Annotated in this window: 50 protein-coding genes and 2 tRNA genes (1 of these 52 only partly in view); 29 read left to right on the forward strand and 23 right to left on the reverse strand. The window is 68.0% G+C overall.

Translation table 11 applies throughout. The features are described from left to right. Positions 1-396: 396 nt before the first annotated feature. The 4 genes from IU459_RS02480 to IU459_RS02495 form a co-directional block, all read right to left on the reverse strand. A complete protein-coding gene (locus IU459_RS02480; protein WP_195127814.1) occupies positions 397-900 on the reverse strand; it encodes a hypothetical protein in 504 nt (167 codons plus the stop codon). Next, entirely contained in the window at positions 897-2,747 is a 1,851-nt protein-coding gene (locus IU459_RS02485; protein WP_195127815.1) for an alpha/beta hydrolase, read from the reverse strand. Before IU459_RS02485 ends, IU459_RS02480 begins: the two co-directional genes overlap by 4 nt. Further along, positions 2,747-3,124: a hypothetical protein gene (locus tag IU459_RS02490; protein ID WP_228837276.1), complete on the reverse strand. Its 378-nt coding sequence runs from the start codon at positions 3,122-3,124 to the stop codon at positions 2,747-2,749. Before IU459_RS02490 ends, IU459_RS02485 begins: the two co-directional genes overlap by 1 nt. A 223-nt stretch (positions 3,125-3,347) precedes the next feature. Next, entirely contained in the window at positions 3,348-3,860 is a 513-nt protein-coding gene (locus tag IU459_RS02495; protein ID WP_324198711.1) for a GNAT family N-acetyltransferase, read from the reverse strand. 69 nt (positions 3,861-3,929) lie between these two features. Between IU459_RS02495 and IU459_RS02500 the strand changes: the two genes are divergently transcribed. After that, the gene (locus IU459_RS02500) at positions 3,930-4,886 is read left to right on the forward strand and encodes a LysR family transcriptional regulator (RefSeq protein WP_195127816.1); all 957 of its coding nucleotides are present in this window, start codon (positions 3,930-3,932) and stop codon (positions 4,884-4,886) included. Positions 4,887-5,294: 408 nt separating this feature from the next. Here IU459_RS02500 and IU459_RS02505 read toward each other — a convergent pair whose 3' ends face one another. Genes IU459_RS02505 through IU459_RS02515 form a run of 3 tightly spaced genes read right to left on the reverse strand, consistent with a single transcriptional unit; the run spans position 5,295 to position 8,592 of the window. Next, entirely contained in the window at positions 5,295-6,473 is a 1,179-nt protein-coding gene (locus tag IU459_RS02505) for a hypothetical protein (protein ID WP_195127817.1), read from the reverse strand. Between the two features lie 45 nt (positions 6,474-6,518). Beyond that, entirely contained in the window at positions 6,519-7,538 is a 1,020-nt protein-coding gene (locus tag IU459_RS02510) for a Gfo/Idh/MocA family protein (protein WP_195127818.1), read from the reverse strand. 49 nt (positions 7,539-7,587) lie between these two features. Then, positions 7,588-8,592: a LacI family DNA-binding transcriptional regulator gene (locus IU459_RS02515; RefSeq protein WP_195127819.1), complete on the reverse strand. Its 1,005-nt coding sequence runs from the start codon at positions 8,590-8,592 to the stop codon at positions 7,588-7,590. 426 nt (positions 8,593-9,018) lie between these two features. On the opposite strand from IU459_RS02515, the gene IU459_RS02520 reads away from it, so the two are divergent. The 7 genes from IU459_RS02520 (at position 9,019) to IU459_RS02550 (ending at position 16,654) form a co-directional block, all read left to right on the forward strand. Further along, a complete protein-coding gene (locus IU459_RS02520) occupies positions 9,019-9,915 on the forward strand; it encodes a TIM barrel protein (protein WP_195127820.1) in 897 nt (298 codons plus the stop codon). A 9-nt stretch (positions 9,916-9,924) separates the two neighbouring features. Beyond that, positions 9,925-10,935 carry a sugar ABC transporter substrate-binding protein gene (locus IU459_RS02525; protein ID WP_228837277.1) on the forward strand — a complete coding sequence of 337 codons (1,011 nt, stop codon included), beginning with the start codon at positions 9,925-9,927 and terminating at the stop codon, positions 10,933-10,935. Positions 10,936-10,952: 17 nt separating this feature from the next. Beyond that, the gene (locus IU459_RS02530; RefSeq protein ID WP_228837278.1) at positions 10,953-12,002 is read left to right on the forward strand and encodes an ABC transporter permease; all 1,050 of its coding nucleotides are present in this window, start codon (positions 10,953-10,955) and stop codon (positions 12,000-12,002) included. Continuing rightward, positions 11,999-12,781 carry an ATP-binding cassette domain-containing protein gene (locus IU459_RS02535; protein ID WP_195127821.1) on the forward strand — a complete coding sequence of 261 codons (783 nt, stop codon included), beginning with the start codon at positions 11,999-12,001 and terminating at the stop codon, positions 12,779-12,781. Before IU459_RS02530 ends, IU459_RS02535 begins: the two co-directional genes overlap by 4 nt. After that, positions 12,778-13,716, forward strand: a complete 939-nt coding sequence (gene iolC, locus IU459_RS02540; protein ID WP_195127822.1) for a 5-dehydro-2-deoxygluconokinase — start codon at positions 12,778-12,780, stop codon at positions 13,714-13,716. The genes IU459_RS02535 and iolC overlap by 4 nt, the downstream gene beginning before the upstream one ends. A gap of 390 nt (positions 13,717-14,106) precedes the next feature. Continuing rightward, positions 14,107-15,948, forward strand: a complete 1,842-nt coding sequence (gene iolD / locus IU459_RS02545) for a 3D-(3,5/4)-trihydroxycyclohexane-1,2-dione acylhydrolase (decyclizing) (RefSeq protein WP_195127823.1) — start codon at positions 14,107-14,109, stop codon at positions 15,946-15,948. Between the two features lie 502 nt (positions 15,949-16,450). Continuing rightward, on the forward strand, positions 16,451-16,654 hold the full coding sequence (locus tag IU459_RS02550; RefSeq protein ID WP_014987157.1) for a cold-shock protein: 204 nt from the start codon (positions 16,451-16,453) through the stop codon (positions 16,652-16,654). A gap of 77 nt (positions 16,655-16,731) precedes the next feature. Here IU459_RS02550 and IU459_RS02555 read toward each other — a convergent pair whose 3' ends face one another. Beyond that, positions 16,732-17,328: a TetR/AcrR family transcriptional regulator gene (locus IU459_RS02555; RefSeq protein WP_195127824.1), complete on the reverse strand. Its 597-nt coding sequence runs from the start codon at positions 17,326-17,328 to the stop codon at positions 16,732-16,734. A gap of 79 nt (positions 17,329-17,407) precedes the next feature. Between IU459_RS02555 and IU459_RS02560 the strand changes: the two genes are divergently transcribed. Then, positions 17,408-17,860, forward strand: coding sequence for a VOC family protein (locus tag IU459_RS02560; protein WP_195127825.1), 453 nt, complete (start codon positions 17,408-17,410; stop codon positions 17,858-17,860). 940 nt (positions 17,861-18,800) lie between these two features. Here the strand turns inward: IU459_RS02560 and IU459_RS02565 are convergent. Together IU459_RS02565 and IU459_RS02570 are read right to left on the reverse strand one after the other, a co-directional pair. Then, positions 18,801-20,510, reverse strand: coding sequence for an alpha/beta fold hydrolase (locus IU459_RS02565; protein WP_195127826.1), 1,710 nt, complete (start codon positions 20,508-20,510; stop codon positions 18,801-18,803). A 72-nt stretch (positions 20,511-20,582) separates the two neighbouring features. Then, on the reverse strand, positions 20,583-21,137 hold the full coding sequence (locus IU459_RS02570) for a TetR/AcrR family transcriptional regulator (RefSeq protein ID WP_195127827.1): 555 nt from the start codon (positions 21,135-21,137) through the stop codon (positions 20,583-20,585). A 145-nt stretch (positions 21,138-21,282) separates the two neighbouring features. On the opposite strand from IU459_RS02570, the gene serA reads away from it, so the two are divergent. Together serA and IU459_RS02580 are read left to right on the forward strand one after the other, a co-directional pair. Continuing rightward, entirely contained in the window at positions 21,283-22,881 is a 1,599-nt protein-coding gene (gene serA / locus IU459_RS02575) for a phosphoglycerate dehydrogenase (RefSeq protein ID WP_195127828.1), read from the forward strand. Positions 22,882-23,338: 457 nt separating this feature from the next. After that, a complete protein-coding gene (locus IU459_RS02580; protein ID WP_195127829.1) occupies positions 23,339-24,346 on the forward strand; it encodes a 3-isopropylmalate dehydrogenase in 1,008 nt (335 codons plus the stop codon). A gap of 150 nt (positions 24,347-24,496) precedes the next feature. Here IU459_RS02580 and IU459_RS02585 read toward each other — a convergent pair whose 3' ends face one another. Beyond that, positions 24,497-25,678, reverse strand: coding sequence for an MFS transporter (locus IU459_RS02585; RefSeq protein WP_195127830.1), 1,182 nt, complete (start codon positions 25,676-25,678; stop codon positions 24,497-24,499). A gap of 194 nt (positions 25,679-25,872) precedes the next feature. Between IU459_RS02585 and IU459_RS02590 the strand changes: the two genes are divergently transcribed. The 4 genes from IU459_RS02590 to IU459_RS02605 all read left to right on the forward strand — a co-directional run bounded on the left by IU459_RS02590 (position 25,873) and on the right by IU459_RS02605 (position 28,584). Then, positions 25,873-26,673, forward strand: a complete 801-nt coding sequence (locus IU459_RS02590; RefSeq protein ID WP_195127831.1) for a fumarylacetoacetate hydrolase family protein — start codon at positions 25,873-25,875, stop codon at positions 26,671-26,673. A gap of 13 nt (positions 26,674-26,686) precedes the next feature. Beyond that, positions 26,687-28,171 carry a glutamate--tRNA ligase gene (gene gltX / locus IU459_RS02595; protein ID WP_195127832.1) on the forward strand — a complete coding sequence of 495 codons (1,485 nt, stop codon included), beginning with the start codon at positions 26,687-26,689 and terminating at the stop codon, positions 28,169-28,171. A 121-nt stretch (positions 28,172-28,292) separates the two neighbouring features. Next, a tRNA-Gln gene (locus IU459_RS02600) sits at positions 28,293-28,364 on the forward strand. A gap of 147 nt (positions 28,365-28,511) precedes the next feature. Continuing rightward, positions 28,512-28,584: transfer RNA gene (locus IU459_RS02605), tRNA-Glu, on the forward strand. A 1,773-nt stretch (positions 28,585-30,357) separates the two neighbouring features. On the opposite strand, the gene IU459_RS02610 is transcribed toward IU459_RS02605, so the two are convergent. From IU459_RS02610 to IU459_RS02620, 3 genes are all read right to left on the reverse strand, one after another. Then, complete coding sequence (locus tag IU459_RS02610; protein WP_195128152.1) at positions 30,358-30,537, reverse strand: DUF5302 domain-containing protein; 180 nt, start codon at positions 30,535-30,537, stop codon at positions 30,358-30,360. Between the two features lie 330 nt (positions 30,538-30,867). Further along, on the reverse strand, positions 30,868-31,368 hold the full coding sequence (locus IU459_RS02615; protein WP_195127833.1) for a PPOX class F420-dependent oxidoreductase: 501 nt from the start codon (positions 31,366-31,368) through the stop codon (positions 30,868-30,870). A 33-nt stretch (positions 31,369-31,401) separates the two neighbouring features. After that, positions 31,402-32,103 (reverse strand): IclR family transcriptional regulator, encoded by a 702-nt coding sequence (locus IU459_RS02620; RefSeq protein WP_195127834.1) that lies wholly within the window; start codon positions 32,101-32,103, stop codon positions 31,402-31,404. 155 nt (positions 32,104-32,258) lie between these two features. On the opposite strand from IU459_RS02620, the gene leuC reads away from it, so the two are divergent. The 3 genes from leuC (at position 32,259) to IU459_RS02635 (ending at position 35,123) form a co-directional block, all read left to right on the forward strand. After that, a complete protein-coding gene (gene leuC, locus IU459_RS02625; RefSeq protein WP_195127835.1) occupies positions 32,259-33,680 on the forward strand; it encodes a 3-isopropylmalate dehydratase large subunit in 1,422 nt (473 codons plus the stop codon). Between the two features lie 39 nt (positions 33,681-33,719). Continuing rightward, positions 33,720-34,328 (forward strand): 3-isopropylmalate dehydratase small subunit, encoded by a 609-nt coding sequence (gene leuD / locus IU459_RS02630; RefSeq protein ID WP_195127836.1) that lies wholly within the window; start codon positions 33,720-33,722, stop codon positions 34,326-34,328. 156 nt (positions 34,329-34,484) lie between these two features. Then, entirely contained in the window at positions 34,485-35,123 is a 639-nt protein-coding gene (locus IU459_RS02635; protein WP_195127837.1) for an HU family DNA-binding protein, read from the forward strand. Between the two features lie 168 nt (positions 35,124-35,291). Here the strand turns inward: IU459_RS02635 and IU459_RS02640 are convergent, their stop codons facing one another. The 3 genes from IU459_RS02640 to cofC all read right to left on the reverse strand — a co-directional run bounded on the left by IU459_RS02640 (position 35,292) and on the right by cofC (position 39,177). Next, a complete protein-coding gene (locus tag IU459_RS02640; protein WP_195127838.1) occupies positions 35,292-36,254 on the reverse strand; it encodes an NUDIX hydrolase in 963 nt (320 codons plus the stop codon). Next, complete coding sequence (locus IU459_RS02645; RefSeq protein WP_195127839.1) at positions 36,251-38,422, reverse strand: RNA degradosome polyphosphate kinase; 2,172 nt, start codon at positions 38,420-38,422, stop codon at positions 36,251-36,253. The genes IU459_RS02640 and IU459_RS02645 overlap by 4 nt, the downstream gene beginning before the upstream one ends. Before the next feature lie 71 nt (positions 38,423-38,493). Then, positions 38,494-39,177: a 2-phospho-L-lactate guanylyltransferase gene (gene cofC / locus IU459_RS02650; RefSeq protein WP_195127840.1), complete on the reverse strand. Its 684-nt coding sequence runs from the start codon at positions 39,175-39,177 to the stop codon at positions 38,494-38,496. 31 nt (positions 39,178-39,208) lie between these two features. On the opposite strand from cofC, the gene IU459_RS02655 reads away from it, so the two are divergent. Both IU459_RS02655 and IU459_RS02660 read left to right on the forward strand, forming a co-directional pair. After that, on the forward strand, positions 39,209-40,204 hold the full coding sequence (locus IU459_RS02655; protein ID WP_195127841.1) for an NAD(P)H-dependent glycerol-3-phosphate dehydrogenase: 996 nt from the start codon (positions 39,209-39,211) through the stop codon (positions 40,202-40,204). An 87-nt stretch (positions 40,205-40,291) separates the two neighbouring features. After that, positions 40,292-41,395: a D-alanine--D-alanine ligase family protein gene (locus IU459_RS02660; protein WP_195127842.1), complete on the forward strand. Its 1,104-nt coding sequence runs from the start codon at positions 40,292-40,294 to the stop codon at positions 41,393-41,395. Between the two features lie 345 nt (positions 41,396-41,740). Here IU459_RS02660 and IU459_RS02665 read toward each other — a convergent pair whose 3' ends face one another. Then, the gene (locus IU459_RS02665) at positions 41,741-42,586 is read right to left on the reverse strand and encodes a DUF3515 domain-containing protein (protein ID WP_195127843.1); all 846 of its coding nucleotides are present in this window, start codon (positions 42,584-42,586) and stop codon (positions 41,741-41,743) included. A 153-nt stretch (positions 42,587-42,739) separates the two neighbouring features. On the opposite strand from IU459_RS02665, the gene IU459_RS02670 reads away from it, so the two are divergent. From IU459_RS02670 to IU459_RS02685, 4 genes are read left to right on the forward strand one after another with little or no spacing between them, the layout of a single operon-like run. Further along, positions 42,740-43,768, forward strand: a complete 1,029-nt coding sequence (locus tag IU459_RS02670; RefSeq protein ID WP_324198736.1) for a thiamine-phosphate kinase — start codon at positions 42,740-42,742, stop codon at positions 43,766-43,768. 11 nt (positions 43,769-43,779) lie between these two features. Continuing rightward, positions 43,780-44,463, forward strand: coding sequence for a uracil-DNA glycosylase (locus tag IU459_RS02675; protein WP_195127845.1), 684 nt, complete (start codon positions 43,780-43,782; stop codon positions 44,461-44,463). 52 nt (positions 44,464-44,515) lie between these two features. Next, positions 44,516-44,755, forward strand: coding sequence for a hypothetical protein (locus IU459_RS02680; protein WP_195127846.1), 240 nt, complete (start codon positions 44,516-44,518; stop codon positions 44,753-44,755). Between the two features lie 57 nt (positions 44,756-44,812). Next, positions 44,813-45,676, forward strand: coding sequence for an alpha/beta fold hydrolase (locus IU459_RS02685; RefSeq protein ID WP_195127847.1), 864 nt, complete (start codon positions 44,813-44,815; stop codon positions 45,674-45,676). Positions 45,677-45,683: 7 nt separating this feature from the next. On the opposite strand, the gene IU459_RS02690 is transcribed toward IU459_RS02685, so the two are convergent. From IU459_RS02690 to rpmB, 3 genes are all read right to left on the reverse strand, one after another. Next, on the reverse strand, positions 45,684-46,472 hold the full coding sequence (locus IU459_RS02690) for an enoyl-CoA hydratase/isomerase family protein (RefSeq protein WP_195127848.1): 789 nt from the start codon (positions 46,470-46,472) through the stop codon (positions 45,684-45,686). Between the two features lie 31 nt (positions 46,473-46,503). Then, positions 46,504-47,049: a GNAT family N-acetyltransferase gene (locus IU459_RS02695; protein ID WP_195127849.1), complete on the reverse strand. Its 546-nt coding sequence runs from the start codon at positions 47,047-47,049 to the stop codon at positions 46,504-46,506. Between the two features lie 102 nt (positions 47,050-47,151). Then, positions 47,152-47,343: a 50S ribosomal protein L28 gene (rpmB, locus tag IU459_RS02700; protein WP_011210730.1), complete on the reverse strand. Its 192-nt coding sequence runs from the start codon at positions 47,341-47,343 to the stop codon at positions 47,152-47,154. Between the two features lie 327 nt (positions 47,344-47,670). Between rpmB and IU459_RS02705 the strand changes: the two genes are divergently transcribed. Further along, positions 47,671-49,449: a DAK2 domain-containing protein gene (locus IU459_RS02705; RefSeq protein ID WP_195128153.1), complete on the forward strand. Its 1,779-nt coding sequence runs from the start codon at positions 47,671-47,673 to the stop codon at positions 49,447-49,449. 4 nt (positions 49,450-49,453) lie between these two features. Then, a complete protein-coding gene (recG, locus tag IU459_RS02710) occupies positions 49,454-51,733 on the forward strand; it encodes an ATP-dependent DNA helicase RecG (RefSeq protein ID WP_195127850.1) in 2,280 nt (759 codons plus the stop codon). Positions 51,734-51,798: 65 nt separating this feature from the next. Here recG and IU459_RS02715 read toward each other — a convergent pair whose 3' ends face one another. Next, complete coding sequence (locus IU459_RS02715) at positions 51,799-52,956, reverse strand: helix-turn-helix domain-containing protein (RefSeq protein ID WP_195127851.1); 1,158 nt, start codon at positions 52,954-52,956, stop codon at positions 51,799-51,801. A 211-nt stretch (positions 52,957-53,167) separates the two neighbouring features. Here IU459_RS02715 and IU459_RS02720 point away from each other — a divergent pair, with 211 nt between their 5' ends. Beyond that, entirely contained in the window at positions 53,168-53,482 is a 315-nt protein-coding gene (locus tag IU459_RS02720; protein WP_195127852.1) for a hypothetical protein, read from the forward strand. Positions 53,483-53,520: 38 nt separating this feature from the next. Then, complete coding sequence (locus IU459_RS02725; protein WP_195127853.1) at positions 53,521-53,967, forward strand: hypothetical protein; 447 nt, start codon at positions 53,521-53,523, stop codon at positions 53,965-53,967. A gap of 459 nt (positions 53,968-54,426) precedes the next feature. Here IU459_RS02725 and IU459_RS02730 read toward each other — a convergent pair whose 3' ends face one another. Continuing rightward, positions 54,427-55,890 (reverse strand): DHA2 family efflux MFS transporter permease subunit, encoded by a 1,464-nt coding sequence (locus IU459_RS02730; RefSeq protein WP_195127854.1) that lies wholly within the window; start codon positions 55,888-55,890, stop codon positions 54,427-54,429. 195 nt (positions 55,891-56,085) lie between these two features. Here IU459_RS02730 and sigJ point away from each other — a divergent pair, with 195 nt between their 5' ends. Next, positions 56,086-56,625 carry the 5' portion of an RNA polymerase sigma factor SigJ gene (sigJ, locus tag IU459_RS02735; protein WP_195127855.1) on the forward strand. Its footprint extends 390 nt past the window's final position, so only the first 540 of its 930 coding nucleotides appear in the window; the start codon lies at positions 56,086-56,088; its stop codon lies off the right edge, out of view.

The raw sequence follows: 56,625 nt of genomic DNA on the forward strand, positions 1-56,625 counted from the left end.
CTTCCGCACGATCTCCTCCGCGGAATGCCGCTTGCGTCCTGCCATATCCCTCAGTGTCCCTTCCGACCCTCATCAGGGCCATCAGGACTCTAAAACCGAGCGGTCTCATTCAGTGGGGACGGGCCACTCTGAGCCTATTGCCGGACTGGCTCGACGCGAACCGGATTTCGAAACTGACTGGGCTCCGTCATCCTGCGCAGAACTCGCCAAATGAACGCCTCGGTGTATCGCCCGCCGGCCCGGTCAGGTTATTCAACTGCCCGACGAGGCACGTGCCGGTTCACTTATTCACTGGAGACATGCCATCCGGTGATGGATGAAATGGCCCGGTCGTTGGGCACGCGCGAGACCTTGAGACCGTGATGCAGGCTCGATGCAATGTCGAATTGCACACGCTCACTCTGCGGCGCACGGCGAGCTGGATCTCACGGAGAATCTCGGGGGACCGGGAACCCGTGAGTCGATGTCCATCTCGGACTGGACGACGTATCCTCGGTCGTCGCGGTAGACGCGGTCAGCTGGGTGGTCGTTCGTGACATGGCGAGGGGCGAGTGTGAACCCGCGGCTGGTCAACGTATCCAGTTTCGCCAAGACCTGATCGATCAGCTCCGGTGCGGGATCTGGCTTGACCACTTTCCTTGCCACCCGCCACGGTGGTCCTTCACTTCTGAGCGAGTTCGGATTCGTGCGGCAGCCCGATTTCTCGATGTCGTGCGGGTCGGGATTTGTCTGGTTCGGCCAGACCGTGTTGAGGTTCTCGTACACGATCCGTGCCGCTTCATCCACGGTGAGTCCCGTGGAGTTCTTGATTTCGTCGTTGGTCGGGCCCTCGTCGATTACGCTGCTGCATCCGGTGATGAGTAGCGTCGCCAGGATGACGATGGCGAACGGGGCTTTCATTTGACGTCGATCCGCGGGCCGGGCTGTGGGTTATCGGTCACACGCGGGTTGGCGTACGGATCGTCGGCACCGAACATCTGGCCCATGGTCGCGGCCTTGCCTGCGTCGAAGCTTTCCTTGCCGCCGTTGCCGTCGTCACCGAGCCCCACATCGACGAATGGTGTTTCGATGCCGCGTTCGACGTAGCCGGTGACGTCTGTGCCCGCGATGACGCCGACGATGTTCTTGAACGCATCCGACGTAGGGTCGTCCCAATACTTTCCGTGCCCATCCGGGCCGAAAACGACCTCTTCTGGTTTGTGTCCTGCCTTATCCGCATCCGAGTGGTAGTAGCCGGTGTCGAGGCGGGTGACACCGGGGACCTCGTCGGGATCACCGCCGAGTGGGTGGCCGGCGTGGGGGTTTCCGGGGATCGGGATGCCGCCGGGGAGGGTGAGGCCAGCTTGCGGATAGGACTGGACAATGCCGATCATGTCGCCGGGAGCGGTCATGGAGTACCGCTGGACGTTTGGGTTCGGATTGTTCCAGCTGCCTTCGAACACGCCGGTTCCGGCTGAGGAGGCATGCAGGATCCGGTCGGCACGCAAACCCAACTGTTCGGCGGAAGCGACGATGGATCCACCGTAGGAGTGGCCGACGTAGGAGACCGGTTTGCCCGGCGCGTGCTGCGCCACTTCGCGGTCGATCTCGCGGCCGAACTCGACCAGCTTCGGGGCCATGTCCTGGGCGAACTTCGGGCTCGGCGCGCCGTCGCTCGGACTGGTCAGGCTCTGCGGGAAGTCGCCCTCCATATAGAGGAAGATCGGGCCACCAGTCTGATCGGCCAGATTCCACGCCGCCATATGGTTCGATCCGGACCCGTTCAGGTTCGTGCTCGTGCCGGGTACATACACGCCGACTCCGGGTGCTTCGGGTTTCATCTCGCCGATCATCTCGATCATGTGGCCGTTGCCGCCGGTGTCGAACATGACGAACTTGCGGTCGATCAAGTCGTTACCCGGTGTGGCATTCGGCCCGTACGACTCGATCTTCTGGCCGGGCTGTGTGGTGTCCGGGCTGGGGATCGGGGCGAGCATCGCCTGCAACTGCCTGACGCGGGCCTCGTCCGGATCGGGTTTCTGCTTTTCGACGGTGAGGGCGTTGCGGATGTTGATCTCGTTGGCCTCGATCCGCATCGCGAACGGCACACCGTTCATGTTCCCCAGTTTTTCCGGTGCCGCGATCACCAATTGCCGCTGTGCCTCCGGGCTCATTCCGGCCAGGAACGTGGCCCGCTGATCCGGTGACATCGACGCAAGCTGTGTGGCCACAGCATCCGGGTCGTGGCGCGAACCATCCGGCACCGTGATGTCCTGCTGCTCGTCGCGGATCGCGGCGAGGTCGGCCTGGATGTCCCGCAGGCTCGCGCCGAAAGTGTTGTCGAGACGTTCGAGCTCATCCAATCCACTGGAGATGTTGAGCTGGAAAACCCCGGCGTCACCGGCCTTTTCGGGATCTGGATGCGTCACCTGACCGTCGTCGGTAACAACGAATCCCTGCCCGACAGCCGCATCGCGCTGACCGAGAACGTAGTCCCTGGAATGCCGCATGCCCTTGCACGCGTCGTCGGCGTCATCGGCGAGCCGCAGCAGCAGGGCGCGGACCTCGTAGCCGTGATCGACCTCCTCATCGATGCGTCGCATCGCCGCGTCGCGGGTCTGCCCCTTCCAGTCGCCGGCGGCCGATGCCGCTCGAGAGCTGTCGTTGACCGAGCTATAGAGAGTTTCGGCGTTGTTCCGGGCCGCTTCGGCGGCGCGGTTGAGTCCGTCGATGTTCCAGCCTTCGAGCTGGCTGATCAGCGGGCGCATCAGCGGGGACTCAGCTTTCCGATCTCGGTGGCGATCTCGGCGTCCTTGTCCTGAATGTTCGCGGAGTACTTGTCCAGCAGATCCGCCAATGTGGTGAACCGGGTCGCGATCGAGGTCATGGCCTGCTGCGCCGGGTCCGCCATTCCGCGGACAACAGCGAGGATGTCGCTGCCTTCACCGGTCGCTTCCGTCATGGCCGACCAGGGCAACTTGCCGATCTCGTCGCCCTCCCGCCGCCAAGTCGCCGAAATGTTCGTCACCTGATCCGGCGTGACGCCCAACGCCGCGCTTCCGGCCGACGGAGCTGGCGGGGTGGTGGTCGGTGTGGTCGTGGCTGGTGCAGGCGGCATCGGCTGCTGTGTTGGATCGGGACTCATGTTCCCCCCATCGGCCCTGGACACCAGGGAGATCTGGACATGCGATCCGTCTACCGTAACGGGAACTCGCCCCTGCACGCCACCAGCGCTGTGACCGGCAATGCGTTGTCGGCTCTCCAACCTCGTCCGCAGCGCGATGGCCGCGAATACCGTTGCCATGGTCAGCCATCCTCGCGTTCATACCGACACGATTACCGATCACAGTGGCAGAAACGCTGCTTCCTCAGCGCAGCTCATACCGCATGAACACATCCGCGCGCTCGTACGGCATCGGCCCGATTTGATCGCTCGGGACGTGCACGAATCCGACCGATTCGTACAGATGCACAGCGTCGGCCAGTTTGGTGCTGCTACCGAGGAACAACGCCGTGGCGCCCTGCCGTCGGGCGTAGTCGATGGCCTCCTGCAGGATGATGCGACCGAGACCGCGGCCGCGGCGGTCCCGCGCCACGGCCATCTTCGACAGCTCGAACACACCGTCGCCCTCCGATACCAGCGCCACACATCCGACGATGTCCGCACCGTCGCGGGCGATGAGTACCTGTCCGCCCTCGGCGACGATCTCGCGCTCCGGGTTGTCCAGTTTGACGGAGTCGGCGGGCTCGAGGGAGAACAGCTCGACGATCCATTCCTCGTTGAGTTCCTTGAACGCCCGTGCGTCGGCGGAGCTCGACATCGGCTCGACGACGATGGTGTCGATCTGTCCGGTGGCAACGGATTCGGTCTGCGGTGTCACGTCCTCAGCATGCCGGGCCGGGAATCATCATGTCCAATACTTGATAGGTCCGATTGATACGTTGAACTTATGATTGATGGGGTCGAACTACGGCATCTGCGCTACTTCCTCGCGGTCGCCGAGGAACTGCATTTCGGCCGGGCTGCCGCGCGCCTGCACATCGCTCAACCCGCGCTGACCCAGCAAATCCAGAGGCTGGAGACGCTGCTGGGGACCCGTGTATTCGACCGCACCTCGCGCAGTGTCGCCCTGACTCCGGCGGGAGAGGTACTGCGTGAGCGGGCCGCGGCGATTCTCGGTCATGCGACCCGCGACCTGGACGAGGTCGCGCGCATCGGCCAGGGCAGCCAGGGGCGGCTTTACCTGGGCTTCGTCCCGTCGGTGCTGCCGCTGAAACCGCTGCGGAGTGTCCGGCAGTTCCGAGACCGCTACCCGCTGGTCCAGATCGACCTCATCGAGGGCTACACCACCCACATGATGGCCCAGCTCGGCCACGGCGCGCTCGACATGGCGATCGTGCGGGACCCCGACGAGCAGCCCGACACCGTCGTATTCCCGCTGGTCACCGAGCCGTTCATGGCGGTGCTTCCGGTCGATCACCCGCTGGCGGACCATGCCGCGATCACCGGCTCCGACCTCGCCGACGACCCGCTGGTGTTCTTCCCCCGGGCCGCGGGCTCCCATGCCCACGACAAGAACCTGCGGCCCTTGGTAGAAGCTGGTCACCGGCCCCGCATCGTGCAGGAGGGCAACAACTGGACCACCATCCTCTACCTGGTGGGTGAGGGGCTCGGCGTCACCATCGCACCGCGCAGCGCGACGTTCACCGCGCCGCAGACCGTGCGCATCGTGGCACTCACCGAAACCGCCGCCACTACAACGGTTTACGTGGCTCACCGGGTCGATGACGATCGGGCTCTGGTCCGCAACTTCCTGGCGCTGCTGCCGAACGATGACGCTGGGCCGAGCAGCCGGGACGCTCGAAAAGGGTGTGCGGCAGCAGATCTGGCTGCGGTGGTCGAGTAATCGGCGAAGTCACCTGCGGCTCGCGTGTTTGCAGCCGTTCCGTCCACTGGTCGATGGATCGCGGCCGGAAAGCAGGCACCGTATCCGCAACAAGCGGGCGGGGTCACACCCCGTCCCCGTATCACTGATTCACGATAGGGCGCGAGGAAGGCCGACGCGGCCGATGTCGCTCCGGAGACGATGACTCGTTCAGGATTCCGGTGGGAGTATCGGCGACGTGAACACTTCTTCCAGCGGAGTCGGGCCGGTGTAGCGGTGGCAGTCGCAGCCGACCCACTCCCGCAGGCCGTGAGTGCCCACTCGCCGCCGATGCCCGAACCGGCCACATAGCCAGCCGACCCCGATCAGGCCGGCGCCGACTGCAAGGCTGAGTCGATCCAACACACACGGCCTCGAGGCGCCACCTGATCATCGAGGTGGGAGCCCGAATTCCGTTCGGACGGCGGCGAGGAGAGCATCGACATCCGGCCCGAAGACGAGGGCTGTCACGTGCAGGGTAGTGATCGCCGCGTCCCTGGCATCGGGTTTGGTCGCGTCGACGATCGTCGGCAGGGCGAAGGACGGCCGGTGGATCGGGCCGAGGTCGAAGGGGTTCGGCGTCGACTCGCGCGAATAGGCGACGAGGGATCCGACGACCTCGTTCCCGTTCTCGTCCACCGGACCGAAGTCCTCCTCGTGCAAACGGGTAATCGCAGCCTCCATGTCGTCGAACGGCGGCGGCAGCGGCTCGCCCTCGCGCAGGGCGCTCAAAGCCCTTTGTATCCACGCTCTTTCGGCAATTTCCGCCTTTTCGCAGGCCTGGACGGCAGACCAGCACGCCAAGCGCCGCAGATCCTGCTCGTTCATGGTGGCGATCGCCTCGGCGAGCGGGCGGTCGTAGCGGGACAGCTCCTCGGCACCGGCGAGATCCCGCAACTCTTCGATCGGCTCTCCGCCCCACTGCTTTCGCTCGAACGCAGCGGCTCGCTCAGGCAATTCGGAAACGTGCAGGTGATGGACACCGTCTTCATCGAAAACCGTGACCCACTCGGGCTCTTCGGATTCTGCCGAGGCAGGGCGGTCCGGGATCGGAACGTTCTCCGGCACACCGTATCCGGGCATATCCCACTGCACGGCGGGCAGGGGTTCACTGCCGTCATCCGGCCAGAGCCGGATCCGCCACACGTCGCCGGGCTCGGTGGACCCGGGCCAGCCGTAGTTGACGAATCCGCGGCCGCTGACCTCGATCAGGTAGTTACCCTCCGGAACCTCACAGTCCACCGCACCGTCTGTCGGTGACGACAGAGACAGGAATCCCTCTGGGCCGACGCGCAGCCGCGCCTCGCATACCTGCTGCCACCGGTCCCGATCGCTGGGCGGCCGAGCTCCCCACACTTGCACCGTCACCGGCATCCGGAAGTTGTTCTGGTGCGGGCTGAGCACCACCATGGCATAGCCATCCGATGCGTAGGGATGTGCCGCCATCGCGTGGTCGAGGAGATCGAGTTCTCTGTCCGGATCTCCGAGACCTCCATCGATACAGAACTGTCCATAATCCATGAACAGCTCCACCGTTTCTTCGCTGACCTGACGTGCCGCGGTGCTCATCGCGCCATCCTGGCACGCTCTATGGCGAGGGCCTCATCGTGCAGATCAGCGCCGTACCTCGGCTATCTCGACGGCGCGGCTTTCCCGCCGGGACAGTTCGCAGGCCTCGGCGACGTAGAACGCCTCGAGAGCATCCAGCGGACTGCAGGGATTGTCGAGTTCGCCGTTGACGACCGCGACGAAGGCGGACAGCTCCTCGGTGTACGCGGGACGAAACCGCTCCATGAAGCCCGCGTAGGCGGGGTAGGAAGGGGGAGCGTAATCGGGTTCGACCGATGTGAGCGGCGCCCGGTCGTCCAATCCGACGATGGCGTTTCCCTTGGAGCCCAGTGCTTCCAGGCGGACGTCGTACCCGGCTCCGTTGTAGCGGGTCAGCGACACGGTCGCCAGCGCTTCGTCGTCCATGCGTAACAGCACGGCGGCGGTGTCCACGTCGTCGGCTTCGGCGAAGAACGCCGCGCCCCGGTTGGCCCCGAGGGCATGGACCTCGACGATCTCGCGTCCGGTCACCCAGCGGATGATGTCGAAATCGTGCACGCCGCAGTCGCGGAATATGCCGCCCGATCGCGGAATGTATTCGGCAGGAGGGGGAGCCGGGTCGAGGGTGGTTGCGCGCAATGTGTGCAGCCAGCCGAGTTTGCCGGAGCTGATGGCTTCGCGTGCCGCGCGGTAGCCGGCGTCGAAGCGGCGTTGGAAACCGATTTGGACCGGGACAGGGGAGTTCTGGATGTGGTCGATGACGGCGAGGGTGCCTTCGATGTTCGCGGCCACCGGTTTTTCGCAGAAGACGGGGATGCCCGCGTCGACGGCTCGGGTGATGAGGGCGGGGTGGGAGTCGGTGGCGGTGGCGATCACCAGGCCGTCGAGGTCGGCGGCGAAGAGGGTGTCGAGGTCGGGGGCGAATTCGACGCGGAGGTGGGTGGCGGTCGCGCGGGCGCGGGCGGCGTCGGCATCGGCGACGAGAACGGTGGCGACGTTCGGGAGCTTGGTCAATGTCTCGGCGTGTGCGGTCCCGATGCGGCCGGTTCCGGCCAGGCCCAAGGTGACGGCTCGGTGGGATGACATCGGCTCTCCTTCGAGGTGGAATCGCGGCCTGTGTCGGCGGACGCGGGGTTCAGCGACCGGGCGCGGCGGTGGTGGAGCGGACGACGAGAGATGGCTGGAGGCGGCGGCGGACCGGGGCGGTGCGGCCGTCGCGGAGCCGTTCGGCGAGCGCCTCGATCGCGAGGCGGCCCATCTCGGTGCGGGGCTGGTCGATGGTGGTCAGCGCGACGTGACGCAGCGCGGCCAGCGAGGTGTTGTCGTAGCCGACGATCGAAACATCTTCCGGGACATGTAATCCCGCTTCCTCCAGCGCCGACATCGCGCCAACGGCGTTGAAGTCGTTGCCGCAGACCAGCGCGGTGGGAAAGTTGTCGCGGGCGAACAGGTTCAGCAGTTTGCGCACCGCGGCCATGCCCGCGGAGTCGGTGTGCTCGCTCGGCACGATCATCGGTTCCAAGCCGTGGCGCTGCATGGCCGCCCGGTAACCCTTGCGGCGTGGCGCCGAGGTGAAAGCGCCGCCGCCGTCGAGATGCACGATGCGCCGATGGCCGAGGGAGACCAAGTGATCGACGGCGAGACCGGCGCCGATCTCGCCGTCGTCGTTGACCGTGTCGATGTCGGCGACGGTGGAGGTGCGGGAGACCAGCACCAGCGGAGCCTGCCGCGCCGCTTCGCGGATAGCGGCGGCGGGCAGGATGGGCGACAGCAGGATGACGCCCCCGGGCCGGAAGGACAGCAGGCTTTCCAATGCCGTCCGCTCGCGTGTGGCGCTGCGGAGGCCGGTATTGAGGATCAGTTCGAGGCCGGATTCCTGGGCGGCGGCGTCCATGCCTTCGACCACGTCGGCGAAGAAGGCGTTGCGCAGGTCGGAGACCATCACGCCGACGATGTTGGAAGTCCGGCTGGCCAGCGAGCGCGCCATGATGTGCGGTTGGTAGCCGAGGTCTTTCGCCGCGTCCAGGACGGCACGACGGCGGTGCTCGCTGACCTTGGGCGAGTTGCGCATGACGAGCGAGACGAGGGCGCGGGACACGCCTGCGCGCGCGGCGACGTCCTCCATGGTGGGTCGCGCCATATCGCCTCCGTTCCGAGTTCGTCTGGTCTATCGGGGTACATCTGGTCTATCGGGCCGATCCGGCCTGCCGGTCCTGTCTCGGCTTGCCGGCGCTGCCGGCCCTCCTGTCCGGCGTGCCCGGGTCGCCGACTTGTCAGTCTTCCCATGCCCGCCGGACCTTCCAGCTCGGCCGGGCCCATCTGGCCTGCCGGACCCCGCCGGGTCGGACGATACAAGGTCCCCGCTCCCGATTCAATAGAGCGCTCTAACTGGACTTTCCGGACGCTCGATGACATCTGTTTTCGGGTGAAACTCGGGGATATCAGCTGGTAGCAGCGCACTTAACGGGCGAAGCGAAAGCCCTTGACACACTATGACCTACGTTACATAGTTGGAGCGCTCCAATTGAGCGGAGTCAACTCGACATCGAAGGTCGGAGAAGTGCCGATGACCGAATCCCGCTATCCGCTGCGCATCGCGGCCGCGCCGATCTCCTGGGGTGTCTGCGAGGTCCCAGGCTGGGGCAATGTGCTCGACGCGCGCACCGTTCTGTCGGAAATGGCCGCGCTCGGCCTCTCCGCCACCGAACTCGGCCCACCCGGCTATCTGCCGCGCGACCCGGATCACCTGCGACGGTTGCTCGAGACGTTCGGCCTGACAGCGGTCGGCGGATTCCTCGCGGACGTGCTGCACCGCGATCCGCAGGACGCGATCGCGCGGGCCGAGGACACCGCATCGCTGCTGGCCGCCACCGGAGCGGACGTCCTCGTGCTCGCCGCCGCGACCGGACTCGGGGGATACGACGCCCGCCCGCAACTGGACGACACAGAATGGCGGACCCTGGTCGACACGGCCGCCGCGATCCGCGATATCGCCTCCGCGCATGGCCTGCGCGCTGTCCTGCACCCGCACGTGGGGACCCATGTGGAGCGTGAACCGGAGGTCGAACGGTTCCTCGCCGACTCCGATCTCGACATTTGCCTGGACACCGGGCACCTGCTCATCGGCGGCACCGACCCGGTGCGCCTGGCGCGACGGCATCCCGAGCGAGTCGGGCACATTCACCTCAAGGACGTCCGCGGCGCACTGGCCGACCAGGTACGCGCCGGGAACCTGGAATACAGCGAGGCGGTGCGCCGGGGGCTGTACGTCCCGCTGGGCGCGGGCGATGTCGACATCGCAGCGCTCGTGCGATGCATGCAGGCCGCGGGTTATCGGGGTTGGTACGTGCTGGAGCAGGACGCGGCACTGCGTCCGACCGACTCGGCGCGGCAGCCGAGCCGCGACACCGAACGCAGCTTGCGCCACCTAGCGGATATCGCGCTCGCCGCGGCAGGAATCTAGTGGGAAGCGATGACAACGATGTCTCTGAGACCACAACGCGGCGCGAGGACGTGGCGCTTCAGTCGCATGCTGCCGTGGGTCGCCGTGGCCGCCCTCTTGGCCGCGTGCACCGGCCCTGGCGCCGACGCGCCCGCCCCCTCGCAAACCCCGATTCCCGCCGGGACGCTGAATTCGGTCGCGGTCGTCACTCACGGCAGCCCAGGCGACGCGTTCTGGAACGTCGTCAAGAACGGGGCGGAGGCCGCGGGCAAGGATCTCGGCATCCGCGTGGAGTACAACGCCTCGGGCGATCCCGGTCAGCAGGCGAAGCTGATCGACAACGCGGTGGCGCAGGGTGTCGACGGCTTGGTCGTCTCGCTGGCCAATCCCGAGGCGTTGCGGCCATCGGTGGAAAAGGCTGTGGCCGCTGGCATTCCGGTGGTGACGATCAATTCCGGTGAGGCCGAGAGCGCGAAGTTCGGCGCGTTCGTCCATGTGGGCCAGAGCGAATCGCTGGCCGGTCAGGCAGCGGGCCGACGACTCGCCGACGCCAAACGGACCAAGATGCTGTGCGTCATCCACGAGGCGGGGAACATCGGCGCGAACCAGCGTTGCGAAGGTGCGACGAAGGCGTTCGGCAACGCGACGACGCTGCAAGTCGACATCAACAACCCGACCGACGCGCAGTCGAGGATCAAAGGCGCGCTGGAGGCCGACCGGTCCATCGACGCGGTCCTGACGCTGAACTCCCAGGTCGCCGCGCGAGCCGTCGACGCGGTGCGGGAAGCGGGATCGGCCGCCACCGTCGCCACCTTCGATCTGAATTCCGATGTGGTGGAGGCGCTTCGGGCAGGCAGGCTGCTGTTCGCCGTCGATCAGCAGCAGTACGAGCAGGGCTACCTGCCGATCGTGCTGCTGCGGATGTACCGCACGAATCTGAACACCGTGGGAGGCGGCGCGCCGGTGCAGACCGGTCCCGGCTTCGTCGACAAGAACAATGTGGAAGCCGTCGCCGCGCTCGTCGCGCAGGGCACGCGGTGAGGTCGGGAGTGGATGAAATGACCGTTGCGACAAAGACCTCCGACACCACCCAGGAGCGATCGGCAGGCCTCTCGCCACTCCAGCGCCTGGCCGTGCGGCCGGAGATCGGCGCGGCGCTGGGCGCGCTGCTGGTGTTCGTGTTCTTCTCGATCATCACCGACCGGTTCCTGAGCCCGCTCGGCGTGGCGACCTGGCTGGACGACGCCTCCACACTCGGCATCATGGCGGTGGCCGTGGCCATGCTGATGATCGGCGGCGAGTTCGACCTGTCGGCGGGCGTGATGACCGCCTCCACCGCGCTGGTCACCGCGTTGCTGGCGGTGCACGCCGGGTGGAACGTGTGGTTCGCGCTGCTGGCATCGCTGGTGCTGGCGCTGGCGGTCGGGGCGTTCAACGGCTGGGTGGTGATGCGCACCGGCCTGCCCAGCTTCATCGTCACGCTGGGCACGTTCCTGGCATTGCAGGGCCTGAATCTCGGCGTGACGCGGCTGGTCACCGGCACGGTCCAGGTGTCGGGCGTGCGGAGTGCGGACGGGTACCAGTCGGCGGGCTGGGTGTTCGCCTCGACGCTCGACATCGGCGATGCGCACATCCAGGCGTCGGTGGTGTGGTGGGTCGTGCTGACCGCCCTCGCCGCGATCATCCTGGTGCGCACCAGGTTCGGCAACTGGATCTTCGCGGTGGGCGGCGCGTTGCCGAGTGCCCGCGCGGTCGGCGTCCCCGCGGACCGCACCAAGATCCTGCTGTTCATGGGCACCGCGTTCGCGGCCTGGGTGGTCGGTTCCTGCAATATCCTCCGGTTCGCGAGCGTGCAGGCCAACCAGGGCGTCGGGCTCGAACTGCACTACATCATCGCCGCCGTGGTGGGCGGGTGCCTGCTCACCGGCGGCTTCGGCTCCGCGGTCGGCGCCGCCATCGGCGCGCTGATCTTCGGCATGGCGCGCCAAGGCATCGTGTTCGCCCGCTGGGACAGCGACTGGTTCATGCTGTTCCTCGGCGTGCTGCTGCTGGCGGCGGTGCTGGTCAACAACAGATTCCAGAAACGAGCCGAAAGGGTGCGCCGATGACTTCCCTCATCGAGGCCGTCGATCTCGGCAAGAGCTACGGCGGCGTGGTCGCGCTGCGCGAGGTGTCCACCGTGGTGAACGCGGGCGAGGTGACCTGCGTGCTCGGCGACAACGGCGCCGGCAAGTCGACGCTGATCAAGATCCTGGCCGGGGTGCACCAGCACGACCGCGGCGAGCTGCGCGTCGAGGGTGGAACGGTCCGGTTCTCCTCGCCTCGGGAGGCATTGGATCGCGGCATCGCCACGGTGTATCAGGATCTCGCGGTGGTGCCGCTGATGAGCGTGTGGCGCAACTTCGTGCTCGGTTCCGAACCCACTGCCGGATACGGACCCTTCCGGCTGCTGGATCGCAAGAAGGGCCAGGAGATCGCGCGAACTGCTCTGGCGGACATGGGAATCGACATTCGCGACCTGGAGCAGCCGGTGGGCACGCTGTCCGGCGGCCAGCGGCAATGCATCGCCATCGCGCGCGCCGTGCACTACGGGGCGAAGGTGCTGATCCTCGACGAGCCGACCGCGGCGCTGGGTGTGAAACAGGCGGGTGTGGTGCTGAAGTACGTCGTGCAGGCGCGCGAACGCGGGCTCGGCGTCGTGCTCATCACGCACAACCCGCACCACGCCTATCCGGTCGGCGACCGGTTCCTGTTGCTCAAGCGGGGCGCGATGCTCGGTTCATACGAGAAATCGGAGATCGACCTGCCGGAATTGACCCGCCAGATGGCGGGTGGGGCGGAGCTGGACGCCTTGCAGCATGAACTGCAGCGGGTGGTGGACTCGTGACCGAGCTGGAGGCGCTGACCATCGGCCGGGTCGGGGTGGACCTCTATCCGGAACAGAGCGGCGTCGCCTTGGCACAGGTGCGCAGCTTCGCGAAGTTCCTGGGCGGCACCGCGACGAACGTGGCGGTGGCCGCCGCCCGGCTGGGCAGACGCTCGGCGGTGCTCACCAAAGTGGGCCCCGACGGCTTCGGCGATTTCGTGCGGAGCGCGCTGGAGGGTTTCGGCGTCTCATCCCGTTACGTGACGACCGCGCCGGACCTGCAGACCCCCGTGGTGTTCTGCGAGCTGACCCCGCCCGCCGATCCACCGCTGTTGTTCTACCGAGCGCCGATCGCGCCGGATCTCACCATCACCACGGAGGAAGTGCCGTGGGACGTAGTGGATTCCGTGCCGCTGTTATGGGTGACGGGCACCGGTGTGAGCGCCGAGCCGGGCCGCGGCACGCAGCGCGAGATTCTGCTGCGGCGCGCGCGACGTGGGCACACCGTGCTCGACCTGGACTACCGGCCGATGTTCTGGCCCGACTCCGACACCGCGCGGGCCGAGATCGGCTGGATGCTCGACCACGTGAACGTCGTGGTCGGCAACCGCGCCGAGGTCCACGTGGCGGTGGGCACCGCGGATCCGGACGCGGCGGCCGACCGGCTGCTCGCACGTGGTGTGCGCCTCGCGCTGATCAAACAGGGCGCCGAGGGGGTGCTGGTCGCCACCGACGCCGAGCGCTGGACCGTGCCACCCTGCCGAGTGGAGGTGGTGTGCGGACTCGGGGCGGGCGACGGATTCGGTGGCGCGTTGATCCACGGTCTGCTCTCGGACTGGGACCCGCGCCGCATTGCCACCTACGCCAACGCGGCGGGCGCACTGGTGGCCGCACGTCTCGCCTGCGCCGACGCCATGCCGACCGCCGCGGAAATCGAGGAATTGCTGTGTGGTTGAACCCGCCCGGACACGGAATGGAGGAACCGCTGTGGACGTGACCGACGAACGCAGGCGCGAGCTGCCGCGCGTCCGGTCAACGGATCCCGCGGCGATCCGGCGGGCCCATGTGCAGCGGGTCCGCCATCCGTCCCTGACGGCAGGCGAGCCGACTTCTTCCCGGACGCAGCGACAAAACCTGGCCTGTGGCATGCCATGGTGCCGTTCTTCCCCAGCAACGGCGACCGCGCCGGGTTCGCCCCGTCCTGCGCGTGGCGGCGGCGCGAACCTGCCGGCCGGTCCGGCGCCCGCGCGATCGATGGCGTTTTGCGACGAACCGATGCACGCGGGATGGGCGGCCCAACCGATCGACCCCTACTGCCCGGTCACCACTGACGAAGGAAGGATCGGATGAGACTGACGGCGGCGCAAGCGCTGGTGACCTGGTTGGTCGCCCAGCGCTCCGAAACACTCGACGGCCGCGAGGTGCCGCTCTTCCCCGCCGTTTTCGGGATCTTCGGGCACGGCAACGTGCTCGGCCTCGGTACCGCGCTGCACGAACGGCGCGACGAGCTTCCGGTCTGGCGCGGCCACACCGAAGAGGGGATGGCGCTCGCGGCGGTCGGCTATGCCAAGGCCACGCACCGGCGTCAGGTCGGCGTCGCGACCTCCTCGATCGGTCCAGGCGCGCTGAACATGGTGACCGCGGCAGGCGTCGCGCACGCGAATCGCCTTCCGCTGCTGCTGCTTCCGGGCGACACCTTCACCGGCCGCGCCCCCGACCCGGTCCTGCAGCAGGTCGAGCACTTCGGCGACGCCACCGTCACGGTGAACGACGCGTTCCGCGCGGTGAGCCGGTATTTCGACCGCGTCACCCGCCCGGAACAGCTGATGTCCACCCTGCCCCAAGCGGTTCGGGTGCTCACCGACCCGGCCGACGCCGGTCCGGTCGTCCTCGCGCTGCCGCAGGACGTCCAAGCCGAAAGCTACGACTTCCCCGACGCGCTCTTCACCCCGGTGGTGCACCGCTTCGCGCGGCCGCGCCCCGATCAGCGAGCCCTCGCCGACGCCGCCGCCGCGCTGCGCGCCGCGCGACGCCCGCTGCTGGTGCTCGGCGGCGGTGTCCGCTATTCGGGTGCCGGACGCGCCGTGCTCGATTTCGCCGAGCGCTATGGCATTCCGATCGTGGAGACCACCGCGGGCCGCACGTTGGTGGAGCACGACCATCCGCTGTACGCGGGACCGCTGGGTATCACCGGTTCGGCGTCGGCGAACGCGATGGCGGCCGAAGCGGAGCTGGTTCTCGCGGTCGGGACCCGATTGCAGGACTTCACCACGGCGTCCTGGACCGTCTTCGCGCCGGACGTCCGCCTCGTGACGATCAACGTGGCGCGGTTCGACGCCGTCAAGCACGGCGCCCTCGCTGTGGTCGGCGATGCCGACGCCACCGTGCGCGAGCTGGCCGACCAGCCGGGGGAGTGGCGTATCGATCCGGAGTGGACGGCCCGAGCCGCGGCGCTACGCAGCACCTGGGACGCGCACATCGACAAACTCCGCGCGCCGACTCCGGGCATGCCGAGCTACGCCCAGGTCGTCGGCGCGGTGAACGATTTGAGCGGGCCGGGCGACTACGTGATGACGGCCTCCGGTGGCCTGCCCGGCGAACTGGTGGGCGGCTGGCGCGCGACGGGCGGGGCGCCCACCATGGACGTGGAGTACGGCTTCTCCTGCATGGGCTACGAACTAGCGGGCGCGTGGGGTGCGGCCATGGCGCATACCGACGGCGTGGTCACGACGATGCTCGGGGACGGCTCCTATCTGATGCTGAACTCGGAATTGTTCTCGGCCGCCTTCGCCGGGCACCCGTTCGTCGCGGTGGTCTGCGACAACGACGGCTACGCCGTGATCGCCCGCCTGCAAGAAGGTCAAGGCGGCGCCCCGTTCAACAACTTCTACGCGAATTGCCGCACCACCCGAGACCATCCGCCCCGCGTCGACTTCGCCGGCCATGCCGCGGCACTGGGCTGTTGCGTCTTCACCGCCGCCGATTTGGACGAGTTCCGCGACGCCTACGCGCGGGCGCGCGCCGCTGCCGCTTCGGAATCCCGTCCGGCCGTGGTCGTGGTGCGGACACAGCCGTCGGCGTGGACCGAGGCGGGCGCTTGGTGGGAAGTCGGCGTGCCGGAGCACCTGCCCGGCCGTGGCGAGTACGACGAGACCAAACCGCGCCAGCTGCGCTATCTGCGTCCGTGAACAGAACTTAACGAACAGTGCGCCCAGCGGTCGGACGACGTACGCTGAGGTGACGGAGTCTGCCGTGCTGTAGGCTGTAAAGCATTGGGGCACAACGGAACTGGTAACAGCGGTCCCGTGCCGAGCCGCGTGGACAAAGGAAACGTTCATGGTGCCGGGTGGGGCGGCCTCATGCGATCGGGGTGTGTTCGTCGAAGGCGACGGCGGGCCCATCCGACTGGAAGTGCGGGTACCCGAATGGCTGGTGCGGCGAGGCCGTCCGCATCGGGGCCCAACGAGCGTGGGAGGTGAAGACGCGGTCCGCCGTGAGCGTCAGCGAGCGAATCGACAACACGGCGCGTCTCGCGCACGATGGAGTCGAGCGCCGGCACGGCGCGGTCGTGAGCGTTAGCTCACAGTTGGTGGGATCGAACGTGAGTAATTCGTCCGATCATGGCATCGTTGATCTACGAGACCGGGGCATATCTGAACACACACCTGGCTCGTCTACAGAAAGTATGAAATGGCTCAAGGCATTGTGAAGTGGTTCAACAGCGAGAAGGGCTTCGGCTTCATCGCGCAAGACGGCGGAGGACCCGACGTCTTCGTGCATTACTCGGCTGTGAGCGGCTCGGGTTTCCGGTCCCTCGATGAGGGGCAGCGCGTGGAGTTCGAGATCGGCCAGGGACAGAAGGGTCCCCAGGCCCAGGACGTCCGCGTTCTCTGATCGCGACAAAGCTTCCGAAAGGCTCCGCACCCGCTGGGTGCGGAGCCTTTCCCCTGTTCAGGGGGTATTACGCGAGCTCAGGCGGCCTTGGCGCGCAGCGCGTCGAGCAGGCGGTGCAGTGCGGCGGTGGTTTCGGCGAGCGCTGCCGGATCCTCGGTCGAGGCGAGCCAGAGCGCGGCCTCGTTCATCGCGCCGGACAGCAGGTGGGTCAGCGGCTCGATCGGCTGCGGCGCCAGCACGCCTTCCTCGATCAGCAGGTGTAGCGCCTCGCCGAGATGGCGGGCGGAATTCGCCTCGTCCATGGCTCGCCATTCGTGCCAGCCGAGCACCGCGGGGCCATCCACGAGCATGATTCGCTGAATCTCCGGAGCGGTGCAGGTGGTCAGGAAGGCTTCGCAGCCCGCCACCAACTGGGACCAGGCGTCGGACTCGGCCTCCGCCGCCGCGGCGACTCGCTCGCCGACTTCCTGCTGCACCTGGTCGAGCACCGCTCGGAACAGCGCGGCCTTGCTGTCGAAGTTGTGATAGAGCGCGCCTTTGGTCACCCCCGTGGCCGCGACGATCTCCGAGAGGCCAACGGCGCCATATCCTTTCGCCGCGAAAAGGCGTCGGCTGGTGCGCAGCAGGGCGCGGCGCGTCTCTTCGCGCTGCTTGGTGCGCATGGTGCTCGGCATCGATGGTTCTCCTGTTGACGTACCGAAAGTATGTGAACTAGCGTACTCGACATTCCATCGGTATGTGAAGGGCCAGGCTATGAAACTCACCAGCTTCTACCCCGTCGTCTGCACCACCCGCCTCGCGGAGTCGCGGGACTTCTACACCACGTTGTTCGGCTTCGAGATCACCTTCGAGGCCGACTGGTACGTCAGCCTGCGCAGGCCCGGCGGCGCCGGCGAGCCCGTGTACGAGCTGGCTCTGCTGGACTACACGCACCCGACGGTGCCCGCCGCCTTCCGTAAGCCGGTGCAGGGGCTGCTGCTGAACTTCGAGGTCGAGGACGTCGACGCGGAATGGGACCGCTTGGTGGTGCAGGGTGGCCTGCGCGCCGAAATGGACATCCGCACCGAGGAATTCGGTCAGCGGCACTTCATCGTGGCTGACCCTGGTGGCGTCCTGATCGACCTGATCACCGAGGTCCCGCCGAGCCAGGAGTACGCCGAGCAGTTCAGTGCCGACTACATGGCCGAGAAGTTCGGGGCGAGCTGACGGGGTGTGACGGGTGGATGGGCAAGGCCCGCTGCTCGACGCCGGGTCGATGGCTTTTCGTCGATCCGCTGAGGGAGTCGTGCCGCACTCGGCGCGCGTGGGCGTGGCCGTGCGCGCCACCGGCGGTGCGGAATGGCCGTGTCGGCGTCGCCACGCGGGCGTCCCGGCGATGTGGCCGGGGTCACCGTCTGCTTGTCTCGACACGCGTGGGCGGAAATCCCGCTCCGGCCTCGGATATCGGCGCCGATATGGCTCCGTTATTTGCGAGTCCGGGGCAAAGATGCGGAATCGGCAGTTATTCGGAAGCTCTATCGTCGAGCGTCCGTATCGGATGCGTGACTGTCCTGAATTTTCTCGATGTATCAGCCGAGTTCAATTTCCTCAGAATTTTCTTATGGACTCCTTAGTTTAGAAAATTAGACGCTTCAAAGGTGGCTACGACCTGGTCAAACGACTAAAAGTGCACGTCGGCGCCCTGCTGAAGAGTGGCATGCGTCACGATCAGACCGTAGCGTGCCCTGCATCACTAATTATTCGAATTCCGTAACCATCGCCGTCCAGCCCTCGATGTGCTCAATGTCAGCCAGTTCGACTGGATAATGTTTCGAGGAAGAGGTATTTCCATGATCCCCGTTATCATCGACACCGGTAGCGCTGCCGTGAACGGTCTTTTCAACACCCTCGGCGCCGCGTTGCACGGTCTTGTCGACACTCTGTGGACGGGCTCCTTCGGCGGCCGCTGACCGACGTGACGGTCGAGGAGATCGACCGGTTCTCGCGCCGACCGACGGCGTGATCGAGCGGGCCCCCGCACCCAGGCTGGTGCGGGGGCCCGCCGCTGTCCGAGAACACCCTGCGACGGCGCAGTGCTCAGGAGAAGGCGCGTGCTGAGGACGTTCGCGTAACTCGGCTCGTATGACGACAGACGCCCGGAGCGAGGTCAGTTGCGAGCGCCGACGGTGGACATCTGGATGAGTTCGGCCGCAAGCCGCTGCGGATGGGTCAGCTGCGGGTAGTGCCCAGTGTCCTCGATCGAAATCGACTCACTCGACGTCGGGATGGTGATCGGATCCGCGGCACCGGTGACGATCCGCACCGGCACCTCGACCCGATCCAGCAATGCGCGCAACTCCTCGCGCCGCGTGGAGGCGCTCGCGCGGCGCAGCGCGCCGAGAGTTCGTGCCGCGACACCAGGCCTGCGTAGATTCGCAGCGGCGCTCGCGATCGCCGCGCTTTCGGGCACTCCGAGCCGTTTCGCCAAGGCGGCGGCGGAGATTCGTCGCAAGGCCGGCGTCATCAGCGGCGAGCGCAGCAGCATCCCAGCCCGTGGTTGCAAGAACGCGGGGGCCACCAGAATCACACCGGAGATCCGCTCCGGATGCTCGGCCGCGTATCGCAGCACCGGTCCGCAGCCGAGCGAATGTCCGACCAGCACCGGCCGGGTGTGAACCGAGGCGAGCAGTCGCGGCAGTGCCGCATCGATGTCGCCGGGCGCCGAACGTCCGAGTCCGGGAAGGTCGATGGCGAGGCTCGGCGCGTCCAGTTCGGCGCGCACCGTGTTCCAGGATTCGCCGTCCAGCGGAAGACCGTGCACCAAGACATAGGCCGGACGTTCGCGGTCCCCGCTCACCCAGACGCCGTGGTCGAATCCCGCGGTCGGATCGTCCGCCACCGCGCCGAACCGGCTGGCGACGAGGTGATCTGCCCACGCCAGAATGGTCGCCTCGGTGGACGGAATGGTGAGCCCGGCGCGTCGCGCTACCTCCGCCGCCGCGGAGGTGTCGTAGCGGTCGTCGGCGATGAAGGTCATCGTCTCCGGATCGGCGCCGGTCAACGCGCGGGGAAGTTTGGCGATCACACCGGCCGGAATCGAGAACCGCGGTGCACGGACCCCCAGGTGCCCTGCCAGCAGCCGAATCAGTTTCGGCAGCACCGGAGTTCGATCGTCGAGGACGGTGTAGGACCGGCCCACGGTATCGGGGAGAGCGGGCAGACTGATCAGGAAATCGGTGAAGTAGTCCAGATCGACGATGGGCACGAAGGTCTCCGCGCCACCGGGAATCGCCGCGAGCTTTCCATTCCACAGATCCTCGACCACGCTCGACAATCCGATGTATTGGCCGGGGCCGATCACGCTGCTCGGATTCGCGATGGTGAGCCCGACGCCGAGTTCGGCCGCGCGCCGACGCAGCAGCGGATCCGACTCGAACTTGGAGGCGCCGTACGCGCCCCGCTCGTAATACTGTTCCTGGGACTCCTCGACGGTGATCCGGTATCCCGTGATGTGCACGACGCGCCGGAGTTCCGGCAGGGCTGCCGCCCAGTCGAGCACGCGCATGGCCCCGGTGACGTTGACCGCGTACGCGTCCTCGGGCGCGAGTCCGAACGCGAAGCGGGCCGCGCAGTTGTACACGTCGCGAATGCCGGACGAGTCGAAGCCGGCGGGCAGGCCGAGATCCGGCGCGGTGACGTCGCACGCGATGATCTCCAGCCTGCTCGCCTCCACTCCGCGCCGGCGCAACCAGCCGGTGAGCCGCTCCTCGCTACCGGGCCGCAAGGCGGCGGCGACGGAATGTCCTTGGGCGAGCAAGCGGGCGACCGCGTTGCGGCCGAGGAACCCCGCGGCGCCGAAGACGATGCTGTCGGACATGAGATGCTCCTTACTAGACCGGTCTACATATTTTGTGGACCTGCGGAAACGTACGGTGGGGTGACAGTGGATTCAGATCAGGTTGTGCAGGGTGCGCTCGACCCGTTCCAGCGGTTCACGACTGCGTTGCGCGCGAGCCAGCAGCAGTGCGCCCTCGACCATCGCGAGCACCGCGGCGGCCAGGTCGTCGGCGTCGTCGCGGCCGTCGGCCCGCAGGCGGATGCGCAGCGCCTCCTGCCAAGCCGTGTAGGCGGCGGCGCACTCGGCCTGGATCGGGTCGTTCGCCGCCGCCACGTCCAAGGCGACCGTGGCGACCGGGCAGCCCTGCTGCCAGCCGGACGCTTCCAGGCGGTCACCGAACGCGTTCAGCAGTCTGGTCGCCGCCGCGGCGGTGTCGCCGGGCTCGATGGTGTCGATCAGCATCGCGATGTCCTTGCCCGCTTGGGCGATCGCCGCCGCGACCAGTTCGTCCTTGCCGCCGGGGAAGTGGAAGTACAACGAGCCGCGCGGCGCCCCACTGCTCGCCAGGATCTGATTGAGGCCGGCGCCGTAGTAGCCGTGCCGCTCGACCAGCGCCCGTGTCGCGTCGACCAGCTTGCCGCGTGTCTCGGTGCCTTTCACGCCCATGCCGGAGACTGTAGACCGATCTTCATATTTTTGCCAGCGGGACGACTGAGGACGGCCGCCTACCAGGTGGTAGGAGCGGCCGAAACCGCGCGCACTAAGCTGGTCGGCGGTAACTGCCGACCCGATTCCCCCAGGAGTAACCCACGTGAGCCAAGCAGGCCGTCCTGTAGTTCTGATCGCCGACAAGCTCGCCCAGTCGACCGTCGACGCGCTCGGTGACGGTGTCGAGGTTCGGTGGGTCGACGGTCCCGACCGGCCGGCACTGCTGGCCGCGGTGCCCGAAGCCGACGCGCTGCTGGTGCGCTCGGCGACAACGGTCGACGCCGAGGTCCTGGAAGCCGGGAAGAACCTGAAGATCGTCGCCCGCGCCGGCGTCGGCCTGGACAACGTCGACGTGCCCGCCGCCACCGAGCGCGGCGTCATGGTCGTCAACGCGCCCACCTCGAACATCCACACCGCCGCCGAGCACGCGGTCACCCTGCTGCTGTCGGCCGCGCGTCAGATCCCCGCCGCCGACGCCACCCTGCGCGAGCACACCTGGAAGCGCAGCAAGTTCAACGGTGTGGAGATCTTCGGCAAGACCGTCGGCGTGGTCGGCCTCGGCCGCATCGGCCAGCTCTTCGCCGCGCGCCTGGCCGCGTTCGAGACCAAGGTCATCGCCTACGACCCGTATGTGTCGCCCGCGCGTGCCGCGCAGCTCGGCATCGAGCTGCTGCCCCTCGACGAACTGCTCGAGCGCGCCGACCTGATCTCCATCCACCTGCCGAAGACGCCGGAGACCAAGGGCATCATCGGCAAGGAGGCCATCGCCAAGACCAAGCCGGGCGTGATCATCGTCAACGCCGCCCGCGGTGGCCTGGTCGACGAGGCCGCGCTGGCCGAGGCGATCAAGTCCGGTCACGTGCGCGCCGCCGGCCTGGACGTCTTCGAGACCGAGCCCTGCACCGACAGCCCGCTGTTCGATCTGCCGCAGGTCGTCGTGACCCCGCACCTGGGCGCCTCCACCGCCGAGGCTCAGGACCGCGCGGGCACCGACGTCGCCAAGTCGGTGCTGCTGGCCCTGGCCGGGGAGTTCGTGCCCGGCGCGGTGAACGTCACCGGCGGCACTGTCAGCGAAGAGGTCGCGCCGTGGCTGGACATCGTGCGCAAGCAGGGCGCCCTGCTCGGCGCGCTGTCCAATGAGCTGCCGGTCAGCGTCGAGGTCCAGGTGCGCGGCGAGCTGGCCGCGCAGGAGGTCGGCGTGCTGGAGCTGTCCGCGCTGCGCGGGATCTTCTCCGCGCACGTCGAGGACCAGGTCACCTTCGTCAACGCGCCCGCCCTGGCCAAGGACCGCGGAATCAGCACCCAGGTCGCCACGGCGTCGGAGAGCCCGAGTCACCGCAGCGTGGTCGACCTGCGCGCCGTCTTCGGCGACGGCTCCACCCTGAACGTGGCGGGCACGCTGACCGAGCCGCAGCTGGTGGAGAAGATCGTCAACATCAACGGCCGCAACTACGACATGCGGGCCGAGGGCCTGAACCTGGCCATCCTGAACTACGAGGACAAGCCGGGCGCGCTGGGCAAGATCGGCACCAAGCTCGGCGAGGCCGGGGTCGACATCCTCGCCGCACAGCTGACCCAGGACGTGGACAAGACCGGCGCCACCGTGGTGCTGCGGGTCGCCCGCGAGGTCCCCGGCGACGTGCAGGCCGCGATCGCCGAGTCGGTCGGCGCGGCCAAGATCGTCTTGGTCGATCTGTTCTGATCGGATCGGGGGCCACGCCCCCGTTGCGGAGGGCCTGACGCCGCGCGCGAGACATTCGCGCGCGGCGTCGCTTGTCGGCCGGCCCCGCGTCCCGGGGTCTTGCGGTTGGCGCGAGGATCTGCGTCTGGCGGTTGGCGCGGGGCCTGTGTTCGGCGTTGGTGCGGGGCCTGTGTTCGGGGGTTGGTCCGGGAGCGGGTCGCGGTGGGGCGTGGGACCCTGCGCGTGGCGTCAGGACGGAACCGGCCTCTGCTGATCGGTTCCGGGTCCGGCCCATCCGGGTCCGGGCTTGTCTGTGCGCCGCGCCGCGTGTCCGCCGCCCAGTTCTCGACGGTCCGGCCGGGCCGAGTACCGTGACGGTGCTGCGGTCCCCGGCCGGAATGTCGTGTTCACCGACGGTCGAACCACGTGCCGCACATCGTGACGGCCGCGACCGGCAAACATCGAACGGAGCATTTGCATGAAGCTTGCTGTCATCCCGGGTGACGGGATCGGGCCCGAGGTCATCGCCGAGGCGCTCAAGGTGCTCGACGTGGTCGTGCCCGGTGTCGAGAAGACCGAATACGACCTCGGTGCGCGGCGCTACCACGCGACCGGCGAGATCCTGCCGGACTCGGTGTTGCCCGAGTTGAAGCAGCACGACGCGATCCTGCTCGGCGCGATCGGCGATCCGTCGGTGCCCAGCGGCGTACTCGAACGCGGGCTGCTGCTGCGCACCCGGTTCGCGCTGGACCACCACGTGAACCTGCGGCCGTCCAAACTCTTCCCCGGCGTGACCAGCCCGCTGGCGGGCAACCCCGACATCGACTTCGTGGTGGTCCGTGAAGGCACCGAGGGTCCCTACACCGGCACCGGCGGCGCGATCCGCGTCGACACACCGCACGAGGTGGCGACCGAGGTGAGCACCAACACCCGGTTCGGCATCGAGCGTGTGGTGCGGTACGCCTTCGGCAAGGCGCAGGCCCGGCGCAAGCACCTCACGCTGGTGCACAAGACCAACGTGCTCACCTTCGCCGGCTCGCTGTGGCAGCGCACCGTTGACGAGGTCGCCGCCGAATTCCCTGATGTCACAACGGCTTACCAGCACATCGACGCCGCGACCATCCACCTGGTCAACGATCCGGGCCGGTTCGACGTGATCGTCACCGACAACCTCTTCGGCGACATCATCACCGACCTGGCCGCCGCCGTGAGCGGCGGCATCGGCCTGGCCGCCAGCGGCAACATCGACGCCTCTGGGACGAACCCGAGCATGTTCGAGCCGGTGCACGGCAGCGCCCCCGACATCGCGGGCCAGTCCAAGGCCGACCCGACCGCCGCGATCCTCTCGGTCTCCCTGCTGCTCAACCATCTCGGCGACACCGAGGCCGCCGCCCGCATCGAGTCCGCGGTCGCCAAGGACCTCGCGTCTCGCTCCGGCGGCGCGTCGACCGTGGAGATCGGCGACCGCATCGCCGCCGCGGTCTGACCTCGACACACCCGAAGGTCCCGCCCCCGATCCGGGAGCGGGACCTGTGTTTGTCCGGGCTCGGTGGGATGGGCGCCTCGCTGCCCATCCCCGCGGCTCGCGGCACCGACGTGGTTTCCGTTGGTCGGCGGGAGAGCTTGCGGCAGAGGCTTATTCGGGGTCAGTGGGTACCAGGGGGACGGCTGCTACCGCGGCTGCGGCGGCGAGGAGGAACGCGGCGGGGAAGCCGCTCGCGGTGATGAGCGCGCCGGATACGGGAGGGATGGCGGCCATGGCCAGGTTCTGTCCGGTGTTCTGGATGCCGAGGCCACGGCCGCTCCAGTACGGGCCTGCGATTTCGGCTACCGCCGTGAAGGCCAGCCCGTTGTCGGAGACGGTGATCACGGACGCGGCGATCAGCAGCGGGATGGCGGCCCACCACCAGTGCGTCCACGCCGCCAGAGCCAAGCCCGCCATCGACAGCACAGCGGCGATCGCGACCGTGCGCAGCGGTCCCATTCGGCTGCCGACGCGATCCGACCAGGCACCCGCGCCGATGCGGCCCAGCGCGCCGAGAATCTGCGTGAACGTCACCAATGCGCCCGCGGCGGCCAACGACCATCCGACGTCGCGGTGCAGCCACAGCAGCGCGAATGTCCACACGGTGCCCTGGGGAACGACGAGCAGCACCGAGACCAAGTGGATGCGCCAAAGCGTGGCGTCATCGCGATAAGGATTGGCGCGCAAGGCCGGATCCGCGGCGGAACGCGCGGGGCGCGGCGGGTCGACGATGCCCGTCAGGCAGCCGAGGGCCGCCAGGCCCGCCATCAGCGCGGGAACCAGAATCGCCGCGGGCACACCATGGGCAGCGGCCACCGCGGGAATCGCCAACGCGCCGACGCCGACGCCGAGCGGCTGCGCGGTCTGCCGGATCCCCATCGCCAGCCCCCGCCGATGCGGTGGGAACCAGCCGACGATCACCCGCCCGCTGGCGCCGTTGGTACTGGCCGCCCCGACGCCGCCGAGAAACAGCAGCGCACCCAAGGCGATGTGGTCGGTGGTCGCCGCCGCGGCGCAGCCGGCCGCCAGCATCAGCAGCGGGCCGCCGACCAGCACCTTGCGCTCGCCGATCCGGTCGACCACGTAACCCCACGCGATGAGCGTGCACACCAGTCCGACAGTCGGCATGGCCACCAGCAGACCCGCGGTGGCCAGCGGCATGCCGCGGTCGGTCAGCGCGGGCAGCAGGAACGGAACACCGTGGATGAAGACCGCGCTGGAGGCTTGGGCGAAGACGCCGAGACCCAGCATGGACCAGCGCCGCATCTCGTCGATCTGGACCTCGGTCGCCATCGGCTTCACCTCAATATCTCAATATTTGGGATCACGATCTCACTTTGTGAACCTTGTTGCTCACCGTACACCCGGACGGCAGCGCGAATCGACGGCTGCGGATGTCGGACTGCTCACAGCACACGGTGGAAATTTCCGTACCACTCGGTCGGGCGCGTTCGGCCAGGTGACGGTGGGTCGATAGACTGCCGGGCATGCGTCTAGGTCGAGTTGCCAGTCCCGATGGGGTCGCCTTCGTCAGCATCGAAGGCGACGTAAGCGACAGCGCGGGCCAGAGCGAGGCCGGATCGGCGATCGCCAAGGAAATCGCGGAACACCCGTTCGGCACACCGACGTTCACCGGCCGGAGCTGGCCGCTGGCCGACGTGCGGTTGCTCGCCCCGATCCTGGCCAGCAAGGTGGTCTGCGTCGGCAAGAACTACGCCGCCCACGCCGCCGAAATGGGCGGTCCCGCACCCGAAGACCCGGTCATCTTCCTCAAGCCCAACACCGCGATCGTCGGTCCGAACGCCCCGATCATCCTGCCGCCCAGCTCTTCTCAGGTCGACTACGAGGGAGAGCTCGCCATCGTCATCGGCCGCCCGTGCAAGGACGTGCCCGCCGCCCGCGCGCTGGACGTGGTCCTCGGCTACACCGTCGCCAACGACGTGACCGCCCGCGACCAGCAGCGCCACGACGGGCAGTGGACCAGAGGGAAGGGCTACGACACGTTCTGCCCGCTGGGTCCGTGGATCGAAACCGCAATCGACCCTGCGGATCTGGAGATTGTCACCGAGCTCGACGGCGAGGTGCGCCAACGCAGCCGCACTTCGCTTCTGCTGCATGACATTCCGAAGCTCATCGAGTGGGTCACCACCGTGATGACGCTGCTGCCCGGTGACGTGATCCTCACCGGAACCCCCGAGGGCGTCGGCCCGCTCCAGGAGGGGCAGCAGGTGTCGGTGACCGTCGAGGGGATCGGAACGCTCACCAATCCCGTTGCCGCCAAACGCTGATCGAAAGAGAGCCATGACTGAAGTACGGGTCCGATTCTGCCCGTCGCCGACCGGAACACCGCACGTCGGCCTGATCCGGACGGCGCTGTTCAACTGGGCCTACGCCCGCCATCACGGTGGCACATTCGTCTTTCGTATCGAAGACACCGATGCCGCTCGCGATTCCGAGGAGTCCTACCGGGCGATTATCGACGCGCTGCGCTGGCTCGGCCTCACCTGGGACGAGGGACCGGAGGTCGGCGGGCCATATGAACCGTATCGCCAGTCGCAGCGAAAAGGTCTGCATCTGGACGTGGTGCGGCGTTTGCTGGAGGCCGGGGAAGCGTATGAATCATTCTCCACGCCAGAGGAAGTCGAGGCTCGCCACCGGGCTGCTGGACGCGACCCGAAGCTGGGTTACGACAACTACGACCGCGACCTGACGCCCGAGCAAATCGCGGCATACCGAGCCGAGGGGCGCCCCGCCGTGATCCGGCTGCGAATGCCCGACGAGGACCTTTCCTGGCACGATCTGGTGCGCGGCGAGACCACCTTCAAAGCGGGCTCCGTGCCGGACTTCGCGCTCACCCGCGGCACGGGCGACCCGCTGTACACCCTGGTCAACCCGGTCGACGACGCGCTGATGCGGATCACCCACGTGCTGCGCGGCGAGGATTTGCTCTCCTCCACCCCGCGGCAGCTCGCGCTGTATGCCGCACTGCGCCGGATCGGAGTCACCGATTTCACGCCGGAGTTCGGCCATCTGCCCTTCGTCATGGGGCAGGGCAACAAGAAGTTGTCCAAGCGTGATCCGGAGTCGAATCTGTTCGCCCACCGCGACCGCGGATTCATTCCCGAGGGTTTGCTGAATTATCTCGCACTACTCGGCTGGGGCCTCTCCGAGGACCGTGACGTGTTCACGATGACGGAGATGGTCGAAACCTTCGATATTTCGAAAGTAAATTCGAATCCGGCCCGTTTCGACCAGAAGAAGGCGGACGCGCTCAACGCCGAGCACATCCGATTGCTGGACCCGGGCGATTTCACCCATCGGCTTCGGGAGTATCTCACCGAACACGGCCATATCGGCGCGGAAATCGATGAGAAGGTGTTCGCCGCGGCAGCCGCGCTCGTGCAGACCAGGATCGTCGTGTTGGCGGACGCATGGGAACTGTTGCGTTTCTTGTTCGCACCCGCGGACGAGTTCGCGATCGACCCCGCCGCGGGCGCCAAGAATCTGGGGTCCGACGCCACCGAGGTATTGCAAGCCGCTATTGCCGCGGTGACGCCGTTGCCGGAGTGGACGACCGAAGCGATCGAAGAGGCGCTGAAAAAGGCGCTCATCGAAGATCTCGGGCTGAAACCGCGCAAAGCCTTCGCGCCGGTGCGGGTCGCGGTCACCGGATCGCATATCAGCCCGCCGCTGTACGAGTCGCTGGAACTGCTCGGGCGGGACGTCACGCTGGAGCGGCTGCGCTCGGCGCTGAGCTGGACCGCGCCGGGCCAGCCGCCGTCGTGACGCCGAAAATATGGCTTTGACCAGGCGATTTGTAGTAAACCGGTAGCCATTTGGTACTCTTCTTCTCGGCCCGGAACACGGTCTCGAGTCATCCAGACGCGAGACGGAACGACCTGGTCATTGGGGTATGGTGTAATTGGCAACACAGCTGATTCTGGTTCAGCCATTCTAGGTTCGAGTCCTGGTACCCCAGCGGAGAGTGTTGTTTCGACTTCGGTTCGCGGCCGAAATCATGACAGCAACCGGCGATTTGGTCGCCGGGCTTCGGCCGGTTAAGCTAGCCAAGCCTCCTGATCGAAAGATCACCACGGCGCTCCTCGCGACAGTGAGAAGCAGTCCTGGCCCCGTCGTCTAGCGGCCTAGGACGCCGCCCTCTCAAGGCGGTAGCGCGGGTTCGAATCCCGTCGGGGCTACACGAGTGGAAGGCCCATGCCCACAAGGGTGTGGGCCTTTCTCGTTTCGCTATGTTTTGTGGGGGTGCAACCCCCACGCCCCGCCCGGAGGGCTTCGCCCCCGGACCCCCACCCCGGGAGGCTTCGCCCCGGGGCCCCGGCTGGAGGGCTTCGCCCCCAGACCCCCTTGTTGGAGGGCTTCGCCTCCGGACTCGTGCCTGGGGAGTTTCGCGGCCGGCGCTGCTGGTTGGAGGGCTTCGCCTCCGGACTCGTGCCTGGGGAGTTTCGCGGCCGGCGCTGCTGGTTGGAGGGCTTCGCCTCCGGATCTAGGGGCTTCGTCCCCGGGCGTCCCTGGTTGGAGGGCTTTGCCTTGGCACCCACCCGGGGGAGCTTCGCCTCCGGAGCCATGGCTCGAGGGCTTTCATCTCCGGACATCGCTGTTGGAGGGCTTTGCTTCGGGCCTTCAACCAGGGGGAGCTTGGCCCCAGGGCTTGGGTTGAGGGCGTCGCCTCGAGACATCGCTGTTAGAGGGCTTCGCCCTCCGGACATTGCTGTTGGATGACTTTTGCTTTCGGACCCTGCCGGGGGAGCTGCGCCCCGGCGCCGCTGGCTGGCGGGCTTCGCCTTCGGATATCGCTGTTGGCTGGCTTTGCCTTCGGGTCCTCATCCGGTGAGTGCGCATCTGGGGCGTCTGGCTGCAGGGCTTCGTCTCCGGATATCGCTGTTGGCTGGCTTTGCCTTCGGGTCCTCACCCGGCGAGCGTGGCCCCGTGGGCGTGGCTAGAGGCTTCGGCTTCGGGCATCGCCGTTGGCTGGCTTTGCGTCCGGGACCTCACCTGAGAGTTTCGCTGGCGGGGCGTCTGGCCGGCGGGCTTCATCTTCGGATATCGCTGTTCGCGGACTTCGCCGCGGGACCTCACCTTGGGGAGCTTCGGCTTCCAGGGCGCCTGGCTGGCGGGCCTCGACTCCGGATATCGCTGTTGGCGGGCATTGCGTTCGGGGCCTCGCCTGGGGAGCTTCGGCTGTCGGGGCGTCCGGCTGGCAGGCTTCACCTTTGGGCTTCGCTGTTGGTGGGCTGCGCGTCCGGGCCTCGCCTGGGGAGCTTTGGCCTCCGGGCGCCTGGCGGGCTTCGACTCCGGATATCGCTGTTGGCGGGCATTGCGTTCGGGGCCTCGCCTGGGGAGCTTCGGCTGTCGGGGCGTCCGGCTGGCAGATTGTCTGCGGAGACCGCTGCTGGTGGTTTCGCCTCCGGACATCCCTGTGGCGCGGTTTCGCCCGAGCGCGCTTGCGCGAGTTTTCCCGAATCTCTGGCTTGGGCTTCGCTCTCAGGTTCTCGGCGTGGGATGTGTTGCGGGGTGCTCGGCGTGGGCTTTTGTTCCCGAACGCGTGGCTGAGGCTTTGCACTCAGGTTCTCGGCGCGAGCTTTGCTGCGGGGGTGCTCGGCATGGGCTTCTGTTCCCGAATCGCTGGCCTCAGCTTCGTGTCCAGATGGCTGGTGCCGGGGGGCTGCGGGTTTGCCCTGTCTGGTGGGTATATCGGCGTGGCGCGGGGGAGTGGTTCGCGTGCAGCTAGGTGGGGCTCGGCTCGGTTGGGCGTGGGACGGCGGGCGGTGTCTTGGTTGTGGGGTTGGTTGGTCGCACTGCCTGGTCGGTGATCCGGCCTTCTGGGGTGCAGGCTCGCGTGTGGCGGAGGGCACGGTTTCGGCCGTTCCACAGTGGTTGTTCGTGGGGGGGGGTGGTGCGAAACGGAAGGCCCTCCAGCGATCTTGCTGGAGGGCCTTCGGCGTGGTTGCGGACTATCCGCTCTTGCGGCGGAATTCCCGCTTGTGGGCGGCTGCGGTGTGTGTCGCGGACGCCTTGGACCGTCCGTCGAGGTGGTCGGCCGCGCGGGCGTGCTGCTGGTTCTTGCGCTCCAGTGCCTCCCGGAACTTGCGCTTCACCTCGTCGGCGCCATTGGACTTATCCGAATCCGCCATCGGCTGCTCCTCGTCGTCGCGGCCGCGCAGCGGGCCCTCACGGGCGGCGATGCCCGGCCGATTCTTGTCGAACACCTAGACACTAATGGACGCTGTCGGACGTAGTCCGTCCTGAGTCCGCGCACGGCCGGAGCGAAGGCACGGAGGTAGGCAAAACGCGCACGGCCGGAGCGAAGGCACGGAGGTAGGCAAAACGCGCACGGCCGGAGCGAAGGCACGGAGGTAGGCAAAACGCGCATGGCCGGAGCGAAGGCGGAGGTACGCCTATCCCGTGCGAGGTGGTTGTGTCAGTTCAATTTCGGGCACGTCGGCTGCCCGAACGTGCGTTGTTCAGTCCAGCGCGTGCGCGGTGGTGCCGCCGAGCGGCATGGGCGGAAGGCCGAGCTTGCGGTGATCCCAGCTACGCGTGCGCTCGGGCACCACGCGGACGGCGACCCGCTTGCTCAGCATGGCCTCCACCATCGGGCGCACTTCCTCACTGTAGGGGCCGGTGTAGCGCTCCCAGACGCTCACGCCGACGGCGAAGAGTTTCTCGGCGTCCTCGATGATCTCGGCGCGGCCTTCGATCGACACACCCCGCAGCTGGTCGTAGGTGTCGCCCGCTTCGACCAGGCAGGAGACCCGCGGATCGCGGCGCAGGTTGACCGCCTTCTGCGACTTGGCCTTCGTCTCGAACCAGATCTCGCCATCGATGAGCGCGTACCACATCGCGGTCAGGTGCGGCGTTCCCGTGGGACCGATGGTCGCCAGCGTCGCGATCCGGCTGCGCACGAGGAACTCGGTGATCTCGGTGTCGGACATCACGATCTGTGCCCGTTGGTTGACTCCCATGGGCCAACTCTAGAGAGTCCGTACTGAAACGTGTTACAGGCGCTTGTGCAATGCCTCGGCGGCCGCGACCAGATCCGCCGCCCAGCGCGCGCCGGGCCTGCGGCCCATCCGATCGATCGGGCCCGACACCGACACCGCCGCGACCACGGCGCCGCCGGCGTCGCGCACCGGCGCGGAAACGCTTGCCACACCGGCCGCGCGCTCGGCGGCACTCTGTGCCCAGCCGCGCTTGCGCACCTCGGCCAGTGCGCGCTCGCCGAATACCGCGTCGGCCAGGATGGTGCGCTGCAGCTCCGGGTCGGCCCACGCCAGCAAGACTTTGGCCGCCGAACCCGCGGTGAGCGGAAGCCGCGCTCCGACCGGAACGGTGTCGCGCAGGCCGACCGGGGGTTCCAGCGCCGCGACGCACACGCGCGCGTTGCCGTCGCGGCAGTAGAGCTGGACGCTCTCGCCGGTGATCTCGCGCAGGCGGGGCAGGATCGCCGACGCGGCCTCGAGCAGCGGGTCGTTGGCGCTGGTCGCGAGCTCGGCCAAGGCGGGTCCGGGGCGCCAGGTCCCGTTGCTGTCGCGGGCCAGCAGGCGATGCACCTCCAATCCGACGGCGAGACGATGCGCGGTGGCGCGGGGCAGGCCGGTGCGCGCGCACAGCTCGTTGAGACCGGAGGGATGCTCGGCTACGGCGTACAGGACCGCCACTGCTTTGTCGAGGACGCCGATGCCGCTATGCTGTCTCATAGAACGATACTAGCGTCTCGGATGCTGAGAAATCCACCAACATGGATTCCAGCCATCAGCGTTCCGACCAGGCATAGCTATCCAAAACTGTGCAACCGTCGCCGCGTCGAAGTCCAGATCGCGGAACGGCTGCTTCGTCCGAAAGGTGATCGACCATGGCCGAACCGCGCACGCTGGCCGAGAAGGTATGGGACCAGCATGTCGTCGCTCGCGGGGAGGGCGAGGGAGCCTCGCGTGAGCCAGACCTGATCTACATCGACCTGCACCTGGTCCACGAGGTGACCAGCCCGCAGGCCTTCGACGGACTGCGCGCGGCGGGCAGGCCGGTGCGGCGGCCGGATCTCACGATCGCGACCGAGGACCACAACGTGCCGACGATCGATATCGACAAGCCGATCGCCGACCCGATTTCGCGCACCCAGGTGGAGACGCTGCGGCGCAACTGCGCGGAATTCGGTGTGCGGCTGCACCCCATGGGGGACCTGGACCAGGGCATCGTGCACGTGGTCGGCCCGCAACTCGGCCTGACCCAGCCGGGGATGACGGTGGTCTGCGGCGACAGCCACACCTCGACGCACGGCGCGTTCGGCGCGCTGGCGATGGGAATCGGCACCTCCGAGGTCGAACATGTGCTTGCCACCCAGACCCTCTCGCTGCGCCCGTTCAAGACGATGGCGATCACCGTGGACGGCGCCATGCCCCCTGGTGTGACGAGCAAGGACCTGATCCTGGCCGTCATCGCGAAGATCGGCACCGGCGGCGGCCAGGGCTACGTCCTGGAGTACCGCGGCGAGGCCATCCGGGGCATGTCCATGGAGGCCCGAATGACGATCTGCAACATGTCCATCGAGGCGGGCGCTCGCGCCGGCATGATCGCCCCGGACGAGACGACCTACGAATTCCTCCGGGGACGCCCGCACGCCCCGCAGAATGCCGACTGGGACGCCGCGGTGGCCGCCTGGGAGGCGCTGAAGACGGACGAGGGCGCGGTTTTCGACGCGGAGGTGCACATCGACGCTTCCACGCTGACCCCGTTCGTCACCTGGGGCACCAATCCGGGCCAGGGCGCCCCGCTGGGCGAGGTGGTGCCCGACCCGGCCGCGATCGCCGACGAGGTGGCCCGCGAGTCCGCGGAGAAAGCGCTGCGTTACATGGACTTGGAGCCGGGTACTCCACTTCGGGAAGTGCCGATCGACACCGTATTCGTCGGTTCGTGCACCAACGGACGCATTGAGGATTTGCGTGCGGTGGCCGGGATTTTGAAGGGACGTCATGTCGCCGACGGCGTGCGAATGTTGGTTGTACCGGGGTCGATGCGGGTTCGCGCACAGGCGGAAAAAGAAGGACTGGGTAAGATTTTCACCGCGGCGGGCGCCGAATGGCGGCAGGCGGGCTGCTCAATGTGCCTGGGAATGAATCCGGACCAGCTCGCGCCCGGCCAGCGTTGTGCCTCCACCTCGAACCGCAACTTCGAAGGACGGCAGGGCAAAGGCGGCCGTACGCACCTGGTTTCTCCCCTCGTAGCGGCCGCGACGGCGGTCCGCGGAACTCTGTCCTCGCCTGCGGATCTGGACTGACCGGCCCCGATTCCCTCAATCAAACCCAGGAGATTCGTTATGGAAGCCTTCACCGTGCACAAGGGCATCGGGGTGCCGCTGCGCCGCTCCAATGTCGATACCGATCAGATCATCCCCGCCGTCTACCTGAAGCGGGTGACTCGTACGGGATTCGAGGACGGGTTGTTCGCCGCATGGCGCACCGATCCCGACTTCATTCTCAACATCGAGCCATACAACAGGGGTAGTGTGCTGGTGGCGGGGCCGGATTTCGGTACCGGATCCTCGCGTGAGCACGCGGTTTGGGCGCTGTCGGACTACGGCTTTCGGGTGGTCATCTCGTCGCGGTTCGCCGACATCTTCCGCGGCAATGCGGGTAAGGGCGGTCTGGTGGCCGCTCAGATGTCACAGAACGATGTCGAAATGCTCTGGAAGTTGCTCGAGGAACAGCCCGGCTTGGAATTGGTTGTGGACCTCGAGGCGCGCACTGTGACGGCTGGAACCGTCGTGTTGCCGTTCGATATTGATGACTACACCAGGTGGCGTCTGCTCGAGGGTTTGGACGACATCGGGCTCACGCTGCGGCAGGAAGACGCCATCGACCGCTTCGAAAAGGCAAGGCCAACATGGAAACCCGCCACCCTCCCGGCACATATTTCGCAGACGTAATCACCCCTGGCGGTTAGCTGGGCAGCCGGAGTTGCGGTAGCTGGACGTGTGCTAAACCACATGAATTTTGGCGTGGCACATAGACTCTTGCCCAAAGTGGGTTTACCGTGGTACCTAGTCGGTCCGACGACGGGCCATTAGTCTGCGGAGGATTCAATGAACAAGGCGGAACTGATCGACGTTCTGACCGAAAAGTTGGGTACGGACAGGCGCACGGCCACCGCGGCAGTCGAGCATGTGGTCGACACCATCGTGCGCGCGGTGCACAAAGGTCAGAGCGTCACAATCACCGGATTCGGTGTGTTCGAACAGCGCAAGCGTGCGGCTCGAGTCGCCAGGAACCCGCGCACCGGCGAAACCGTGAAGGTGAAGCCCACATCGGTGCCCGCGTTTCGCCCTGGCGCTCAGTTCAAGGCGGTGATCGCGGGTAAGCAGAAGCTGGCGGCGACCGGCCCCGCGGTCAAACGCGGTGTGGGTGCGCCGGTGGCCGCGAAGAAGGCGGCGAAGAAGGCGGCGAAGAAGACCACGGCGAAGAAGGCGACCCCCACCAAGGCGCCCGCCAAGACCACGGCACGCAAGGCCGCGGCCAAGGCTCCGGCGAAGACCACCGCCCGTAAGACCGCGGCCAAGAAGGCGCCCGCGAAGAAGGCCGCGGTCGCGAAGAAGGCTCCGGCCAAGAAGACGGCCACCAAGGCCACGGCGGCCAAGAAGACCACCGCCGCCAAGAAGACCGTCGCCAAGAAGGCGCCTGCGAAGAAGACCGCGGCCAAGAAGACCACGGCCCGCGCCCGCTGATCCCGAGCCACCGCCGGATCGGCGCCGAATGTGCGGCCCCGAAGACTGGGCCCATTCGCCTCAACGTCGAGACGGCCCCGGGAAACACCCGGGGCCGTTTTCGGATGTTCGTAGTCAGTAGCCGTCGGCAGTAGGCGGGTGAACGCCGACTGGCGGGCCCTCGAGTCGTCAGTCCTTCACGACGTAGGCCGACAGCGATCGATCCAGATGGTCGGCGGCCACCAAGCGCCGCCCGGCGAACGACAGCACCCATACGCTGCCCTTGCGGTTGCGCGCCGACTGCAGCGCGACGCCGTCTCGTTCGGCCAGCCAGCCCAGCAGGTCCGGGATCACCTTTCCCTGACTGCAGACGACGCGAACGGCTTTGTCGGACACCAAGTTTCGAAAACGCTCGCGGGCCTTGTCCGGGTCCGTGGTATAGCCTTGCTCGGAAAACAGTGGCTCGACGGTGATTTCGGCGTCGAGTCGCTCGGCCAGCGGTGCCACCGTTTGCACGCACCGCAGCGGATCGGCCGAGTAGATTTCGGATGCGTTGAACGCCAGCAGATTCGGTACCAGTGCCTGCGCCTGTTCTTTGCCTTCGCGTTCGAGCGGGCGCTGGTCGTCGGGTCCGGTGAAGCGGTCTCTGCGCCCCGCTTTCGCGTGCCGGATCAGCAGCAGAGTGCTGGTGCGCGCGGGCAGGCGGGTGAAGGCGCGCACCACCTGGCGGTCCATCGGATACGACAGCTGGTCCATCACGCGGTCGAGCGGGTACCAGCTGAGCACGTCCACCTCGGAATTGGCCGCGAACTCGCCGCCCACCAGTTCGGCGGCCCAGTAGTCGACCCGCTTCAGCTTGCGATGGCCGGGAATCGGGTAGGTCACGTGGCCGAGGTAGCGGCCGAGCTTGCTCGCGAGCCCGGTTTCCTCGGCGACCTCACGGACGGCGGTCAGCACCGGGGTCTCGCCGGGGTCCAGCTTTCCCTTCGGCAGGGACCAGTCCCCGTACTTGGGCCGGTGGACGACCGCGATCTCCACCGCTCCCTGCTTGGATACCCGCCACAGCACCGCTCCCGCGGCGTGGATATTGGCGGTGATGCGGGGATCCCAGAACGGGCCCCCCTCTTGTTCGAATCCGGATTCCGCGCTCACTGCTGCTCGGGTCTCCGCAACCGCATCAAGAACTCCTGGTGATCTCTGATTTTGTCGCCATTTCCGGATATCCCCGGCGATGCGCGCCAGGTGCCATCGGGTTGCAGCACCCAGCAGCGCGTCGTCGGGGACAGCGCCGAGTCGAATACGTCGCCGAGTTGCTCGGTCAGCCGCGGATCCTTCACCTGCGCCATCACCTCGACCCTCCGGTCGAGGTTGCGGTGCATCATGTCGGCGCTGCCGATCCAGTACTCGTCCTGTGCCTGGAAGTGCATGACCCGCGAGTGCTCCAGGAACCGTCCCAGGATCGAGCGGACCTCGATGTTCTCGCTCATGTCCGGCACGCCGGGGCGCAGGCCGCAGATACCGCGCACCACGATCCGCACCGGCACGCCCGCCTGCGAGGCTCGGTACAGCGCGTCGATGATCTCCTCGTCGACGATCGCGTTGGCCTTCAGCCGGATTCGGGCGTCGAGCCCCTGGGACGCCAGCTCGGTTTCGCGCTGGATGCGCTCGATGATGCCGGAGCGGACGCTGTGCGGGGCGACGAGCAGGTTGCGGTAGTGCTCTTTTCGCGAGTAACCGGTCAGCGAATTGAACAGGTCGGTCAGGTCGGCGCCGATTTCCGGTGCGGCGGTGAGCAATCCGACGTCCTCGTAGAGGCGGGCGGTCTTCGGGTTGTAGTTGCCGGTGCCGATGTGGCAGTAGCGGCGGATGGTCGCGCCCTCCCGGCGCACCACCAGGCAGGTCTTGCAGTGCGTCTTGAGGCCGATGAGGCCGTACACGACGTGCACGCCCGCCTGCTCCAGCGCGCGCGCCCACTTGATGTTGGCCTGCTCGTCGAACCGCGCCTTGATCTCCACCAAGGCGACGACCTGCTTGCCCGCCTCGGCGGCGTCGATGAGCGCGTTGACGATCGGGGAGTCGCCGGAGGTGCGGTAGAGCGTCTGCTTGATCGCGAGCACCTGCGGGTCGGCGGCGGCCTGTTCGATGAACCGCTGCACGCTGGTGGAGAACGAGTCGTACGGGTGGTGCACCAGCACGTCGCCCTCGCGCAGCGCCGCGAACACGTTGCGCGGCGTCTCGCGCTCGCCGAACGCGGGGGGCGTCGCGGGGACGTACGGGGCGTCCTTCAGATTCGGCCGGTCCACGCCGTACACCTGCCAGAGGCAGGACAGATCCAGCAGGCCCGGCACCTGGACGACGTCATCGGGATGGACGTCCAGCTCACGCAGGAGCAGATCGAGCATGTGCTCGGTCATGTCGTCGGAGACCTCCAGCCGCACCGGGGAACCGAACCGGCGCCGGGCCAGTTCGCGTTCCAGCGCTTGCAGCAGGTCCTCGTCGCGGTCCTCGTCGACCTCGAAGTCGGCGTTGCGGGTGATCCGGAACGAGTGGTGCTCGACCACGTCCATGCCGGGGAACAACAGGTCCAGATGCGCGGCGATGAGCGCTTCCATCGGCAGGAAAGCCGCGACGAGCGAGCCGGATTCGGTGCGGCGCACGCGGACGAACCGGTCGACGTTGTCGGGCACCTTGACGCGGGCGAAATGCTCGCCGCCGGTGGTGGAGTCCTTCACCGTGACGGCGAGATTGAGACTCAGCCCGCTGATGTACGGGAAAGGATGCGCCGGGTCCACCGCGAGCGGCGTGAGGACCGGGAAGACCTGGTCCTGGAAGTACCCCGAGAGGCGCTGGCGTTCGTCGTCGTCCAGGTCGGTCCAGTCGATGATCGCGATGCCCTCGGCGGTCAGCGCGGGCAGCACGCTGTCGAGGAAGACGCGGGCATGTCGCACCGCGATCTCCTGGGTGCGCGCGGCGATCAGCTCCAGTTGCTCGCCTGGTGAGCGGCCGTCGGCCGAGCGCACGAGCAGACCGGTCTCGGCGCGCCGTTTCAGGCCCGCCACCCGCACCATGTAGAACTCGTCGAGGTTGGAGGCGAAGATCGCGAGGAACTTCGCGCGCTCCAGCAACGGAAGCGAGGCGTCCTCGGCGAGGGCGAGCACCCGGGCGTTGAAGTCGAGCCAGCTCAATTCGCGATTCAGGTAGCGATCACGTGGCAACCGCGGCGCCGCCGGCTCGGCGGACAGGGGTGTCGCCGCCGGGGGTGGGGTGGGAAGCAACGGCTGCTGCTTGACGGTTTCCGTATCGCTCACGTCACCGATCATCCCCTACCGAAGAGCCCGTGTGCAGCCCCAAGGCCCGATTGACGTAAGTCTCACGCCACCGCGGCGACCGGCTAGCACACGTGCGGAACGTGTTCGTGAACAACGCCCGGCCAGCCGATGTCATGCAGGACAGCGCGGGTGGCGTCGCCGGTGCCGAGCGCCACAGCGCGGTCCAGATCGTCGGCGGTGTCCACGTCCAGGCGCAGCCCCGGCCAGTCCCCGGCGAGATCGACCGCGCCCGCGGCGATATGACTGCGGGCCGACCCCGGGCCGAAGCGCGGGTCGAGCGTGGCGACCGGGTCGCGGACCACGAGCGCGGCGGTTCCGCTGCCCGCGTGGTCGACCACGATCGACCGCAATCCGGGCGGGGCGGTGGCAAGCATGTCGGCGAGCTCGTCCGCGCGCAGCGCGGGCAGATCGGCCTGCAAGGCGAGCAGGTCGATGGGGCCGTGTGCGGCGCGCAGGGCGGCGGCGGTGGCGGCCAAGGCGGTGTTCAGTCCGTTGGAGTCGCGCTCCAGCGGCTCCGGATGGACGTCGGCGCCCAGCGTGCGGGCCAGATCGGCGACGGCCGGGTCGGGGGTGACCACGGTGACCGATACCACAGCGGCGACCGCTCCGGTTGCGGTCACGGTGTCGGCGAGCATGGCCAGCACCAGCCGCGCCCGTTGGTCAGGGCGCAGCCGATCGGCCAGTCGGCTCTTGGCCCGATCGAGGCTCTTGACCGCGATCACGGCATGCACGGAGTGCGGGCGCATGCGTGCAATCCTTCCATGGCATATTGGGCTGATGACGAGGGCAGCGGTGCTGGGCGCGGGATCGTGGGGCACCGCGTTCGCGAAGGTATTGGCGGACGCGGGAACCGAGGTCACGATCTGGGCCCGGCGGCCCGAGGTGGCCGCGACACTGGCCTCCGAACATCGCAATCCCGATTACCTGTCCGATATTCCGCTGCCGCCGATCGCGGCCACCCACGACCCCGCCGTGGCGCTGGACCGGGCCCAGCTCGTGGTGCTCGCGGTCCCGTCCCAGTCCCTGCGGGTCAACCTCGCGGAGTGGAAGGGCTTGATCGATCCGGACGCCACGCTGCTGAGCCTGGCCAAGGGCATCGAGACCGGGTCGCTGCTGCGGATGAGCCAGGTGATCGGGGAGGTGACCGGCGCGGAGCAGAGCCGCATCGCGGTGCTGTCCGGGCCGAATCTGGCGCGCGAGATCGCGGTGGGTCAGCCCGCCGCGACCGTGGTCGCCTGCTCGGACACCGATCGCGCGGTCGCGGTGCAGCACGCCAGCGCGACCGGCTATTTCCGGCCGTACACCAATACCGACGTGATCGGCTGCGAGATCGGCGGTGCCTGCAAGAACGTCATCGCGCTCGCCTGCGGCATCGCCGCCGGAATGGGTCTCGGCGACAACTCGATCGCCAGCCTGATCACCCGCGGCCTGGCCGAGATCATCCGGCTCGGGGTGGCCCTCGGCGCGGAACCCGCCACGCTGGCCGGCTTGGCCGGGATCGGCGACCTGGTCGCGACCTGCACTTCGCCGCTGTCGCGCAACCGCTCCTTCGGTCATGTGCTCGGCGCTGGCGGGTCGATGGATGCCGCCCAGTCGGCCACTCATGGCCAGGTCGCCGAGGGTGTGAAGTCCTGCACATCGATTCGCGCGCTGGCCGAGCGGCACGGGGTCGAGATGCCGCTGACGACCTCGGTGCACCAGGTCTGCCATGAGGGGCTCTCGGTCCGCGAAGCCGTCGACAACCTGCTCGGACGGCGGATGAAACCGGAGTGATCCGGATCCACCCGGCTGGGGGCGGGTAGCGCCGGAGCCGGACGGTCAACAGTGGATGCGCTCGCCGAAACGGGTACGGTTCCGGGCATGAGGAACCGGATCAGGGTTGCGGTGGTGTTCGGCGGACGCAGTAACGAGCACGCCGTTTCCTGCGTATCGGCCGGCAGCGTGCTGCGCAACCTGGATCCGGAGCGGTACGAGGTCGTGCCCATCGGCATCACCACGGCGGGCGGCTGGGTGCTCGGCGGCTCGGACGTGGCCGCCCTCGGCATTCACGACCGCGCCCTGCCGTCGGTGGACGCCACCGGCACGGCGCTGACCCTGGCCGCCGACCCGAGCCGCTCGGGGGCGCTGATCGCGCTCGACGATACGGCCGCCGCCCTCGGCTCGGTCGATGTGGTGTTCCCGATCCTGCACGGACCGTTCGGCGAGGACGGGACCCTGCAGGGGATGCTGGAGCTCGCCGGAATCCCCTACGTGGGGCCGGGGGTGCTGGCCAGCGCGGCGGGCATGGACAAGGAGTTCACCAAGAAGCTGCTCGCGGCCGAGGGACTGCCGATCGGCACCCAAGTGGTGCTGCGGCCCGGCACCGCGACGGTCACCGAGGAGGATCGGCGGCGCTTGGGATTGCCCGTGTTCGTCAAACCCGCGCGCGGCGGATCATCGATCGGCATCACCAGGGTGACCGATTGGAACCAGCTGGACGCGGCGATCGCCGCGGCGCGTGAACACGACCCGAAGGTGATCGTGGAAGCGGGCATCGTCGGACGCGAAGTGGAGTGCGGTGTCCTGGAATTCCCGGACGGGCGGGTCTCGGCGAGCGTGGTCGCGGAGATCCGGATGCCGGAGGACGACATTGCCGCCGCCGCGCCGGAGTTCTACGACTTCGACACCAAATACCTCGACGACGTCTGCGAATTCGACGTCCCGGCCAAGCTGGACGACGAGGTCTCCGACCAGATCAGGGAACTGGCGGTGCGCGCTTTCCACGCTCTGGACTGCCAGGGCCTGGCGCGGGTCGATTTCTTCGTCACCGAGCAGGGACCGGTGATCAACGAGATCAACACCATGCCCGGCTTCACCGCGATCTCCATGTACCCGCGCATGTGGGAGGCCACCGGCATCGACTACGCCACGCTGGTCTCCACGCTCATCGAAACGGCCCTCGCCCGGGGTACGGGCCTGCGCTGAACCGTGAGTTCCTCGGGTCGGCGGAAGTTGCACGGGCTCGGCTGAGGCAAGCAGCGTGCTCATGCGCGATCGTCGGCGCGTGGAACGGCTCTCCCATCGCGGGACAAATGCACGGATCCGACCACGTCGGACTCGACACTGCGCCTGGAGCGTCGGACACAAGAGGAGATGGTCGCGGCGCGGCTGGAATCTGCGACGAACGCACGCGAACGGCCCCCGGACACGGTCCACGTCGACCGGATCTTCCCGGCCACTGGGTGCTGACACCTCGTGCGGCACGCGGCGGGTGGACGCGGATGATGGCCACTCGCCGAGCAGCCGCACCGTGAGCGTGGCCCGGGCTGCTCAGTTGGGCAGCGGCCCCGGATCGATCGGCTGGGCGGGGAGGGTGGCGGTGATGGTGTCGGAGACTTCTTGCAGCGGGGTCGGCCCCGAACCCTCGGGGACGGTCAGGGCGATGTAGGTACTCCGGTCGACGGCGAACCACGTGCTCGCCTTCGCTGCCTGGTCCCGGACCTCGAACCACTGCACGCCGTTCACGATCTGCAAGGGCGAGGCGCGGTTGAATTCCAGCGGGCGGTCCAACCCGCAGCGCAGCACGATGGGGTCGCCGCCGTCCGTGCGCTGCCATGCGCGGGTTGCGGGTGGAGCGGGCTCCACGAGGGTCGATTTGCCGAATTCGCCGAGGTCAGCGGGCAAGGCAGGCAGCAGGGCGGCGCAGGCGGGACCGTCCGCCGCTGGTGCTGGGACCGGACCGAGGACCAGCGGTTCCCGCTCGACGGGTGCGCGGCGCGCCAGCACCGCGGCCACCAGGACCGCGACCACGAGGACGACGGGCAGCGCCACGGCGGTGGCGATCAGGGCCGGGGAGTACTGAGTTGATGCGGCGGCAGAGCCGTCCGGCTCGGTTGCCGCGCCGTCCACAGCGGCGGCTTCCGATTCCGCCCGTTGGGCGTCGGCGGCCTCCGATTCGGTCGGCCTGGCGTCGGCGGCTTCCGTTTCGGTCGGCCTGGCGTCGGTGGCATCCGATTCCCTCGGCTGGGCGTCGGTGGAAGCGGTTGGCGTGTCCGGCTCGGTGCCACCGGCCTCAGCCCCGGCTCCGTCCTCGCGGGCGTCGGACGCGGATTTCCCGGCGTCGACGCTTTCGTCCTCATGCTCCGTCGAATCGCGGTTCGACGAATCCGCCGCCATGTCACCGATCCTTCCTGTTCGCGCGCATCGGGCGTCGACCGGCGACCGCGGGTGCGCGGCGGCCCGGTGGACCGGCCCGGTGGTACTCGAGTACCTGGCGAAAGGGTACCGTCGGCCTCGTTCCAGCAAGCGGCGCGCCGGAAAGGATCGGTCATCAGCGCGAGCACAGACCCGAAGACAGTGCGGGAACTGGGGGAGTTCGCGCTGATCGATCGCATCAACGCGGGCCGGGTGCAGGCGCCGGGCGTGCTGCTCGGCCCCGGCGACGACGCGGCGCTGGTCGCGGCACCGGACGGCCGATTCGTAGTCACCACCGACATGCTGGTGCAGGATCGGCATTTCCGGCTGGACTGGTCCGGTCCCGAGGACATCGGTCGCAAGGCGATCGCGCAGAACGCCGCCGACGTGGTCGCGATGGGCGCGGTGCCGACCGCGTTCGTCGTCGCGCTCGGTTGCCCCGCCGACACCCCGCTCGAGCTGATCGACGGACTCGCGGACGGGATGTGGGCCGAGGCCGCCAGGGCGGGCGCGTCCATCGCGGGCGGCGACCTGGTCCGCAGCCGCGACCTGGTCATCTCGGTCACCGCCTTCGGCGACCTGCGTGGCGGCGCGCCGATCACGAGATCCGGTGCGCGCGTGGGAGATATCGTCGCGGTCGCGGGCCGCCTCGGCTGGTCGGCCGCCGGACTCGACGCGTTCAGCGCCGGCGTGACCGGCGCCGAAGTCGCGGAAGCGCTTGCCGCTCATCGTGTTCCGCAGCCGCCCTACGCCGCTGTGCTGGACGCGTTGCGGCGTGGGCCGGGCGCCACGGCCGGTTCGCCGGAAGCCGGGCCGCACGCGCTGACCGACGTGTCCGACGGGCTGCTCGCGGATCTGGGACATGTCGCCACGGCCTCCGGCGTCGCGATCGCTCTGAACTCGGCGGCGTTGCGTGATCCGGCGCTGGAACGCGTCGCCGTCGCGCTGGACGCCGATGCGGCGCAATGGATCCTGACTGGAGGCGAGGACCACGCCTTCGCGGGCACCTGGGCGCCGGGCCGTCCGCTACCGGCGGGATGGGTTGCGATCGGGCACGTTGTGGCCGGTCACGGGCTCACCGTCGACGGCGTGGCACAGACGGGCGACGGCGGGTGGGAATCGTTCCGTGGGGCGGCCTGGGCAACCGGAGACCAACCACGCTAAGTTGTGCGGTCATGAGCACGAAACCACTGCCGGAAATCATGGATCCGGGCTGGGCGAAGGCACTCGAGCCGGTGGCGGATCGGATTGCCGCCATGGGTGATTTCCTGCGTGCCGAGAACGCGGCGGGCCGTGGCTATCTACCGTCCGGTGAGAACGTCCTACGCGCCTTCCAGCGTCCGTTCGACGACGTGCACGTGCTGGTCGTCGGCCAAGACCCGTATCCGACGCCAGGCCATCCGATGGGATTGAGTTTCTCGGTGGCGCCGGACGTTTCGCCGATTCCGCGCAGCCTGGCCAATATCTTCGCCGAGTACAGCAAGGATCTCGGCCACCCCACGCCGTCCTGCGGCGACCTGAGCCCGTGGTCGGACCAGGGCGTGCTGATGCTGAACCGAGTGCTCACCGTGTCGCCCGGCAAGCCGGCCTCGCATCGGGGCAAGGGCTGGGAGGCGGTCACCGACCAGGCCATTCGCGCCTTGGTGGCCAGGGACGAGCCGCTGGTGGCGATCCTCTGGGGCAAGGACGCGGCGACGTTGAAGCCGCTGCTGCTCGAGTCCGAGGTCCCCTATATCGAGTCCGCGCATCCATCGCCGCTGTCCGCGTCGCGCGGGTTCTTCGGTTCGCGCCCCTTCTCGCGAGTGAACGAACTACTCGACGAACTAGGGGCCGAACCGGTTGACTGGCGCCTGCCCTGAATGGGCGCCTGTGTGTGATCGACCGAGAGTAAAACGAGTGAGGAGCTGTTCCATGCACAACACCACCGTCCGCGGCGCGCTGCGCGGCACCACCGCGACCCTGGCCGTCTGCGCCGCGCTCACCAGCGGCGCAGCCGTCGCCGGCGCGGCCCCGCTGCGGCTCGAGCCCGCCGCGGAGACCACCACGGCTCCCGTCGCCGAGGAGTACACCTCGAGCGGCTCCTCCACCATCTCCTCGTCGGTGCACGCCAAGATCGCATGCCTGTTCTTCGCGGGCAACCTCGCCTGCTGAGTAACAGATTCGCAGGTTCGCTTCGGCTAAGGCCGGCATTGTGCGATCCTACAGATCGTGAGTAATGCGAACGATCTTCTCGAACCGTCTCGGCTGCGGCTGCGCGGTTCGGGCGGAATCGAGCTGGCCGCCGACCAGTTCGGCCCGGTCGACGGCCCGCTCGTCGTCTTCCTGCACGGTGGCGGGCAGAACCGCCATTCGTGGAAGCAGACCGGCGCGCGGCTGGGCGCGTCGGGGATGCGGGTGGTCACCCTGGACGCGCGCGGCCACGGCGACAGCCAGTGGGCGCCCGACCGCGACTACCGGCGCTACACCATGGTCCAGGACTTGCTGCGCGTGCTGGAACAACTGGGCGGTCCCGCGGTGGTGGTGGGCGCCAGCATGGGTGGCATCACCGGACTGCTCGCCACCGCGCAGCCCGGCGGAGAGGCGATCAGCGCGCTGGTGCTGGTCGACATCGTGACCAGGCCGGAGCCGGAAGGCATCGCCCGGGTGATCGACTTCCTGGGCAAGCATCGAGGCGGGTTCGACAGCATCGAGCAGGCGGCCGACGCGGTCGCCGCCTACCTGCCGCACCGCCCACGGCCGAAGAACACCGACGGTCTGCTGCGCAACCTGCGCGAACGCGACGGCCGCTGGTACTGGCATTGGGACCCGGACATGCTCGACGGCCGCCTCGAGGACCCGTCCGCGATGATCGAGCAGATGGAGGACGCGGCGCGTGTCCTGAGCATTCCGGTGCTGCTGGTGCGCGGTATGCGATCGGACGTAGTGAGCCCCGAGGGAGCAGAGGCGTTCCAGCGGCTGGTGCCGCACGCCCAGCTCGTGGAGATCGGCGGCGCCGCGCACACCGCGGCCGGTGACGACAACGACTCGTTCACCGACGCGGTGGCGAAATTCGTGCTCTCGACCCGGGAATGACGCGGCCTCAGGCGAGCCCGGTGTAGTCGGGCTTGCGCTTCGCGACGAACGCGTCGACGCCCTCGCGACCGGCGGGCGAGTTCGCCGCCGCGGCGATATCGTCCCGTTCGCGGTCGAGCTGATCGCTCAGCGTCGCGGAACCCGATTCCCGCAGGAGCGTCTTGATGCGAGCGTGGGTGGAACGCGGTCCGCTGGCGAGGGTCCGCGCGAGGCGCTGCGCCTCGTCGGCGATATCCGCATCGGGGACCAGCCTGCTCAGGATGCCCAGGCGCACCGCCTCGTCGGCGTCCAGGACAGCGTCGGTGAGCAGGATCTCGCGGGCCCGTCCGGCGCCGACCAGACGCGGCAATGTCCAGGACATGCCCCCGTCGGGACTCAGTCCGATGCCGGGATAGGCGGGGCGCAGCTTGGTGCCCGGCCCACCGAGCGCGATGTCGGCCAGGCAGACCAGGCTCATTCCCGCGCCAGCGGCCCAGCCCTGCACCGCGGCCACCACCGGGACGGGCGTCGCGTCCAGCGCGCGGACGAATTCGTGCAGGTCGGTGGCCAGACCGTGGATGTGTGCGGAGCGGTCCGCCGCAGCGGCGAAGCCGCGCACGTTGCCGCCCGCGCAGAAGTTCGCGCCGGTGCCGCGCAGCAGCACCGCGCCGACGTCGGCGCCGAGCGAGCCCAATGCGGCCGTGCCCGCGGTGATGCCCGCGAAGTCCATCGACGTGCCGTTCGCCGTGGTGGCTATGGTGATCTGCAGAACGCCGTCGACGGTCGCCACGTAATCGGCTTGCTCGGTGGAGGTCATGGTCTGCACCCTAACGAAGGCGGGGCTACGCCTAGCGGGTGCCGCCCGGGGCTTCGGTAGGTGCGGATCCACCACTTGTCATCGGTGTGCGTCGCACCATGCGCACCTCGATCGCGGACGTGAACGATTCGACCTTGCGGGTGCCGTCGAGCACGAACCCGTGCCTGCGGTAGAAGGCCTGCGCGCGAGGATTCTGCTCGAACACCCACAGTGAACATGCCGCCGCGGGATCGAGCGCGGCGCGGATCAGGTCGTCGGCTACGCCGCTGCCGTGCCAAGGGGTGCGGACATAGAGGGCGTGCAACTCCAACGGGGCAACGGCGTGCGCGTCGCGCGACGGGCCCGCGCTGGCGAATCCGATCACCGTGTCGTCGACGATCGCGACATGCGTGCGGCCGGGATGCCGCACACGGTCGCGCTCCCACTGCTCGGCCCGGCGGCCGATGTCGAACGCGTCGAGCACATGCGCGGGTACCAGGTCGCGATAAGCCTCGCGCCAGCAGGCGATATGGCATTCGGCGAGGCTGTGGGTGTGCTCGGCGGCCAGCGGAAAGATCCGCCACGGATGCTCGGTCATACCGCCCATGTTCGCCGAACCGGCGCAGTCATGACGACGCCCCGGACCACCCGAGACGGGTGCCGGGGCGTGCCGGTGGTGCTGGTCGGCCGGAGGCCGGTATCAGCCGCGGACGACCTTGCCCGCCTTGAGGCACGAGGTGCACACGTTCATGCGGCGGGTGTTGCCCGGCGCGACCTGTGCGCGAACGGTCTGGATGTTCGGGTTCCAACGACGGTTGGTGCGCCGGTGCGAGTGCGAGACCGACTTCCCGAAGCCGGGGCCCTTGGCGCAGACGTCGCAGACGGCAGCCATAGTCGCGAACTCCTTCATGTCATGTGGGGACCGCCGCTTTCGCGATGCGGCGTTGTCCCGGTGCAATGTCGAGTGTTCCCTGTCAGCGTAAGCCGACCAGCGCAGACCGGTGACGGCCGCGCGAGGCAACCCTGCAAGGGTAGCTGTGCGGGCACCGATCCACCAAACCGGTCCGAAGGACGCGTGCCGGAACGGGTGCTGGGCACACCCTGATTGTAGTGGGGCGGTCTTGCCGGGTCCGTGTCGGCATCGCCCGCTAACCTGGCGGTCGGTGGTGGTGCGCAGGTGGCGGAAGGGAGAGGCGACGTGCCCGGAGCACGGGATGTGATGGACGGCACGGCATTGCTGTGCTGGGGTCGCACCTGCCTCACCGGCCTGGAACTGCGGCGCGAGGAGATCAACGCGCTCAATGTCTTTCCGGTCCCGGACGCCGACACCGGAACCAATCTGCTGGCCACCATGCGCGCCGCGGTCCATGCGGCGCAAGCGGCCGCGGCGAACAGCGACGATGGCGCGGTCCATACCGTCGCGGCCGCGATGGCGCACGGTGCGACGGTCGGCGCGCGCGGCAATTCCGGAATCATCCTGTCCCAGGTACTGCGCGGCGTCGCCGAGGCGGTGCGTGGTGGTCCGCTGACGGCGGACCGCCTGCGCGACGCGCTCGCCAGGGCCTCTGAGCTGGTACGCGAGGCGCTCAGCGTGCCCATCGAGGGAACCATCCTCACCGTTCTGGACTGCGCGGCCGCGGCCGCGGCCACCTGCCCGGATCAGACGCTGGGCGACGTTGCGCTCGCGGCGGCCGATGGCGCCGCCAAAGCGCTCGGCGATACGCCTTTCCAGCTCGGTGTGCTGCGCGCGGCCGGTGTCGTCGACGCGGGCGCCCGAGGGCTGGTCGTGCTGCTGGACAGCCTGGTCTCGGTGACCCGCGGCGAGGCGCCCACGCGGCCGGAATATCCGCGGGCCCCCGCGGCCGCGATGCGATCCGCTCCCGCCGACGCCGAGCCGCGATACGAAGTGATGTACCTGCTGGCCGATGCCGACGAGGCGAAAGTAGCGGCGCTGCGGGCCCGCCTCGCCGAACTCGGCGACTCGGTCGTGGTCGTGGGTGACGGCGACCGGTCCTGGTCGGCCCATGTGCACTGTGCCGACGCGGGAGCGGCGGTGGAGGCGGGGATCGCGGCGGGCACGCTCAGCCGGATCCGCATCGAGAACGTCGCGTTCGGGTCGCACCACGATCAGTGGGAGGAGCACGGCGAGACGGTCGTACCCCGGGGTGGAACCGGCAGCGTCGAGAGCTTCAGCGATCCCGCCGAAGGTGGCGGCCATGAAGCGGCCGCAGCGGTGGGACCTGCACCATCCGGCGGCACGGCCGTGGGGTCTACCGCGGCGGGCTGGGGTTCGGCCCAGGTGGCGGGGACACTCGGCACCGCGGCAATCGCGCGGACTCCCGCCGACCGCGGGATTCTGGCCGTGGTCGCCGGTGACGGTGCCGCGAACCTGTTCGAGGACGCGGGCGCGGTAGTGCTGGCGGCCGACCCGGCGGTCACCGCGGCGACGCTGCTGGCCGCGATCCGGCGGATGCCCCACCGCGAAGTGCTGGTGCTGCCCAACGGCGCGCTGCCCGCGCACGAGCTGGTTGCCGTCGGCGTCGCGGCCCGTGACGCGCATCGTGACGTGCTGCTGCTGCCGAGCGCGTCCATGGTGCAGGGCCTTGCCGCGCTGGCCGTGCACGACCGCGGACGGATCGCCGTCGACGATGCCTTCGCCATGTCCGAGGCCGCCGCCACGACGCGGTGGGGATCGCTGCGCGCCGCCACGGAGCGCGCGCTCACCCTGGTCGGCACCTGTGAATCGGGGGATGGGCTCGGCCTGGCCGGCCATGAGGTCGTCGTGATCGACCGCGACGTGCGCGCCGCCGGGCGGACGCTGCTCGACCGGTTGCTCGCCTTCGGCGGCGAGCTGGTCACCCTGCTGATGGGCGCGGAGGCGCCCGGCGAGCTCGGCGCCGAACTCGCCGCGCATATCGCACAGGGCTTCCCCGGTGTCGAGGTGATCGTGTATTCCGGTGGGCAGCAGGGCGATTTGGTGCAGATCGGAGTGGAGTAAGGGCATGGCGACACTGAGCGATCGGCTCGACCACATCCTTGGCGCGAAGGCGGCCGCGTCGCTGGCGGACGCGTTCGACATGCACACCGTCGAGGACCTGTTGCGGCACTATCCACTTCGGTACGCGACCCAGGGCCAGCCGCTCACGGAGGAGGCGCCCGAAGACGGTACGCACATCACCGTCATCGGGCGGATCACCAAGGCCGAGCTGCGGCCGATGCGCAACCGCCGCGGTTCGCTGCTGAAGGTGGTCCTCGACACCGGCTCCGGCCGCGGCGTCGACGTCACCTTCTTCCACGGCGACAAGGTGAAATACGTTGTGCGCGAGGGCCTGCGGGCGATGATGTCGGGCACGGTGAACTATTGGCGTCCCGGTCAGTGGAACCTCAGCCACCCCGGCTACCTGATCCTGCCGGAGGCCGACGGCGACGACTCGGTCGGCGCGCTGACCAAGGTGCGCGGCGGCGGGGATCTGCGCGGCCTCGCACAGAGCGCGAAAGGCGCAGGGGGAGTGGACACCTCGTTCATGGAGCGGGAATTCATCCCGGTTTACCCGGCGACGGCGAAGGTGCAGAGCTGGGACGTGCTCGCGTGCATCCGCCAGGTGCTCGACCAGCTGGACCCGATGGAGGACCCGCTGCCGGATGAAATGCGGGCCGAACGCGCACTGCTGAACCTGTCCGACGCGCTGCGCCTGATCCATCTGCCCGACCGCAAGTCCGACATCGATCGGGCCAAGGACCGGCTGCGTTTCGACGAAGCGCTGGCCTTGCAACTGGTCCTGGCCGAGCGGCGGCACGAGGTGTCCGGCCGGCGCGCGCGGGCCTGCCCGCCCCGTGCCGGCGGCATCGCCGCGGCCTTCGACCGTCAGCTGCCGTTCGACCTCACCGCGGGGCAGCAGCAGGTGGTCGGCGAGATCTCCGCCGATCTCGCCCGGGAGCAGCCGATGCACCGGCTGCTGCAAGGCGAGGTCGGTTCTGGCAAGACGATCGTCGCCTTGCACGCCATGCTGCAGGTGGTCGACGCCGGACTGCAGTGCGCGCTGCTCGCGCCGACGGAAGTGCTTGCCGCGCAACACTATCGGTCGTTACGCGGCATGCTCGGCGAGCTGGGCGCCGCGGGCGAGCTCGGCTCGGCCGAGCAGGCGACCCGCCTGGTGCTGGTGACCGGGTCGATGTCGGCCTCGGCGAAGAAGGCCGCGCTGCTGGAGGCGGTGTCCGGCGAGGCGGGCATCGTGATCGGCACGCACGCGCTGATCCAGGACAACGTCGAGTTCTTCGACCTGGGCATGGTGGTGGTCGATGAGCAGCATCGCTTCGGCGTCGAGCAGCGCGACGCCTTGCGCGCCAAGGCGAAAGCTGGTTCGAGCCCTCATCTGCTGGTGATGACCGCGACGCCGATCCCGCGCACCATCGCGATGACCACGCTCGGCGATCTGGAGACTTCCACGCTCACCGAACTACCGAAAGGCCGCTCGCCGATCGTCTCCAAGGTGGTGCCGCGCAGGCAGCATCCGAATTGGGTGGACCGCGCGTGGGAGCGGATCGTCGAGGAGGTCAGCGCCGGGCGCCAGGCCTACGTGGTGTGCTCGCGCATCGGCGACGACGAGGAAGGGACGGGCAAATCCCGCAACGGGCGCTCGAAGTCCGGCGACGGCGAGAAGGACGGCCCGACCACGCAGGCGGTGCTGGACGTGTTCGAGATGCTGCGCGGTGGTCCGCTGTCGGGCGTTCGCGTCGGCTTGCTGCACGGCAGGTTGCCCGCGGACGAAAAAGACCAGGTGATGCGGGCGTTCAACGACGGATCGGTGGACGTGCTGGTGTGCACCACGGTGGTCGAGGTCGGTGTCGACGTGCCGAACGCGACCGTGATGGTGATCGTCGACGCCGACCGCTTCGGCGTCAGTCAGCTGCACCAGCTGCGCGGCCGGATCGGGCGCGGCGCGCATCCGGGCCTGTGCCTGCTGATCACCGACGCCGCCCCGGGCGGCTCGGCGATGGCGCGGCTGGACGCCGTGGCCGCCACCACCGACGGCTTCGAACTCGCGGTGCTCGACCTACGCACCCGCCGCGAAGGCGACGTACTCGGCGCCGCCCAGTCCGGCACGGCCCGCTCCCTACGCCTGCTCTCGCTGCTGGACGACCTCGAGGTCATCACCGCCGCCCAGGAATTCGCCCGTTCGGTTGTGGCCTCCGATCCCGGCTTGACCAGGCACCCCGGTCTGGCGAGCATGATGCATGCGGCCGTGGATTCTGAGCGACTGGAGTATCTGGCCAAGTCGTGAAGCACAAGTCATGCCGATGACGCCGTAGACCACTCAGGGCACGAGTTCGAGACTCCTTTCGCAGATCAGAGCGTGACGCCGACCCATGACGCGAACCCGGCCAAGCTGTCGGTGCGTCGGCGTTCGGCCGCTGCAATCCCATACAGCGTTTCGCGGACGGAGGGGTGCAAGCGAGTCTGCTGCGGCGCGGCTGCCCGAGCCTTGTTGAGCGCCGCGCGCGCCCGCTCCGGCTTGCCGGACATCAGCCACGCCCGTGCGTTGTCATGCCAGTGGTGAGCGACCCGCGTCGGCGCCGCATCGGTCGAGTAGGTGAGCATCGATCCCTCGACAGCGGACTTGTTCGGGTCGCCTGCCTCGAGTTCGACTGCATGAGCGTGGATTTCGACGTTCAACGGTCCGAACGCGGTCATGTACAGATCTGTCTCGCCGGTCTGATCGGCAATCTCTCTAGCGGCATCGACGTGCGCAACCGCATTGGTGTAATCGAGTTTTCGCGCCTCATTGATCGCTCCAGCGAGGTGCGAGTATCCGGCGAGCACCATCCCGGAGCGGGAAGAGTCGGCGGCACCGATGGCCGAGTCGATGAGCTGCCCGGCAACCTCTGATTCACCGTAGTGGGTGAGCACGCGGGCGCGTGCCAGCGCCGAGAACGCGCCGTAATGGGGATCATCAGCGAGGGGCGCGTACGTGTCCGCGAGATCCAGCGCGGGAAGCGCCAGCATCATGTGCCCGGTGCGCCGCGCCGACCATTCCGCCAACACATACGCCGAAGTCAACAGGGTGTAGGCGTATGCCTGCGTGTCACTGGATGTTTCGCGGATCGCACCGTGTATTCGGCGGATCAACGCAGGCAGTGCCTCGATGGTTTGGCGGGTGCGGTCGCTGCGGTAGAGCTGCTGCGCCGCCTCCAGGTCGGCGGTCAGTGCCTCGATGGACCCCGGTTCGGTGGCGCGGGCGTAACGGCCCTCGGTGAGCAGCACGGACAGCTCGTTGATCGCATCTGACATCGGCTTGCCGTCGTCGAAGGGCGCGCCGGTCAACTGTTCAGGTGTGATCCGTAGCGCCTTGGCGACGGCGGAGATGAACCCGGGGCTCGCCACTTCCCGGCCCTGCTCAACCGCTTTCACCATCGACAGCGAGTAGCTGGCACGTAGAGCCAGCTGACGTTGCCCAAGACCGGCAATCTTGCGCTCTGCTGCTATTCGCTGACCTACATGTCCCATGAAGGCCAGCGTAGATCGATCGGCACTGTCCCTCTACTGGCCTTTCCGCTGTCCCCGAGCGGCGAACCTGGGTGACAGCACCCTCCCGGCGGGCGCGTCTCGCGGTGCCTCTCGATCCGGACGCACGGCCGGCGGTGAGCCGTTGGCGGTGACACCCACTCCGCCGGGTGGTGTGCCTCCAACAAGCAGGGAACACGACAGGGGTGAAGTGATGGCGTTCAACTGGTGGAAGGAAGCTGAGCCGGACGAGACATCGCCGCAGGCGATCATCGACCGTGTACAGGCCGAGTGGCGAGCCGAGCGCCAGCGCATCCAGGCCAAGGATGCCCAACCCGCCGACACCAGGCTATGGCCACAAGGTTGGCCGCACGAAGCGCCTGATCACCCACTGAGCGTGCCCGAAGCGCACGCCACCATGCAGCGCCATCGCGGATGCCGCGTGCAGGACTGCCCGCGTAAGACAGCGGCCCGGCAAACATTGATCGCCGCCGGGCGCATGAAGCCGGACACCTCACGGGAGTACTGAGCGGCACCGAACCGCTCGGGGAAAGAGAAGGAAACACTATGCGGTACATCATGTCTCGGCTCGGGGCCGCTCTTGCCGCCATTATCGCTGCCTTGCTGGCCGGTACCGGTTCGGTCGGCGCGGTCCCGGCATCGGTTCGAGCGCCGGCCTGTGACCTGCGCATCGTCTACGACAAACCGACCGTCCTTGCTCCGCTGGTTATCGCCGATGCTGCCGCGGTCTGCGATCACGCACCTGATCGTCACACCGTCGAATTCAGCCTCGACTACTACAACAGCGGGACATGGGTCCGCCAAGCGTTGATCTACGAATCAGGTGTCCCGACGCGCGGCCGACGCATCGACTATCACGTCAGCGCGGAGTGCCGTGTCGGTGATTGGCGCGCTGTCGCCCGCGCTACTGGTTCGATGCAGGGTCGCCCGTTCGATGCCAGGTTCATCAGCCAGACGCGTAGCATTTCGCGCACCGAATGTCCGGGAGGATGAACGCATGGGAGTTCTACACCGCAGTTACGGAGAGGTGGAGGAGCCAGCGCCGCTCTGGCGGCGTCTGCGTACCGGGCTCGGTCTGTACCGCCATCTGATCTGGATGCGGATACGCGGGCCACGCCACAGCGGTCCGGTGTCGCCCCGACCGCCCGAATGGTCCGGCGACATGTGAACCGACAACAATGCCAGCGGCCCCAGCTCCTCGAAAATGAAGGGCCGGGGCCGCTCGGTTGCTGACTGTATCGATCGCGTTACTCACAGTGCGGCTCGCGCCCTCCGGCAAAGTTTCAGATCCATTCGGCGCGAAAGTGATTGTCAGCGATCCCATCCGGCAGTCAGCCAGTAGGTCCGGTGAACTCCGAGTAGTCGAAGTGGGTGCGTCGTTCTAGTACCGGTGTGGTGGACGACATCGGTGGTGTGGCCGGGAGTCGATCGATTCCCAGCCACCTGCCGACCTCAGACCGCCGCGGGCTCGGTCGCCGACGCCGTGGACTCGGCATCCCCCCGCGCGTTGACGGTCCACAATCCAAGGATCGCGGCGACCACTCCGATGACGCCGCCGACGAACAGCGCCCGCCCGAACCCGGCATTCATCGCCTCGATCGGTGCGTGGCCGGCCGCGAGCTGCGCATTGGTGTGTGAGGTCGCGACGGCGGTGAGCACCGCGAGACCCAGCGCCCCGCCAAGTTGCTGCCCGGTATTGAGTAGCGCTGCGGCCAGACCGGCTTGTTCCGGCGGCACACCCGCGTTCGCCGCGGTGGTGTTCGCGACGAAGACACCACCGGCGCCCAGCGACATCACCAGCATGCCCGGTAGCAGATCGGTGAGATAGGACCCGTCGGTCGAGATACGCGACAACAGCAGAACGCCCAGCCCGCACAGCAGCGACCCGAGCACCGTGAAGACCCGGGTTCCGGTCTTGGCGAAGAACTTCGTCGCCAGACCCGCGGCCACGCCGATGGTCAGACTCACCGGAAGGTAGGCGACGCCCGCCTCGAACTCGCCGTAGCCGAGCACTGTCTGCATGTACAGCGTGACGAAGAAGAACATCGACAGCATGCCCGCGGCGATCACCAGGTGGGACAGGTTCGCCGCGGCCAATCCGCGGATGCCGAAGATCGACAACGGGACCAGCGGGTCGGCGGTGGCGCGCTCGTTGACGACGAACGCGACGAGCAGAACCGCGGAGGCGCCGAGCACGCCGATCGTGCGCGCGTCGCCCCATCCGTATTCGGGGGCCTTCACCAAGCCGAACACCAGCGTCATCAGGCCCGCGGTCGCCAATACCGTGCCGAGCACGTCGAAGCCGCGCCGGATGTCATTGCGCTGGTCGTTCGGAATCAGCAGCGGGATGGCCACCAGCACCAGCAGGCAGACCGGCGTGTTGACGTAGAAGACCCAACGCCAGCCGGGCCCTTCGGTGATCACCCCGCCGAGGAACACGCCAGCGGCCGATGCCAAACCCGCTGCGCCACCCCAGATTCCGACCGCGGTGTGCCGATCGGAGCCCTCCCGGAAACTGGTGGTGAGAATCGACAGGGCGGCGGGCAGCATCAGCGCGGCGCCGATGCCCTGTGCGAAGCGAGATCCGATCAGCAGCCCGCTGTTCTCGGCGAGCCCGCCGAGCGCGGAGGACACGCCGATGACGACGGTCCCGGCGATCAGGACCCGGCGGCGTCCGAGCAGATCGGCCAGTCTGCCGCCGAGCAGCAGCAACCCGCCGTAGGTGAGCAGATACCCGCTGGTGACCCACTGCAGCGTCGGCACCGACATGCCGAGTTCGCGTTGGATGGTGGGCAGCGCGACGTTCACGATGGAGGCGTCGACGAAGTCGAGGAAGGCGACCGTGCAGAGCAGGGCTAACGTGAGTTTGCCGCGGCGGGTCGCCAAGAACGATGGTGTTTCGGTTGGTGCGAGCACTCCGATGTCCTCTCTCGATGCGGACGTTGTCGTCCTTGCGAACCGAGAGCCGCGGCGCGCGGCGGATGTGACATCGCGACGCGGAGCCGAGAGACGGATCACAATCCGGGTCCGGACGTCACATATCGCGGCGCTGTCACGCTCCTATGCGTGAGACCGATGCAGGCGCGGTCGTCCGTATATAGAGGAGGTCCGATGACCGAGACCGCCGACGAAGCCGCCACGCGGGTGTTCGCCGACCACCGGGAACTGCTGTTCTCGGTGGTCTACGCCATGCTGGCCAGCGTCGCCGACACCGAGGACGTGCTGCAGGAGACCTGGCTTTCCTGGGCTGCCCGGGTGGGTGAGGGCAGCGAGGAGATCCGGCATCCCCGGGCGTATCTTGTGCGCATCGCGGTGAACCAGGCGCTCGCGCGGCGCGCGGCGATCAGTCGCAGGCGCGAGACCTATGTCGGCCCGTGGCTGCCCGAGCCGCTGGTCTCCGACGCGCCGCAGCTCACCGAGGACGCGGCGGAGGGCGCGCTGCGTGCCGAATCGGTGTCCATGGCGGTGCTCGTGGTGCTGGAGACGCTCACTCCGCTGGAGCGCGCGGTCTTCGTGCTGCACGAGGTGTTCGGCTATCCGCACGCCGACATCGCCGAGGTCCTCGGCCGCACCCCGGCCTCGGTCCGGCAACTCGCTCACCGGGCCAGGGAGCACGTGCACGCGCGGCGGCCACGCTACCGAGCCGATCCG

It is taken from the genome of Nocardia amamiensis, assembly GCF_015477605.1.
Classification (GTDB): Bacteria; Actinomycetota; Actinomycetes; order Mycobacteriales; family Mycobacteriaceae; genus Nocardia; species Nocardia amamiensis_A.

Excerpts from the sequence above, each read along its gene's own strand:
- IU459_RS02565 (WP_195127826.1), bottom strand. The coding sequence starts at position 20,510 with ATGTCCGACAGCATCGTCTTCGGCGCCGCGGGGTTCCTCGGCCGCAAC.
- IU459_RS02520 (WP_195127820.1), top strand. The coding sequence starts at position 9,019 with ATGACCGAATCCCGCTATCCGCTGCGCATCGCGGCCGCGCCGATCTCC.
- IU459_RS02550 (WP_014987157.1), top strand. The coding sequence starts at position 16,451 with ATGGCTCAAGGCATTGTGAAGTGGTTCAACAGCGAGAAGGGCTTCGGC.
- IU459_RS02665 (WP_195127843.1), bottom strand. The coding sequence starts at position 42,586 with ATGGCGGCGGATTCGTCGAACCGCGATTCGACGGAGCATGAGGACGAA.
- IU459_RS02510 (WP_195127818.1), bottom strand. The coding sequence starts at position 7,538 with ATGTCATCCCACCGAGCCGTCACCTTGGGCCTGGCCGGAACCGGCCGC.
- IU459_RS02715 (WP_195127851.1), bottom strand. The coding sequence starts at position 52,956 with ATGGGACATGTAGGTCAGCGAATAGCAGCAGAGCGCAAGATTGCCGGT.
- IU459_RS02655 (WP_195127841.1), top strand. The coding sequence starts at position 39,209 with ATGACGAGGGCAGCGGTGCTGGGCGCGGGATCGTGGGGCACCGCGTTC.
- IU459_RS02585 (WP_195127830.1), bottom strand. The coding sequence starts at position 25,678 with ATGGCGACCGAGGTCCAGATCGACGAGATGCGGCGCTGGTCCATGCTG.
- IU459_RS02515 (WP_195127819.1), bottom strand. The coding sequence starts at position 8,592 with ATGGCGCGACCCACCATGGAGGACGTCGCCGCGCGCGCAGGCGTGTCC.
- cofC (WP_195127840.1), bottom strand. The coding sequence starts at position 39,177 with ATGCGCCCGCACTCCGTGCATGCCGTGATCGCGGTCAAGAGCCTCGAT.
- IU459_RS02725 (WP_195127853.1), top strand. The coding sequence starts at position 53,521 with ATGCGGTACATCATGTCTCGGCTCGGGGCCGCTCTTGCCGCCATTATC.
- leuC (WP_195127835.1), top strand. The coding sequence starts at position 32,259 with ATGGCCGAACCGCGCACGCTGGCCGAGAAGGTATGGGACCAGCATGTC.
- IU459_RS02690 (WP_195127848.1), bottom strand. The coding sequence starts at position 46,472 with ATGACCTCCACCGAGCAAGCCGATTACGTGGCGACCGTCGACGGCGTT.
- IU459_RS02505 (WP_195127817.1), bottom strand. The coding sequence starts at position 6,473 with ATGAGCACCGCGGCACGTCAGGTCAGCGAAGAAACGGTGGAGCTGTTC.
- iolD (WP_195127823.1), top strand. The coding sequence starts at position 14,107 with ATGAGACTGACGGCGGCGCAAGCGCTGGTGACCTGGTTGGTCGCCCAG.
- IU459_RS02635 (WP_195127837.1), top strand. The coding sequence starts at position 34,485 with ATGAACAAGGCGGAACTGATCGACGTTCTGACCGAAAAGTTGGGTACG.
- IU459_RS02645 (WP_195127839.1), bottom strand. The coding sequence starts at position 38,422 with ATGATCGGTGACGTGAGCGATACGGAAACCGTCAAGCAGCAGCCGTTG.
- IU459_RS02680 (WP_195127846.1), top strand. The coding sequence starts at position 44,516 with ATGCACAACACCACCGTCCGCGGCGCGCTGCGCGGCACCACCGCGACC.
- IU459_RS02660 (WP_195127842.1), top strand. The coding sequence starts at position 40,292 with ATGAGGAACCGGATCAGGGTTGCGGTGGTGTTCGGCGGACGCAGTAAC.
- IU459_RS02525 (WP_228837277.1), top strand. The coding sequence starts at position 9,925 with ATGACAACGATGTCTCTGAGACCACAACGCGGCGCGAGGACGTGGCGC.
- IU459_RS02610 (WP_195128152.1), bottom strand. The coding sequence starts at position 30,537 with ATGGCGGATTCGGATAAGTCCAATGGCGCCGACGAGGTGAAGCGCAAG.
- IU459_RS02620 (WP_195127834.1), bottom strand. The coding sequence starts at position 32,103 with ATGAGACAGCATAGCGGCATCGGCGTCCTCGACAAAGCAGTGGCGGTC.
- IU459_RS02615 (WP_195127833.1), bottom strand. The coding sequence starts at position 31,368 with ATGGGAGTCAACCAACGGGCACAGATCGTGATGTCCGACACCGAGATC.
- IU459_RS02720 (WP_195127852.1), top strand. The coding sequence starts at position 53,168 with ATGGCGTTCAACTGGTGGAAGGAAGCTGAGCCGGACGAGACATCGCCG.
- IU459_RS02555 (WP_195127824.1), bottom strand. The coding sequence starts at position 17,328 with ATGCCGAGCACCATGCGCACCAAGCAGCGCGAAGAGACGCGCCGCGCC.
- IU459_RS02560 (WP_195127825.1), top strand. The coding sequence starts at position 17,408 with ATGAAACTCACCAGCTTCTACCCCGTCGTCTGCACCACCCGCCTCGCG.
- leuD (WP_195127836.1), top strand. The coding sequence starts at position 33,720 with ATGGAAGCCTTCACCGTGCACAAGGGCATCGGGGTGCCGCTGCGCCGC.
- IU459_RS02675 (WP_195127845.1), top strand. The coding sequence starts at position 43,780 with ATGAGCACGAAACCACTGCCGGAAATCATGGATCCGGGCTGGGCGAAG.
- IU459_RS02485 (WP_195127815.1), bottom strand. The coding sequence starts at position 2,747 with ATGCGCCCGCTGATCAGCCAGCTCGAAGGCTGGAACATCGACGGACTC.
- gltX (WP_195127832.1), top strand. The coding sequence starts at position 26,687 with ATGACTGAAGTACGGGTCCGATTCTGCCCGTCGCCGACCGGAACACCG.
- IU459_RS02490 (WP_228837276.1), bottom strand. The coding sequence starts at position 3,124 with ATGAGTCCCGATCCAACACAGCAGCCGATGCCGCCTGCACCAGCCACG.
- IU459_RS02570 (WP_195127827.1), bottom strand. The coding sequence starts at position 21,137 with ATGGGCGTGAAAGGCACCGAGACACGCGGCAAGCTGGTCGACGCGACA.
- IU459_RS02500 (WP_195127816.1), top strand. The coding sequence starts at position 3,930 with ATGATTGATGGGGTCGAACTACGGCATCTGCGCTACTTCCTCGCGGTC.
- IU459_RS02480 (WP_195127814.1), bottom strand. The coding sequence starts at position 900 with ATGAAAGCCCCGTTCGCCATCGTCATCCTGGCGACGCTACTCATCACC.
- IU459_RS02705 (WP_195128153.1), top strand. The coding sequence starts at position 47,671 with ATGGACGGCACGGCATTGCTGTGCTGGGGTCGCACCTGCCTCACCGGC.
- recG (WP_195127850.1), top strand. The coding sequence starts at position 49,454 with ATGGCGACACTGAGCGATCGGCTCGACCACATCCTTGGCGCGAAGGCG.
- IU459_RS02535 (WP_195127821.1), top strand. The coding sequence starts at position 11,999 with ATGACTTCCCTCATCGAGGCCGTCGATCTCGGCAAGAGCTACGGCGGC.
- rpmB (WP_011210730.1), bottom strand. The coding sequence starts at position 47,343 with ATGGCTGCCGTCTGCGACGTCTGCGCCAAGGGCCCCGGCTTCGGGAAG.
- IU459_RS02530 (WP_228837278.1), top strand. The coding sequence starts at position 10,953 with ATGACCGTTGCGACAAAGACCTCCGACACCACCCAGGAGCGATCGGCA.
- IU459_RS02695 (WP_195127849.1), bottom strand. The coding sequence starts at position 47,049 with ATGACCGAGCATCCGTGGCGGATCTTTCCGCTGGCCGCCGAGCACACC.
- IU459_RS02580 (WP_195127829.1), top strand. The coding sequence starts at position 23,339 with ATGAAGCTTGCTGTCATCCCGGGTGACGGGATCGGGCCCGAGGTCATC.
- IU459_RS02590 (WP_195127831.1), top strand. The coding sequence starts at position 25,873 with ATGCGTCTAGGTCGAGTTGCCAGTCCCGATGGGGTCGCCTTCGTCAGC.